Consider the following 56937-nt stretch of genomic DNA (forward strand, 5'->3'; position numbering starts at 1 on the left):
AATAAGAATATCGAAGCAATTAACTGGAATAGAACTCGCCAGGATTATTATCAGGAGTTGCTTCAAAAAGGAAGGGCCTATCTTGATGTCATTGAGTTGCAGGTCAGATTGCCCGATTTAAATGGTAATGTGACTAATAGAATAGAGGGGAAGTTATTGCCTGTGCGCTATGCACCAAAGTTAACGCATATGTCCAGATATCTTACTTTTAATTCTCCAATACCTGAATTAATTAGCATTTATCAAATGCAGGAGAGAAATGCTATTTTATTTAGTAAAATAATCGGGGGTATTATTAACGATATCCATATGCATATAAGTCTTTTGCCTAAGTATGCCAGGGTAAAAGTGGTGTGTGTTCTTAATGATAATTTAAAACCTCTCATAAAAAAGATTTGGCAGGAACGGCTTGATAGTATATATCTGGGGGCGAATATTGAGTTTAGTAAAAACTTATCAGAATCCATTGATAACTGGTTGGATAGATCTTCTGATGAATATATAGTTCTTATTGCTGCCAATTTTCATGGCGCAGAATTACTTGACGATGAAATCGACAATAAATCTGAATCTGTGGTTTTTTTGTTTGGAAGATTGAGAAATGATGGTGAGACTGGTGACCACTCATCTTTAGGGGCTTTTTTTCGTCCTGAATGTGATTGGGCAGGAATAGATAAATCCCTCCTCTGGGGAAGGGTTAATGAAGGGCGAGGGCTATCTGGTGTTATATATTCTGGGTTGAATGAAGAAGAGTTAAAAAAACTGGTGTTAAAAACAACAGATGTAATGTCGGAAAGTGCACTTTCGTCGTATATGTACGTTGATTCAGACAACTATTTATGTAAGTGCCCGCCTCTTACCGAGTTTTTGCAATTGAGTTATGTAAATGAGCATCTCCCCCCAGGGCAGTATTTATTGATAAGTAAAAATAATGATATTTTGAATTCCCATTTATTTAACTCGGCTGCCAGTGTTTAGAGGTTTATTATAATATGAAAAAAATCTTTATTAAATTTTCTGGCGTTTTTTTTGTTATAATCATTGCTGTTATTTTGCTTCTAATTTATTACCTGTGGGGATCATCCCTGGGATGGATGGAACCAGCAGAAAAATTTCGCGTACTCTGTACCATTCTCGCAGTTCCTGTTTTCCTCTCTTTGTTGCTAGTCAGTCGCTACTCACTTGTTGCGTTTGGGTCAAGATTGCGTTTTTTCCGTAAGTTAAATGATAAACAGAGTACCCAGTCAAACAATAATAGTGCTCATTTGAAACAAGTAGACATAAGTAAAAAAATAATAACCGAAGTACAACAAGCTCTGCGCCATACTTACGGTCATTTCTGGCATAGCAAAATTCGTATCTTGCTTGTAACTGGCAACGCTGCCGATGTCGAACATCTCACCCCCAAGCTCCCCCGTGAACTCTGGCAGGAAGATCGCGGCACGTTGCTGCTGTGGGGCGGTGACCTCAACACCCCAGCCGACAGCGTCTGGCTGACCGCACTGCGCAAACTGCGCCGCCGTCCGGTAGATGGTCTGGTGTGGGTCACCTCAGCCTTTGACCAGCTTTCAGCGCCAGGGCTGGAGCAGCCGCTGCCGGTACCGTCTGAAAGCACCATGGATTCTCTGTCTCATGCCATCTGCGCACGTATGGAAGCGCTTGGCTGGAAACTCCCCCTGTATGTCTGGTCCCTACACACGCGCGGCGGTAAACCAGAAGGTCGCATTACCCAGGCGACTGGTTGTTTGTTACCTGCAGGCTGTCGTGCCGAGGGGCTGGCTGAACAACTCTCCACCCTGACGGCAGATTTGACTTCACAGGGTCTGCAGCAGACCTGTAGTGAAGTGAAACATAACTTCCTACTGTCCCTTGCCGACCAACTCATTCGTGAGCCGGAAAGCATGACCGCACCGCTGTCGGTGATGCTCAATCCGTACCGCCCGCTGCCGCTGGCCGGTGTGGTGTTCAGTCAGCCTTCAGCCGGTGCAGAACGCGCCGTGCCGCACCACTGGGGCATGGATAAGCGCTGGGATGTTCTGCCTGAATCAGTCCGGACGCTTCCTGCCGGGCTGCGTCCTCGCAAGCCCGGTATTCCATGGCGCAAGGTAATGGCATCTGCAGCTGCGCTCACGATGGTGAGCTGGGCTATGTGGATGAGCATCGCGTATGTCACCAACCGCAGCCAGATTGACGGTGCGAATGCTCAGGCCGAACTTGCCGCTCGACAGAATCAGCCCCTGGAGCAGCGTCTGCAAGCGCTGTCTGAACTTCAGAAAACGCTGGCCCGTCTGCAGTACCGTTCTGAGCATGGTGTGCCGTGGTACGAAAAGGCCGGGCTGAGCCAGAACAATGCGCTGCTGGCGGCACTCTGGCCACACTATCAGGACAGCGCGTTGCCGCTGTTGCGCGATGCGGCTGCAGACCATCTGCAGAAGCAGGTCAGTGCCTTTAACGCGCTGCCTCCGGATAGCCCGCTGCGCGAGCAGAGGGCAAAAGCGACCTATGACCAGCTGAAACTTTACCTGATGCTGGCGCGTCCTGAGCATATGGATGGTGCCTGGTTTAGCACGGTGCTGCTTCAGGACTGGCCGAAGCGTGACGGCGTGAAAGACGGTATCTGGCTAGGCGTGGCTCCGTCGCTGCTGTCGTTTTATGGTGCACAACTGGTCACACATCCTGAGTGGAAACTGCGAGCTGATGAAAACATGGTCAGCCAGGCGCGTTCCCTGCTGGTTCGCCTGATGGGCGTGCGTAATAGCGAATCGACCCTGTACCAGAAAATGCTTTCACAGGTGGCACATCTGTATGTCGATATGCGTCTCGAGGACATGACCGGCGATACTGATGCTGCCCGCCTGTTCAGCACCACCGAGATCGTGCCAGGTATGTTTACCCGCCAGGCCTGGGAGCAGGCCGTCCAGCCTGCCATCGAAAAGGTGGTAAAGGCGCGCCGGGACGAGCTCGACTGGGTGTTGACGGACAGCAAACGTCCGGTCAGTAAGCAGGATGAAATCTCCCCGGAAGCACTTAAAAATCGCCTGACGGAGCGTTATTTTGCCGATTTTGGCGGCGCCTGGCTGGAATTCCTCAACAGCCTGCGCTGGAACCAGGCCACCACGCTGTCGGATTCCATTGACCAGCTGACTCTGATGGCCGACGTGCGCCAGTCACCTCTGGTGGCGCTGATGAATACCCTTAATGTGCAGGGGCGTACCGGACAGACCGGGGAGGCGATTTCGGATTCACTGGTGAAATCAGCGAAAAATCTGCTGGGCGGTGACAATACGGATGTCATTGACCAGAGTGCCGGCGTTCACGGCCCGCTGGATGCAACCTTTGGTCCGGTGCTGGCGCTGATGGATAAAAGCAACACCGTTGCGCAGTCGCTGAGCTTGCAGTCGTACCTGACCCGCGTGACGCAGGTTCGGCTGCGCTTGCAGCAGGTGACTAATGCTGCCGACCCTCAGGCCATGACCCAGACCCTTGCTCAGACCGTATTCCAGGGCAAGGCCGTGGATCTGACTGAAACCCGCGACTACGGCAGCCTGATTGCTGCCGGTCTGGGGCAGGAGTGGAGCGGTTTTGGTCGTTCGGTCTTTGTGATTCCGATGGAACAGGCCTGGCAGCAGGTGCTGGCTCCGGCGGCCGCTAGCCTCAATGCCCAGTGGCAACAGGCGGTAGTGGCTGAGTGGAACAGTGCCTTCGGTGGGCGCTATCCATTTAACAATTCCAGCAGTGATGTATCCCTGCCGCTGCTGGCTAAATACCTTAATGTCGATTCCGGGCGTATTGCGCAGTTCCTGCAAAACCGCCTCAAAGGCGTGTTGCACAAAGAAGGAAACCACTGGGTGCCGGACAGCATCAACTCGCAGGGGCTGGCCTTTAACCCAGAGTTTCTCAATGCCATCAACACCCTGAGTCATATCTCGGATGTCGCCTTCACCGAAGGCAATGCCGGGATGAACTTCGAACTGCGTCCGGGTACTGCCGATGGCGTGATGCAAACCACCATGATTATCGACAACCAGAAGCTGATATACGTTAACCAGATGCCAGTCTGGAAGCGCTTCGCCTGGCCTGCGGATACTGAGGCCCCTGGTGCGAACCTGAGCTGGATAAGCACCCAGGCAGGCACCCGTCAGTATGCGGATATTCCAGGCGCCTGGGGATGGATCCGACTGCTCGACAAAGCTGCCGTCAGTGCTTATCCGGGCGTGGGTAGCAGCTACAGCCTGAGCTGGCTGGCTCAGGACGGTCGTACACTCAATTACACCCTGCGTACCGAAGCGGGAGAGGGCCCGCTGGCGCTGCTGAAGCTGCGTAATTTCCGCCTGCCAGAGACCATCTTCAGCACGACAGGCCTGGAAGCATCAGACCAGGCCGAAAGCGCAAGCAATGATACAGAGGACGTATATTGATGAGCACGCTCAATGCTTTACTCAGCGCCTGCCAGACTGAGCAGGAGCCACTCCTTGCGGCCACCCGTGAGCGGGTTAGGCTCTGGGATAGCTGGCTGCAGCCGCTGTCCGGTCCATCACCTCAGGGTGACGACCCGGGTTATGACGATGACTTTCAGCAGATGCGCGAGGAGGTAAACAAACTCTCAGGTGCGGATACCGAACTTATTTGCCAGCTTGCAGAGAAGCTTCTGACCACGACCGCCAAAGATATCCGTGTGGCCACCTACTACTGCTGGGCAAAGCTGCACCGCGAAGGTGAGCAGGGGCTCGCTGAAGGACTTGAACTGCTGTGCGGCCTGCTGGAGCGCTTTGGTACACAACTGCATCCACAGCGTGATCGCAGCCGTAAGGCGGCACTGGAATGGCTGGCGGGATCGCGAATGACTGATTCTCTTTCCCTGTACCCCGAAGTGGTCAGGATCGATGCGATACGTACCACCGGGGCACTGCTGCTGATAGAGCAACTGACGGAAAATGAGCCGGATGAAATTCGACCGGAACTCAATACGCTGTATGGTGCTCTTGAAAGCCGCTTGCAGAAAGCGGGTGGTGTGGATGCGGTTGTGCCGCAGAACGCCAGTGCCTGCGAACCCCCTGCGAGTGCCAGCCACTACGATGCCCCGGTCATCGGACGTATCACCTCCGGTCAGGATTTGCTGGCGCAGGCCCGCGTGCTCGCTGAATATCTGCGTGAACAGCCGGACGGCTGGCTGTCAGCGCACCATCTGATGAAAAGCCTGCGTCATGACACACTGCGGGCCATCCCGGCCCCGGATGCGCAGGGCCGTACCCGCATTGAGCCGCCAAGGGCGGATCAGCGTGCGCTACTCAAACGCCTCTACCTACAGCAGAACTGGGCTGAAATGCTGGAAACGGCGGACAGCGCGTTTTCCCGTGGTGCCAATCACCTGTGGCTGGATTTGCAGTGGTATATCCATCAGGCGCTGACGAAATCCGGTCAGGACACGCTGGCCGGTATTATCGCGGCTGACCTGAAAGGGCTGCTCACCCGTCTGTCCGGGCTCGAAACACTGGCCTTCAGTGACGGCACGCCATTTGCGGATGACGTGACGCTGAACTGGATCCAGCAGAGCGTGCTGGATTCGACAGGCGGGTGGGGCAATGACACTCCTTCCGCACAGATTTCCCCAGGCAACGATGACATTCTGGCGCTGGAGCCGGAAGCGGTGGCACTGGCCGACAGTGAAGGCCCGGATGCGGCACTGGGCTGGTTGCAGGCCCGTCCCGGCATCACCACCGTACGCCAGCAGTGGCTGCTGCGCCTGCTGATGGGGCGTATCGCGGAGCAGTACGGCAAAAATGAGCTGGCGGTGCATCTGTTTGCGGAGCTGGGCGAGCGGGCCGGTGAAGTCACCCTTACGAACTGGGAGCCTGAGCTATTGTTTGAGGTACAGACCCGTCATCTGAAACTCCTGCGGCTGAAAGCCAGTCGCAGTGAGGCTGATAAGACTCGCCTTACACCGGTAATGGACCAGTTACTTGCCGGGCTGATCGCAGTTGATCCTGCCCGTGCCGCCGTGCTTTGCGGATGATGATTAGTCATACCTTCAGGAAAAAAATCAGAATAAAGGGAAATTAAAAAATGAAACGTCTTAGAGTATTTACTTGTTTAGGTGTGATGTTCTTGCTTTCAGGTTGTACAGCACTGCTGTGGGGAGGAAATAAGGTCGCCGAGCCAAAAACAGAGAGACATATTCAAATTCAGGACAGTGTAACCGGTGTATTTCAGTATAAAAACCTTGCTGTTTCTGTTGTTCAGGGAAGCAAAAAAACTACTGTTAACGTTCCCTCTGAAGGTGTTGCCTTTGTAGGTGAAAAATATATATACATTCTGACCCGGGGGGCTGATGAACTTCTGTCCCTTAATAAACTTGCAACTCAAATTCCCCTGATATCAGGTCGGGAAGAGAATACCCTTAAGTTTCGGATCAACAAACCATCAGGCAGCGACAGCGTGCTTCAGTTCAGCGATGCTCTTCCTGTCGAAGTCAATGAATCCTCCAGAATGCTTTCAACAGAAGAGTTAAAGACTATTCAGCATGCAGGCTTCCGGAGCAACGGTGTCCGGTATGTCAGGGACGTATATATCACGGGAGTGATTATTCCCAAAGTGAGCCTTAATTATACTTTTGATAAGACTGAATCTTTGGGGAGAACGTACAGCGTTCAGTTTTATTCGCTGGAGTCTGGAACCGATTTTCACCCCGTAAATCTGGCGACCAATATTGTCGTTACCCCGTTAGCACTCACTGCTGATATTGTTTTTTTCCCGATATCATTAAGTCTGCTTCAGCTCATTAATGGCCCTTCACCATTCGGACATTAATCAAACAGGTGTTTTATGGAAGATTTAACCCTGCGCTATTTTGATGCAGAAATGCGCTACCTGCGTGAAGCCGCAAAAGAGTTCGCGCAGACCCATCCCGATCGTGCAGCGATGCTCGACCTGGATAAAGCCGGGACTCCCGATCCGTATGTTGAACGCCTGTTCGAAGGATTTGCCTTCTCAATGGGGCGGCTTCGCGAAAAGATTGACGACGATCTGCCGGAGCTTACTGAAGGACTGGTCAGTATGCTCTGGCCACATTACCTTCGGACCATTCCGTCACTCTCGGTGGTCGCGTTCACGCCTGCGCTTCAGACCGTTAAGATGGCAGAAGTGATGCCCGCGGGGCTGGAAGTGTACTCCCGCCCGGTGGGGCCGAAAAACACGGTCTGCCGTTACCGCACAACCCGCGATGTGATGCTCAACCCGCTGAATATCTCTCGGGTGACCATGACCACTGAGCCGGACGGGCGCTCGTTACTGAGAATGCGCTTTGCCTGCAGCACACAGGCGGACTGGTCCCATGCGGACCTCAGTGACCTGAGCCTCTATCTCGGGGCGGATGCACCGGTCAGCAGCCAGCTGCACCTTATGCTGACCAAACGGCAGGCCGCACTCTATATGCGCCTGCCTGGTCAGACTGACCGTATCCGGCTTGACGGATATTTCTCACCGGGCGGCTTTCGTGACGAAGACTGCCTGTGGCCGAAAGGCGATACCGCGTTCAGCGGCTACCAGCTTCTGTTGGAGTATTTCACCTTCCGCGACAAGTTTATGTTTGTCCACCTTAACGGCCTTGAGGGCATCACGCCGCCAGCGGGGGCCGAGTATTTTGATATTGAAGTGGTGTTCACTACGCCATGGCCATCTGACCTGCCGGTCACTGATGATGCGGTTCGCCTTCACTGCGTGCCGGTGATTAACCTGTTTACGCTGGAGGCTGACCCGCTGACCATTACCGGGCTTGAAAGCGAATACCTGCTGCGTCCAAAACGTCTGCAGGACGGACATACCGAGATTTATTCGGTGGATTCAGTCACTGGCTCAAACCGCACCAATGACGCGGAGTATGTGCCGTTTAGCAGCTTCAGGCACAAGGGCGGGATGATGCGCCGTCATGCCCCCCCCCGTTACTACCATACCCGCGTGAAGCGCAGCGTGACCGGGCTGTATGACACCTGGCTTATCCTTGGGGGGCACCAGTGGGAAGATGACCGCCTGTTTGAACGTGAAGCCGTGTCGCTGCAAATCACCGGCACCAACGGCCAGCTGCCGCGCCGTGCGCTACAGAGCTCGCTGCTTGACCGCTGTGAGCAGGTGGTGAGTACGCAACTTTCAGTACGTAACCTCTGCAAACCAACGCTGCCAGTCTATCCACCTTCTGAAGACCGCTTCCACTGGCGGGTTCTGAGTCACCTGGGATCCGGTTTCCTGAACATGATGAGTACCGCCGAAGTGCTGCGCGGCACGCTTGCCCTGTATAACTGGCAGGAAGATGAAATGAACACCCGGCGTCTGGAGGCGATTCAGCATGTAAAACATCATCGTCTTCAACGTTTTGAACAGGGCTATCTGCTGCGGGGGCTGGATATCGAAGTCACCCTTGACAGCAACGGTTTTACCGGTGAGGGTGATATTCACCTGTTCGGTGAAATGCTCAACCGATTCTTTGCGTTGTATGCCGATATGAACCAGTTCAACCAGCTCACCCTCATTGTTCAGCCAGAAGGAAAATGTATCCGGTGGAAAGAGAATCACAGTCCGCGTCTGCCAGGCTGATAGCGCAACTGGGCGACCGGCTGCCGTACATGAACTTTTATCGTTTTTGCCAGCTGCTGGAGCAGAGCCAGCCGGATAAACCGGTCACCGGTAGCACCTGGCAGGTGCGACATGAGCCGGTACGCTTCCGTCCCCATTCGGGGATGGGGTTCCCGGCCTCTGAAATCAAAAGGGCAGAGCTACCGGAACATCCGCACCTTCCACCCACAATCCGTACCACCTTTATGGGGCTCTACGGCGTGGAGTCCCCGCTGCCAACGCACTATATCGATGACATCGCTCAGCGACGGGAAGGGTACGAAGCTAACGCGGACTTCCTCGATATCTTCAACCACCGGCTGATTGCTCAGTACTACCGTATCTGGCGTAAATATTCATACCCGGCGACTTTCGAAGAAGGCGGTAAGGACAAAACCTCGCGGTACCTGCTGGGACTGGCCGGGCTCGGGATTAACGGCTGCACGGACAGTATCGCGACCCCGGCTTCGCGCTTTCTGGCACTGCTGCCGGTCATGTTACTGCCCGGGCGTACCGCAGAAGGCATGGCCTCGCTGGTGCGCCTGCTGGCACCCAACACGCAGGCGAAAATCTGGCACCATGACAAACGCCGTGTGCCGCTGAAGAAGCCACTGACCATGAGCGTCAGCCAGCCCGTGACCCTGACAAATCGACCGGTGATGGGCAACTATGCCACCGACGTGAACAGCCAGGTGCTGATGCGTCTGACCACCACTGACCCGGCAGAAGTGCAGGGCTGGTTACCGGGCGGTGAGCTTCACGCGGACCTGATGGCGCTCCTGCACGTCTATCTTGGCTCTCGCCTGGAAGTCCGCCTGCAGCTGTGTGTCGATCGTAGCCTGCTGCCTGACGCGACAATGAGCACTCAACCCAAAGCGGGTGCAGTGCAACTGGGCCGCACCGCCGTGATGCGACCGCTGAATGCGGCTAAGACCGCATCACACCCAAAAACAATAACCATCAATCTTGGCCGCTACGAGCGCGTACAGGAAAATATTCACCACAGGGAGACTGATGAAGATGGCGATTACCGCTGGTAAATTTCCTCTGGTTACGCTGGCTACAGGCATTACGCTGATGCTGGCAGGCTGTGGACTTACTCAGAGTGTTACGGACGGCACTGTCGCCGTGACTAAATCGATTTTTTATAAGCAGGTGAAGATCCTGCATCTGGATATACGTGCCCGTGAAGCCGTGAACAGCAATGCTGGTGGTGTAGCTCTGTCGACGATTGTGCGTATTTATCAGCTTAAAGATCGCAAAACTTTTGACAGCACGGACTACCCGTCATTGTTTAAAGACGACAGCCAGGCTGTCAAGGCAGACCTGGTGGCGGAGAAAGATATACGGCTGCAACCGGGTGGTGCTGTCATGGTCGATATGCCAATGGAAAAGGATGCGCAGTATGTGGCAGTGGCCGGGATGTTTATGTCACCGGACCAGGAGAACAACACCTGGCGTGTGGTAATGAGCCGCGATGAGCTTGATCCTGAGAAGGCCCGGGTGATTGAAGCGGGCAACAATCGACTGACTCTGCAGGCGCTGAAAGATGAGTGAATCATCTCGTCCTTCTCTGTATGAAGTACTTTATGGCAATTTCACCGGCGGTCTCGACCTGCATCAGGTCAGCGAGCAGAACCAGGTCATTTTGTCCGTACTCGATAACATGCAGCGCGTTCTCAACTGTCGCGCCGGCACGCTGGCGCATCTGCCTGACTACGGCCTGCCGGATATGACCAAAATCCTGCAGGGCATGCCGGGAACGGCCCATGAGCTTATGGGCACATTATCTGCTGTCCTGCTCAAATACGAACCGCGCTTGAAAAAAATAACCGTTGTTCTGCTGGAACAAAATATCCCCGGCGAACTGCGCTATGCCATTGACGCTGAACTTAAAGGGATTGGTCTGGTGCGCTACGGGACTGAATTTATGCCCGAAGGGCGGGTCCTGTTAAGGCATCTCAGACAACAACAGTATCTCGACACAACTCTCCATTTGTAAGGTCCGATAACATCATGTCCGTAAAATTACAGTTCCTGAAGAAGTTGCAGGCGCGACAAGCTGCACCTGTTCCTGCAATCAGCAAGAGTCAGGCTGATATTGCAGAGTTTCGCCAGCGAATGGCTCAGTTGCAGGATGAAATGGACGCGTGGCTGACGGATACGGGACTGAATGTGGATCCACTAACGGTGTCCGTTCCGGATCTGCTGGTGGAGGGCGGAGCTTTTGAGATTTCCGGTATTGTTCTGCGTTATGACAGCCGGGCGGTAAAATTTATGCCGATCTTTCTGTATGGACAGGGCGTCGCCGGTTGTGTCGAGGTGACTTTCTGTTCCGGGGATAAGGTGATTTCTCAAGGACGCCTGTTCATGCGGGTGGGGAGCGCAAATGGCTGGATCTTTACTCCCCCAGATACCTCATCCCGATCCGGACAACTATTGGACGAAGGTGTGTTTTTCGGTCTGATTTTAGCGCTGCTGCCATAGCGATAACATTCATTCCTTTTATGCGTCATTGCATTTTTAATCGCCAAATAGCCTTACAGATCAATTGACAAAATTAACCACACGGATATGCAGGCCCATCCAGGATGACCACACACACCACGCTAAAAACCGGCGGCGACCCGCGCACGCTGCCAGATTACGCTAACCTCCGCGATGAACTCAGCAAGCTGACGCATCCTGCTCGCCCGGATGTGAACTGGCAGTATGTCGAAAGACGCTGTCTCTCTCTGTTTGAACAGAACGGCGTGGAGTTGCAGACCGCGGCCTGGTACACCCTTGCCCGGACTCACCTGTCGGGGTTAGCTGGCCTGAACGAAGGGCTGGCGATTCTGGAGGCCCTGATTAGCCATCAGTGGGACGTTTTCTGGCCGAAGACGCTACACGCTCGTATGGAAATTCTTAGCGGCCTGAGCCAGCGACTGCAGCAGCGTATGCGTATGCTTCCACTCAACAACAGCCATCTTAGTGAGCTTTATCGTGCTGAAGCGTTGCTTACCCGCCTGAGTGCGGTCCTTCAGCGCCTTGAGCTGAAACACCTAAGCCAGTTCGATACGTTACAAACGATGATACGTTCGAATGCTGAACGGCTGGAAAGCAGTAATGACGCATCAGATCTGAATGCACTCATGCTGCCCGATCGCGAATTACCTCAGGAGAGGGCAGACCCGATTGACGAAGTGAAATGGGTCTATGTTGTGCAACCGGAAAACCAGCCTAATGCAGAGGGGCTTACGACAGCGCATGGATCGGCCAGACCATGGAAGCCCTTTGTCGCCGGGATGTGTTCTATGCTGGTGGCCTGCGTCGCCATAGCGTGGGGTGGGGGCTTTCTGTCCAGACCCGATCCCTTAACGACTCAGGCCATTGCCTCGCTGGCGCCGTTACCTGAAGTGCTTACACCTGTTCAGCAAGACGCGTTAACGCAGCGAGGAACGTTACCGTCTACGTTTATCTCAGATACGCAGCAGCAGCTTGCACGGCTGGATAAACTTTCTCCTGACTGGAATATTTCCTACAGCCTACAGCTGTTAAAGCAGCTCCAGACATTACGGCCCGAAGAGGCTAAAGCGCTGATAATACAGTGGCAAAAAAAGTTTAACGCGACGGCGTTGCCTGTAGACGCAATGAACAGCTGGTATCAGGGGATGATGACGCTTCAGCAACTGAGTGATCGGCTGAGTAGTCTGGATGAGCAAAAAGGAAAATATATAACCGTGAGTGAGCTTAAATCCGTGGTTTTTTCGACTATGCAGTCATTTAACCATGCGATACCCGCTGAAGAGCAGCTCAGGCGCCTGTCGCAGTATCCTGCAGGAAGTGCGCTCCCTGAAGCAGAAAAGACCCAACTTGAGCTTCATCTAAAGCAACTGGCAACGCGTTATGCTCAAATAAAGCAGGATGCTTCTGCTCAATGAGTTTTTGCAGCGAACAGACTAATTTGGGTTAAAAACAGAGGAAGATAAAAGTGTCCCCTGCAGGAATCGAACCTGCAACTAGCCCTTAGGAGGGGCTCGTTATATCCATTTAACTAAGGGGACGAGGCGGCACGAGTATAGCGTTATTTACACTTTGCGTTAAGCGCGTTGCCGCCTGACTGCTCAAAGAGTCACCATTCAGGTTGATTTTTTTGCTGCTTTATCCTTTTCTGCCTGCGCCTTAAGCTCGGCTTTGCGTTTATTCGACATGTCGTTACGGATTTGGGCATGGCTTAACAGCGCGAAGATAAACGTTCCACCGCAGATATTCCCCGCCAGCGTCGGAATGGCGAACGGCCAGAAAAAATCGCTCCAGTGAAGCGTGCCATTAAAGACCAGGTAAAGTATCTCAACGGTACCGACCACGATATGCGTGGTATCCGCCAGCGCAATCAGCCAGGTCATGAGTATGATCACCACGATTTTAGCGCTACCGGCAGAAGGGAACATCCACACCATTGTGGCGATAATCCACCCAGAGATGATGGCATTAGAAAACATTTCGACCGGCGTGTTTTTCATCACATCCATGCCAATTTTCACAAACGCGTCCCGGGTGGGTTCATCAAATATCGGCATATATTCAAATGCCCAGGCCGCGATGCCCGTGCCGATGATATTTCCCAGCAGAACCACGCTCCAGAGCCTCATCAATAAACCAAAATTGCCGAGGGTGGGGTTTTGCATCACCGGCAGTACGGCGGTCACCGTGTTCTCCGTAAACAGCTGCTGGCGTGCCATGATGACGATAATAAAGCCGAAGGTGTAGCCGAGGTTCTCCAGTAAAAATCCGCCGGGCACGCCCTCCAGCTGCACATGAAATATCCCTTTAGCAAGCAGCGAGGCGCCCATTGACAGTCCAGCCGCGATAGCTGACCAGAAGAGGGCCATGGCATCGCGCTCCATCTCCTTTTCGCCGTCCTGGCGTATATGTTCGTGAATTGCCATCGCGCGGGAGGGGAGGCGATCCTCATCAATCTCTATCTCCTCCCCGCGCGCTTTCTCCTCGCTTTCAATTTCATGTTCCTCATTACTTTCGCCAATTTTGTCTTCACCCACTTCTTTCATATCTGCTCCCGGAGGTTGATCTTTCTTTTAAGCGTAGCGGCTTTTATCGGGATGCCTGTGGGGATGCTCTTAAATTGGCGGGAATGACAACAAAGGTGATACATCTTGTTCAAAGACATTATAAAATTGCCAGCGAAACGAATTCCAAAAGTCAGGCTATGCTGAGATCAGAGTCACGGTGATTACTGCCCGTAACTGTACTCATAGACATCGGTAAACGTGCTGTTACAATCACTTGCACGTTTTCAGACGGAGCGCCAGATGCTCCGTTACGGATGGCAATCAACGATAGCCATACTGAACAGGGAGATATTTATGAAACTTCGGCTGTCGGCGCTTGCGCTGGGCGCGACGATGCTTGTGGGCTGCGCCAGCTCCGGGGAGCAAACGGGACGCTCCGATCCTCTCGAAGGATTTAACCGCTCTATGTATAGCTTCAACTACAACGTGCTGGACCCGTATGTGGTTCGCCCGGTGGCAGTAGCATGGCGCGATTACGTTCCACAGCCCGCGCGTAACGGGTTAAGCAATTTTACCAGCAACCTCGAAGAGCCTGCGGTGATGGTCAACTATTTCCTGCAGGGCGATCCGTATCAGGGGATGGTGCACTTTACCCGCTTCTTCCTGAACTCCATTCTGGGGATGGGTGGTTTTATTGATGTTGCAGGTATGGCAAACCCGAAACTGCAGCGTGAACAGCCGCACCGTTTCGGCAGTACGCTGGGGCATTATGGTGTCGGTTACGGTCCTTACGTCCATCTGCCGTTCTATGGCAGCTTCACCGTGCGTGATGATGGCGGCGATATGGTCGATACGCTGTATCCGGTTCTGTCGTGGCTGACCTGGCCGCTGTCGGTGGGTAAATGGACGGTGGAAGGGATTGAAACCCGTGCGCAACTGCTCGATTCAGACGGCCTGCTGCGCCAGTCGTCCGATCCGTACATTATGGTGCGTGAAGCGTACTTCCAGAATCATGACTTTATCGCCAACGGTGGCAAGCTGAAGCCGGAAGATAATCCAAACGCGAAGGCAATTGAAAACGAACTCAAAGATATTGATTCGGAATAAATAAAAAAGGTGAGCAACGCTCACCTTTTTTTATCCCTGCGCGATTAGAACGCGTAGTTGAAGTTAGTACCGAACAGCCAGGCTTTACCTTCAGAGGTAAATTCGTACGGGCCTTCCTTGAAGGTCACTTTCTGGCCATGCATATAAGATACGCCCGCATCGACAGAAGCATTCTCGTTGAACGCGTAGGTTGCACCAGCACTCACCCAGAAGCGGTCCTGATCCGGAATGGAAATGGAGCGCTTATCAGCCGGTACCGGGCTGTCATCGAATGCGATACCGGTACGGAATGTCCAGTTATCATCCATATAATAGGTGGTACCCAACGCAATGCGATAGGCGTCGTGGAAGCTCTCGTCCTTATAGAACAGCGTTTGACCGTTGGTGCCGGTCGCTTTCAGCTCCTGGAACTGGCTCCAGCTGGTATAGGCCAGGCTATAGTGAATAGCCCACTGTGGCGCTACGCGGTTGTAACCTGAGACTTCCCACATTTCTGGCAGATGCAGTGACAGTGAGCCAGGGACAGTTTGACCGGAAGTCCCCCACGGGATAGTGGTACCCGCACCAGGGACCAGGCTGTTGACCGGCGTCAGGATGCCGCTCTTGTAATCGCCGTCGAAGTCAATTTTTACTTCGGAACGATAGGTCAGGCCCCAGCGGTTGTTTTTGTCCAGCTCGTACAGAATACCGGCGTTCCAGCCATAGCCCCACTCATCACCCTTCAGGCTGGCAATTTTGTTGCTGTTTTTCGGCAGGCGAGCCGTTTGTTCACCGGCGTAACGCTCAATTTTTGCATCGGCGTAGACGGCATCAAAGCCCAGACCGAAGCTCCAGCTGTCGTTCAGACGATAAGCACCGCTCAGGTTCAGGTTTAGCGTTGTCAGGTCTGTTTTACCGCCGTATTCGCCTGCCGGGTAGTTGTTATTGAACTCGGTAGCAAGGCCATAGTTAGACGTGACGGATGCGCCCCAGCCAAATTGTTCATTGATTGGTGCAACGAAGTGCAGGTTAGGTACCCACGCCGTTGGCGCAATGTTATCTGCTTTCAGGCTCGCACCAGATGGTGACGTGCCGGAAATGTTGACATCAGGATCGATATACACCGCACCAGCAGAGAAGGTCGGGCGATCGAACATCATGATTAATGCAGGGTTACGGCTTGCGTTACCCGCATCATCAGCGATTGCACCTTCCCCTGAATACGCGCGGCCAAGGCCAGAGGAAGAAAATTCGTTTAGCTGAAAGCCCGCTGACCAGGCGGAAGTAGAGACGATTGCCACTGCGACTGCCAGCGCAGTCTTGTTGAACAGGGTTTTCTGGCTCATGACCATAACCTCATTGAGTTATTTTTATTCAATAATTGTTACATACCGTAACAGGAGCGCGAAGTGTAGGGTCTGAGGTATGACAGACAAATCAGACCAGTGGCCAGAGTATAGGTCCGACCAGCCTGAATGTTGCAAGTTTGTTTATTAATATTTTCAAACATGTTTCTTGAAACGAGATCTGGTTGGCAAAATCGTGACCATCGCGGCTCACTCAAAAGAGTGATTTTTGTTTTAGATCATTTTTTAGTGTGATATCGGTCACTTATCCGATTTTGCGCCATTAACGGCTGGAGAGAGCCAGCGCTGGGGCGTAAAATATCAGCATCGTGTTTATCTCGCGCGCTGCGCGAATACAGAGGAAATTGAGCTATGAGTAAATGCAGTGCTGATGAAACCCCGGTTTGCTGCTGTATGGATGTTGGCACCATCATGGACAACACCGATTGCACCGCGTCTTACAGCCGTGTCTTCACCAACCGCGCCGAAGCCGAAGAAACGCTGGCCGCGCTGAGCAAGCGCGCGCGTGATGTGGAGTCCGATCCGTGTGAAATCAAATCTACCTTCACGGAAGTGGACGGCGGCGTGAAGCTGGATATCGACTTTGTGTTTGCCTGCGAAGCTGAAACGCTGATTTTCCAGCTAGGTCTGCGTTAATCCTTTTTGCCCGGCGGCGCTTCGCTTGCACGGGCCTGGGATCGTGTAGGCCGGGTAAGGCACCGTCGCCACCCGGCAACAAACCGCACAATTGCCTCTGCCATGCAGGGGCATTTTCTTTTTCTTCTCTGTGTTTTACCTCGCATTTTTAAGCTTCCCCGATTGGCTGAATGTAAAAAAATGGTTAAGACTGTTATCAGGTCAGACCACTTTATAGTCATGTAAATTTTTTCACAGGGGAAGGTTATGAGTCAGGCATTACCGCTAATCACCCGACAAGGTGACCGCATTGCCATTGTCAGCGGTCTGCGTACGCCGTTTGCACGTCAGGCGACGGCGTTTCACGGTATACCGGCTGTCGATCTGGGGAAAATGGTAGTGGGGGAGATGCTGGCTCGCAGCGAAATTCCGCCTGAGGTCATCGAACAGCTGGTCTTCGGCCAGGTGGTGCAGATGCCTGAAGCCCCTAACATTGCGCGGGAGATTGTTCTCGGTACCGGCATGAACGTTCATACCGATGCCTACAGCGTCAGCCGCGCGTGCGCGACCAGCTTCCAGGCGGTAGCAAACGTGGCGGAAAGTCTGATGGCGGGGACCATTCGCGCCGGGATCGCAGGTGGCGCCGATTCTTCCTCCGTACTGCCGATTGGCGTCAGTAAAAAGCTGGCCCGCATTCTGGTGGATGCCAATAAAGCCCGCACCACCGGTGCGAAGCTCAAACTCTTCTCACGTTTACGCCTGCGCGATCTCATGCCCGTGCCACCTGCCGTCGCGGAATACTCTACCGGCCTGCGAATGGGCGATACCGCCGAGCAGATGGCCAAAACCTACGGCATCACCCGCGAGCAGCAGGATGCGCTGGCGCATCGCTCGCATCAGCTGGCAGCGAAAGCCTGGTCGGAGGGCAAACTCACCGACGAGGTCATGACCGCCTACACGCCTCCCTATCGAGAGCCTCTTACTGAAGACAACAATATTCGTGGCACCTCGACGCTGGCGGATTACGCCAAACTGCGCCCGGCGTTTGACCGCAAGCACGGCACCGTGACGGCGGCCAACAGTACGCCGCTGACCGATGGTGCTGCTGCGGTGATCTTGATGACGGAGTCGCGTGCAAAAGAGCTGGGCATCACGCCGCTGGGCTATTTGCGCAGCTATGCCTTTACCGCCATTGATGTCTGGCAGGACATGCTGTTAGGTCCGGCGTGGTCCACGCCGCTGGCGCTGGATCGCGCGGGGCTAACCCTGGCGGATTTAACCCTGATTGATATGCACGAAGCCTTTGCCGCGCAAACCCTGGCAAACGTGCAGCTGCTGGCAAGCGAGCGTTTTGCACGCGACGTGCTGGGCCGCGCCCATGCCACCGGCGAAGTGGATCAGAGCAAATTCAACGTGCTGGGTGGGTCGATCGCCTACGGCCATCCGTTTGCGGCCACGGGTGCGCGAATGATCACCCAGACACTACACGAACTCCGTCGCCGCGGCGGTGGGTTTGGTCTCGTCACCGCCTGCGCGGCGGGCGGCCTTGGGGCAGCAATGGTTCTGGAGGCTGAATAATGGATATGCCATCTGCATTTAATCTGACGGTTCGCCTCGATAACGTCGCGGTTATCACTATTGATGTGCCTGATGAAAAGATGAATACCCTGAAGGCTGAATTCGGCACTCAGGTTCGCGCCATGCTCAAGCAGATCCGCGAAAATAAAGCGATTCGTGGTCTGGTCTTTATCTCGGCTAAGCCGGATAACTTTATTGCCGGGGCCGATATCAACATGATCGCCCGAGCGAAAAGCGCGCAGGAAGCTGAAGATCTGGCGCGTCAGGGACAGCAGGTGATGGCTGAAATCAACGCTCTGCCGATTCCGGTTATTGCCGCGATCCACGGTGTCTGCCTGGGCGGCGGGCTGGAGCTGGCGCTGGCCTGTCACAGCCGTATCTGCACTGACGATCCGAAAACCGTTTTAGGGTTGCCAGAAGTGCAGTTAGGCCTGCTGCCGGGATCGGGTGGAACACAGCGTCTGCCGCGTCTGGTTGGGGTTAGCACCGCCCTGGAGATGATTTTAACCGGTAAGCAGCTACGCCCCCGTCAGGCACTGAAAGTGGGGTTGGTTGACGACGTCGTTCCGCACACCATTCTACTGGACGCTGCCGTTGAGCTGGCGCTGAAGGGACGTCAGGCAAAACGTCCTCTCCCCGTACGCGAGCGCGTGCTGGCAGGGCCACTGGGGCGCGCGCTGCTGTTCAACATGGTAGGCAAAAAAACCGAGCAAAAAACCAAAGGCAACTACCCGGCGGCAAAGCGCATTCTGGAAGTGATGGAAACCGGGTTGTCGCAGGGCAGCAGCAGCGGCTATGCCGCTGAAGCCAAAGCCTTTGGCGAACTGGCGATGACGCCGCAGTCGCAGGCGCTGCGCAGCATCTTCTTCGCCAGTACTGAGGTGAAAAAAGCTCCGGGCTGCGAGGCAGAGCCTGCTCCGCTGCGCGCCGTTGGCGTGCTGGGCGGTGGGCTGATGGGCGGCGGAATCGCGTTTGTTACCGCCAGCAAAGGCAAATTGCCCGTGCGTATCAAAGACATCAGCGCAAAGGGCATCAACCACGCGCTGCAGTACAGCTGGCAGAACCTTGATCGGAAGGTCAAACGCCGCCATATCAAGGCAAGCGAACGTGATAAAACCCTGGCGACGATCTCCGGCACGACGGATTACAGCGGTTTTGCGCACCGGGACCTGGTGATTGAAGCCGTATTTGAAGACCTGGCGCTTAAGCAGCAGATGGTGGCTGACGTGGAGCAGCACTGCGCGCGGCACACTATTTTCGCCTCAAACACCTCGTCTTTACCGATTGGCGATATCGCGGCGAAAGCTGCTCGTCCGGAGCAGGTCATTGGTCTGCACTTTTTCAGTCCGGTCGAAAAAATGCCGCTGGTGGAGGTGATCCCGCACGCCACGACCAGCCCGCAGACCATCGCCACCGTGGTGAAGCTGGCGAAAAAACAGGGTAAAACCCCGATCGTGGTCGCGGACAAGGCTGGCTTCTACGTCAACCGTATTCTGGCTCCCTATATCAACGAAGCGATGCGGCTGCTGACGGAAGGGGAGAAAATCGAGCACGTTGACGAGGCGCTCGTAAAGTTTGGCTTCCCCGTCGGTCCAATCCAACTTTTGGATGAGGTGGGAATAGACACCGGCACTAAAATTATACCTGTGCTGGAAGCGGCTTATGGCGATCGTTTTACCCCGCCTGCAAACATTGTTTCTGCAATTTTGAAGGACGATCGCAAAGGCAGAAAAAATGAACGCGGTTTCTATCTTTACGGCGCGAAAGGGCGTAAAAGCAAGAAACAGGTCGACCCTTCGGTTTATGGGCTTATTTCGGCCACCGGTCAGGGAAAACTGTCTGCCGTTCAGTGCGCAGAACGTTGCGTCATGATGATGCTCAATGAAGCGGCGCGCTGCTTTGGTGAAGAGGTGATCAAGAGCGCACGCGATGGCGACATCGGCGCGGTATTTGGTATTGGTTTCCCGCCGTTCCTTGGCGGCCCGTTCCGTTACATGGATACGCTCGGTGCGGGTGAAGTGGTTGTCATTTTGCAACGTCTGGCCTCGCAATACGGTCCGCGGTTTACACCGTGTGACGAATTATTGCAGATGGCGGAGCGGGGCCAGACATTCTGGCCTGCAAGGGAAACTGATTTCGTAAACTGAAGTCAAAGAAGGGTAAATCCTGAGGTGAATGAACCTGTTCTGGCGATTTTGTAAACAGAGATTGACTATACTTACGCCATTGAGGTAAAAAACAGCGTTTCATTCACCGAATGGATCAGGCACAATGCCCGGCCATCGGGTTTTCTACCTCAGAGCATTAATCGCGGGTAGTTAACGCCGGTGATTCTGGTTAACAAAAGCGGTGCAATATGCAAGTTTTTATCATGCGTCACGGCGACGCGGCACTCGATGCCGCCAGTGACTCAGTACGTCCTTTAACCGTCTGTGGCTGTGACGAATCCCGTCAAATGGCGACGTGGCTTAAAGGTCAAAAAGTGGACATTGAACGCGTTCTGGTGAGTCCGTTCCTGCGTGCAGAACAGACGCTGGACGTGGTAGGGGAGTGTATGAACCTGCCATCCAGCGTGGACGTTCTCCCTGAGCTGACGCCATGCGGCGATGTCGGTCTTGTCAGCGCTTACCTTCAGGCGCTGTGCAATGAAGGTGTCGCTTCCGCACTGGTCATTTCCCACCTGCCGCTGGTCGGCTATCTGGTATCTGAGCTGTGCCCGGGCGAAACGCCGCCAATGTTCACCACTTCCGCCATTGCCAACGTCACTCTCGACGAAACCGGCAAAGGGGTCTTCAACTGGCAAATGAGCCCGTGCAACCTGAAGATGGCAAAAGCCATCTGACGTGACGTGTGACAGGGCGGGGTACTACGTGTTTCCCGCCCTTCTGTCAGGGCAACTCTGGCGGCTGCCACACCTCAACTTCAATTAACACCAGCAATGCGGCATCGCCGCCGTACTCTTTCGGTGCCTGATGAAACGCCATCACGTGCGGGTGCTGAGCCAGCCACAGCGGCGTCTGTTGCTTCAGAATGTGTTTACCGTGGCCGTGCATCACGCAGGCGCAAAAAACGTGTTCGCGGCGACAGGCGGCAATCAACGCCCCCAGCTCCTGTTTCGCCTGCATCTGCGTTAAGCCGTGCAGATCGAGAAACAGCTCCGGCGAATAATCTCCGCGTCGTAACTTTTTCAGCTCAAAATGGCTGACGTCTTCGCGCACGTACTTCACAGCCCCTTGCGTATTGAGCAGCGGCTGAAATTCATCTGAAAAATAGTGGCTGTTATCCGCCTGCTCCTGGAGCAGCCGTTTGACCGGAACTTCGCTGATTTTTTTACGCTGCGGACGGTGGACAATCGTGTCCTGCGCGATTTTACGCGTCCCGGTCATCAGCTGGCGGAAGAGAGCCTGATCCTCCTCGCTGAGCGATGTTTTCTTTTTCATTCGTCATTCTCATCTCGTATTTCCGATAGTGTACCCGACTAAACGCATTTTTTAACCTCAAGCGGTACGCGTCATTGCTGATTTATCGCCGTCTTCATGGCAAACTAGCCGCCGAAAATTATGCGAGCATGCCCTGGAGGAAAGAGTGGATAAAATATTTGTCGATGAAGCAGTAAACGAGCTGCATACCATACAGGACATGTTGCGCTGGTCGGTTAGCCGCTTCAGCGCCGCTAATATCTGGTACGGTCACGGTACCGATAACCCGTGGGACGAGGCCGTTCAGCTGGTGCTGCCGTCTCTTTACCTGCCGCTGGACATTCCGGAAGACATGCGCACCGCGCGCCTGACCTCCAGCGAAAAACATCGCATCGTTGAGCGCGTGATCCGTCGCGTAAACGAGCGCATTCCGGTGGCTTACCTGACCAACAAAGCCTGGTTCTGCGGCCACGAGTTTTACGTCGATGAACGCGTGCTGGTACCGCGCTCGCCGATTGGTGAGCTAATCAACAACCACTTTGAAGGCCTGATTAACCATCAGCCGCAGCACATTCTCGATATGTGCACCGGCAGCGGCTGCATCGCTATTGCCTGCGCCTACGCTTTCCCTGAAGCGGAAGTGGACGCCGTCGATATCTCCACCGACGCGCTGGCCGTGACCGAACACAACATTGAAGAGCACGGCCTGATCCATCACGTCACGCCAATCCGCTCTGACCTGTTCCGCGACCTGCCGACGCTGCAGTACGATCTGATCGTCACTAACCCGCCGTACGTCGATGCAGAAGACATGTCCGATCTGCCGAACGAATATCGTCACGAGCCGGAGCTGGGCCTGGCGTCAGGCTCGGACGGCCTGAAGCTGACCCGCCGCATTCTGGCCTGCGCGCCGGATTACCTGACCGATGACGGCGTTCTGATTTGTGAAGTGGGCAACAGCATGGTACATCTGATAGAGCAGTACCCGGATGTGCCGTTCACCTGGCTTGAGTTCGACAACGGCGGTGACGGCGTCTTTATGCTGACCAAAGCGCAGCTGCTCGACGCGCGCGAACATTTCAGCATCTATAAAGATTAATCCAGCGGGCTTCGGCCCGTTTCACAACGCTCAAATACAAACAACAACATCGGAGCCGTGATGGCAGGAAACAGTATTGGACAGTTATTCCGCGTGACCACCTTTGGCGAGTCGCACGGGCTGGCGCTGGGCTGTATCGTTGATGGCGTACCGCCAGGCATCGAACTGACCGAAGCAGATTTACAGCACGACCTTGACCGCCGTCGTCCGGGCACCTCTCGCTACACCACGCAGCGTCGCGAGCCGGACCAGGTCAAAATTCTCTCCGGCGTTTTTGAAGGCCGCACCACCGGCACCAGCATTGGTCTGCTGATTGAAAACACCGATCAGCGCTCTCAGGACTACGGTGCTATCAAGGACGTGTTCCGCCCGGGCCATGCCGACTACACCTACGAGCAAAAGTACGGCTTTCGCGACTATCGCGGCGGCGGACGCTCTTCCGCGCGTGAAACCGCGATGCGCGTGGCCGCTGGCGCGATTGCTAAAAAGTATTTGCAGCAGAAATTTGGCATCGTCATTCGCGGCTGTCTGACCCAGATGGGCGACATTCCGCTGGCGATCAAGGACTGGGATCAGGTCGAGCAAAACCCGTTCTTCTGCGCCGATGCGGATAAGCTTGACGCGCTGGACGAACTGATGCGCGGCCTGAAAAAAGAGGGCGACTCCATTGGCGCGAAAGTCACCGTGGTGGCAGATGGCGTCCCGGCTGGCTGGGGCGAGCCGGTATTTGACCGTCTCGACGCCGATATCGCCCACGCGCTGATGAGCATCAACGCGGTGAAGGGCGTCGAGATTGGCGACGGCTTCGACGTGGTGGCGCTTCGCGGCAGCCAGAACCGCGACGAAATCACGAAAGCGGGCTTCCAGAGCAACCATGCGGGCGGCATTCTCGGCGGTATCAGCAGTGGACAGCAGATTATTGCCAACATCGCGCTGAAGCCGACCTCAAGCATCACCGTGCCGGGCCACACGATTAACCGCTCAGGCGAAGAAGTTGAGATGATCACCAAAGGTCGTCACGATCCGTGCGTGGGGATCCGCGCGGTGCCGATCGCGGAAGCGATGCTGGCGATCGTGCTGATGGATCACTTCCTGCGCCAGCGCGCGCAGAACGCGGACGTGACGACCACCATTCCACGCTGGTAAACATGAAAAAAACCGCAATTGCTCTGCTGGCGCTGCTGGCCAGTGGAGCCAGTCTGGCCGCCACGCCGTGGCAAAAAATCACCCATCCGGTGGCGGGAAGCGCGCAGTCCATCGGCACCTTCTCTAACGGCTGTATCGTGGGCGCGCAGGAGCTGCCGCTGCAATCAGATACCTATCAGGTGATGCGTACCGACCAGCGTCGTTACTTCGGCCACCCTGATCTGGTGCTGTTCATTCAGCGACTGGGGAACCAGGTACATAACCTGGGGCTGGGGACGATGCTGATTGGCGATATGGGGATGCCTGCCGGTGGTCGCTTTAACGGCGGGCACGCCAGCCACCAGACCGGACTGGATGTCGACATCTTCCTGCAGCTGCCGAAAACGCGCTGGACGTCTGCGCAGCTGCTGAAGCCGCAGGCGCTGGATCTGGTGTCGCGCGACGGCAAAAGCGTAGTGCCATCACTGTGGTCACGGGATATTTCGAGCCTGATCAAGCTGGCGGCGAAAGATAACGACGTCACGCGGATTTTCGTCAACCCGGCGATCAAGCAGCAGCTTTGCCTGGATGCGGGGACGGATCGCGACTGGCTGCGCAAAGTGCGCCCGTGGTTCCAGCATCGTGCGCATATGCACGTTCGTCTGCGCTGCCCGGCGAACAGCCTGGAATGTGAAGATCAGCCGCTACCGCCGCCAGGCGATGGCTGTGGTTACGAACTGCAAAGCTGGTTTGAGCCGGCAAAACCTGGAACCTCTAAGCCTGAGAAGAAGACACCGCCTCCGTTGCCGCCTTCCTGCCAGGCGCTACTGGATGAGCATGTACTTTAATGGATAATTTCGTCGATCTGTTTATGGTGTCACCGCTGCTGCTGGTGGTGCTGTTCTTTGTGGCCATGCTGGCCGGTTTTATCGATGCGCTCGCGGGCGGCGGCGGGCTGTTAACCGTGCCCGCGCTGCTGGCGGCGGGCATGAGCCCGGCGCAGGCGCTTGCCACCAATAAGCTGCAGGCCTGCGGCGGCTCGCTCTCGGCATCGCTCTATTTTATCCGCCGCAAGGTGGTGAATCTCGCCGATCAAAAGCTCAATATCCTGATGACCTTTATCGGCTCAACGTCGGGCGCGCTGCTGGTGCAGCACGTGCAGTCGGATATTTTGCGCCAGATCCTGCCGATTCTGGTTATCTGCATCGGTCTCTATTTCCTGCTGATGCCTAAACTCGGTGAGGAAGACCGGGCGCGGCGGCTGCACGGCCTGCCGTTTGCGCTGATTGCCGGTGGCTGCGTCGGCTTTTACGACGGCTTCTTTGGCCCGGGGGCAGGCTCGTTTTACGCGCTGGCGTTCGTGACGCTGGCCGGCTTTAACCTCGCCAAATCCACCGCCCACGCTAAGGTGCTGAATGCGACCTCGAACGTCGGCGGCCTGCTGCTGTTTATCATTGGCGGCAAGGTTATCTGGGCAACCGGGTTTGTGATGATGGCAGGGCAGTTTTTGGGCGCGCGCGCAGGCTCGCGTCTGGTATTAAGCAAAGGGCAAAAGCTGATCCGCCCGATGATTGTTGTCGTCTCGGCGGTGATGAGCGCCAAACTTCTTTATGACAGCCATGGACAGGAGATCCTCACCTGGTTGGGGATGAACTAATGAACAGTACGCATAAATACGAACAGCTGATTGAGATCTTCGATAGCTGTTTTGCTGATGATTTTAATACCCGTCTGATTAAAGGCGACGACGAACCGATCTATCTTCCTGCTGATGCAGAGGTTCCGTACAACCGCATCGTCTTTGCCCACGGCTTTTACGCCAGCGGTTTGCACGAGATTTCGCACTGGTGCATCGCGGGGAAAGCGCGTCGCGAGCTGGTGGACTTCGGTTACTGGTACTGTCCGGACGGGCGCGACGCCGCCACCCAGGGCCAGTTTGAGGACGTGGAAGTGAAGCCGCAGGCGCTGGAATGGCTGTTCTGCGTGGCGGCGGGTTTCCCGTTCAACGTGAGCTGTGACAACCTTGAAGGTGACTTTGAGCCAGACCGTATCGTCTTCCAGCGCCGCGTTCATGCGCAGGTGATGGAGTATCTTGAGAAAGGCATCCCGGAACGTCCGGCGCGCCTGATCGAGGCTTTACAGAATTATTACCACACGCCGGAGATCACGGCGGAATGCTTCCCTTGGCCGGAAGATCTTTAACAGAGGAAAGAAGATGATCGCAGAATTTGAATCACGCATTCTGGCGTTAATTGATGACATGGTGGAACACGCCAGTGATGATGAGCTGTTCGCCAGCGGTTATCTGCGTGGTCACCTGACGCTGGCGGTAGCCGAGCTGGAAGCAGGTGACGATCACTCTGCCGACGCCGTTCACGCTGAAGTCACGCGCAGCCTGGAAAAAGCCATTCTGGCCGGGGAGCTCTCTCCGCGCGACCAGTCTCTGGTGCTGGGGATGTGGGACAATTTATTCCAGCAGGCTAAACGCTAAGCCGCTGCCCTCTCTTCCCTCTCCCCTTTGGGGAGAGGGGATTCGACCGCACCCTACTTAACCATTTTCCCCTTCAGCAGTTTCCGTACCCACAGTCGATTCGGGTTCAGCCCCGCAAGCGTGGTTCTGTCCAGCGGAACAGGTTCATTACTCATTTGCGCGGCTAACGTTTCAGCCAGCAGCGGCGCGGAGCACAATCCTCGCGATCCTAATCCGCCCAGCATGAACAGTTCCGGATAAACCGGGGCACTTACCGCCGTTTCCTTGTTTTCTGCCAGATCCTGATAGAGTTCAAGCGTGGCTTCATAGTCCGGCACGTTTCCCGCCATCGGCAGATGATCGCGGGTCGCGCAGCGCACGCCGCAGCGCGCTTCGCCCTCGCTCACGTCAACCTCTTTCGCCCACGCCGCGTCCGGGAAGCAGTCAATCAGGCGCTGGCGGTTTTGCTGCTGATCCGCTTCGCTGTAGCGCATATCCGCTTCGCCACGATGGTAGCTGGCGCCGATGCAGTGATGTCCGTTAGACGGATTTTGTGGCGTCAGATAGCCGTCATAGCACAGCACCTGGCGCAGCTTGCTCAGTTCGGGCGCGGTTGGGATATGGCTTACCTGGCCGCCGACCGGATAAACCGGCAACGTCTCGGTCTGGATAAACTGGCTGATGTTATGTCCGTTTGCCAGCACAACGCTGGCATGGTGTGCCGCTTTGCCATCAGCAAAATGCAGAGTCCACCGTTCTGACCGGCTAAGCGATTCAACCTTATGAGCATAATGCACCCTCAGCCCGCGTGACTGCGCCAGGCTAATCGCCGCCGCGGTCAGTTCAGCCGGGCACAGCCAGCCGCCGAGCGGATATTGAATGCCGCCACAGCCGGTTTCCACGCCCGCCATGTCTGCCACCTCTTGCGCACTGACCTCACGGGCAATTTCCTCCGGCAGACCCAGCGACAGCATCTGGGCGATTTTTTGCTGGCTCTTTTCATCCCAGCCGAGCTGCGTCACGCCGCACCAGTCATGGTCGAATGCCACTGGCAGCGCGTCGTACAGGCGACGGGCGAAGGTAAAGGCCGCGGGGAAAAACTGGAACAGGGCCGGGTCGTGCGCGCTTAAAAGCGGGTAAAGCGCGCCCTGGCGGTTGCCGGACGCGCCGCTGGCTGGTGCCTCGTCAGCGCAGTAGAGCGTCACCTGCCAGCCCCGGTGCAGCAGCGCGAGAGAGAGCAGGGCGCTGGCAATTCCTCCGCCAACGATCGCCACTTCGCGCGATGCGCTGGCGCTGCGCGCAAACCAGGGAGCCCGAGCGGGAATGTCCAGCGTCCGTTCCATCGTGCCGACCAGCATGTCGCGCTTGCGGCCAAAGCCTTTGGTCTTCTGCATGGTAAAGCCCGCGTCCTGCAGGCCGCGGCGAACAAAGCCGGCCGAGGTAAAGGTGGCGAGCGTTGCGCCGGGACGCGCCAGCCGGGCCATCGCGCTAAACAGATGCTGGCTCCACATGTCCGGGTTCTTGGCGGGCGCAAAGCCGTCAAGGAACCACGCGTCCACCGTCTGGTTCATCGCGTCGTCGAGCGTATCGGTCAGGTCGTTAATGTCGCCCAGCCATAAATCCAGCGTCACCCGTCCGCCGTCCAGAATCAGACGGTGGCAGCCGCCGATATGCGGCGGCCACTGCGCCTGAAGCTGCTCCGCCCAGGCTGCAAGCTCCGGCCAGCGCTGGTGGGCGAGCCGCAGATCGTGCGCGGTAAGCGGAAATTTTTCAAAACTGATGAAATGTAATCTTTGTAGCGTAGCCTCGGGGTGCGCAGCGTGAAACTGGTCAAACGCCTGCCAGAGGGTTAAAAAATTGAGCCCGGTGCCGAATCCGCTTTCCGCAACAACGAACAGGCTGCGCGGGTGCGCAGGGAAGCGGGCGCTGAGCTGGTTTCCCTCGAGGAAAACATAGCGGGTTTCTTCGAGTCCGTTATCATTAGAAAAGTAGACGTCATCAAAATCTCGGGAAACAGGTGTACCCTCAGCGTTGAATTCGAGGTTGGCGGGTTGTATAGCGTTTTGTTTCACGTAAGTTACTCGTCTGACAGGCAGTGGCACGATCTTAACGATGTGAGTCCATCGGTGCAAATTTCCGCAGAAAATGTCTGATCGGACTTGTTCGGCGTACAAGTGTACGCTATTGTGCGACTCGAAACTTTTTATAGTGCGACTTACAGAGGTATTGAATGAAACGTGCAGTGATTACTGGCCTGGGCATTGTTTCCAGCATCGGTAATAACCAGCAGGAAGTCCTGGCATCTCTGCGTGAAGGACGCTCCGGGATCACTTTCTCTGAAGAGTTTAAAGATTCAGGTATGCGTAGCCACGTATGGGGTAACGTCAAACTGGACACCACCGGTTTGATTGACCGCAAAGTGGTTCGTTTCATGAACGATGCCTCTATTTATGCTTATCTCTCCATGCAGGAAGCGATCAAAGATTCTGGCCTGAGCGAAGAGGTTTATCAGAACAACCCGCGCGTGGGCCTGATTGCCGGTTCCGGCGGTTCCTCTAAAGCGCAGGTATTCGGTGCTGACGCAATGCGTAGCCCGCGTGGTCTGAAAGCGGTAGGTCCGTACGTGGTCACGAAAGCTATGGGTTCTGCGGTTTCCGCGTGCCTGGCGACCCCGTTCAAAATCCACGGTGTGAACTACTCCATCAGCTCCGCGTGTGCGACTTCCGCACACTGTATCGGCAACGCGGTTGAGCAGATCCAGCTGGGCAAACAGGACATCGTATTTGCTGGCGGCGGCGAAGAGCTGGGCTGGGAAATGGCCTGTGAGTTCGACGCGATGGGCGCACTGTCCACCAAGTACAACGAAACCCCAGACAAAGCCTCCCGTACTTATGACGCGCACCGTGACGGTTTCGTCATCGCGGGCGGCGGCGGTATGGTTGTGGTTGAAGAGCTGGAGCACGCGCTGGCACGCGGCGCGCACATCTACGCTGAGATCGTGGGCTACGGCGCAACGTCCGACGGCGCCGACATGGTTGCTCCTTCCGGCGAAGGCGCGGTGCGCTGCATGAAGATGGCGATGCACGGTGTTGATACCCCAATCGACTACCTGAACTCCCACGGTACCTCTACTCCGGTAGGTGACGTGAAAGAGCTGGGTGCGATCCGTGAAGTGTTCGGCGACAACAGCCCGGCTATCTCTGCCACCAAAGCCATGACCGGTCACTCTCTGGGTGCGGCGGGCGTGCAGGAAGCGATCTACTCTCTGCTGATGCTGGAAAACGGCTTTATCGCCCCAAGCATCAACATCGACGAGATGGACGAGCAGGCGGCTGGCCTGAACATCGTGACCAAACCAACGGAAGCGACGCTGACCACCGTGATGTCCAACAGCTTCGGCTTCGGCGGCACCAACGCCACACTGGTTATGCGCAAGCTGAAAGCATAAGCGTTTGAATGTATAATAGAAGGGAGCCGGAAGGCTCCCTTTTTTTATGCCTGAACACGGAGTTATGCATGAAGGCTGTTACCCCCGAGAAGGGCACTCCTTCCGGGAACCTTTCTCTTTTCCGCATCGCCTTTGCGGTATTCCTGACCTACATGACCGTTGGCCTGCCGCTGCCGGTGATCCCACTGTTCGTTCATCAGGAACTCGGCTATGGCAACACCATGGTCGGCATTGCTGTGGGCATTCAGTTTTTAGCCACGGTATTAACCCGCGGCTACGCAGGACGGCTGGCCGATCAGCACGGTGCAAAACGCTCGGCGCTGCAGGGCATGTTTGCCTGCGGTCTGGCGGGGGGCGCGTGGCTGCTGGCCGCTCTCCTGCCGGTCGACGCCGCGTATAAATTTGCGCTGCTGGTGGTGGGCCGTTTAATCCTTGGCTTCGGTGAAAGCCAGCTGCTGACCGGCACCCTGACCTGGGGGATGGGGCTGGTGGGGCCTGCGCGCTCCGGCAAAGTGATGTCCTGGAACGGGATGGCGATTTATGGCGCACTGGCTGCAGGCGCGCCGCTGGGTTTGCTGATCCACAGCCAGTTTGGTTTTGCGGTACTGGCAGCAACCACCATGGTATTACCGCTGCTGGCGTGGGCTTTTAACGGTTCGGTACGCAAGGTACCCGCCCATAAAGGCGAACGTCCTTCGCTGTGGAGTGTGGTGGGGCAAATCTGGCAGCCAGGGCTGGGGCTGGCGCTTCAGGGAGTAGGCTTCGCGGTGATTGGCACCTTCGTCTCCCTCTATTTCATGAGCCGCGGCTGGGCAATGGCGGGCTTTACGCTGACGGCCTTTGGCGGCGCGTTTGTCCTGATGCGTGTCCTGTTCGGCTGGATGCCGGATCGCTTTGGCGGCGTGAAGGTGGCGGTGGCATCGCTGGTGATTGAAACCGTTGGGCTGGTGTTGCTCTGGCAGGCGCCGGTCGCCTCCGTTGCGCTGCTTGGTGCGGCGTTAACCGGCTGCGGCTGCTCGCTGATCTTCCCGGCGTTGGGCGTTGAGGTGGTGAAGCGCGTGGCGCCGCAGGTCCGCGGTACGGCGCTGGGCGGCTATGCGGCGTTTCAGGATATCTCATACGGCGTAACCGGGCCGCTGGCGGGTCTGTTAGCCACCTCGTTTGGCTACCCGTCCGTCTTCCTGGCCGGCGCGGTTTCTGCGGTGGTGGGGATCGTGGTGACGCTGGTGGCGTTTCGCAGAAATTAACTGTTGTCGCCGGGTGGCGGCTGCGCCTTACCCGGCCTACGGTTCGAGCCGTTGTAGGCCCGGTATGCGTAGCGCCACCGGGCAAATCCTCAGGCAACCAGCCAGAAAATCGCCAGCGCAATCAATAATGCAATCAACATTAATCCCGGGCGGGCAGAGAGCGTTCTGAACGTCTCCACAACGGGCGCAAACAGCGGGCTGTAGATCGGCTGAACGTTTCTTACCTCCGGCACGCCGCCTTCCCGCTCGGCGCGGCGAACAAAGATCTGATTCAGCACATCCTGCACCTGCGCGGTGGTCAGTACCGTTTGCGGCGTGGCCTGCCAGTTCTGCTGGGCGTAATCCCGAATCACCTCGAACTCGTGTGGTTCCAGCGGCTGTTTAAGCGCCGCCTGAACGGTATGCAGGGTAGGGGCGCTCTGGGTGCTGAGCGTCTGGCGCGCCTGGAGCCAGGTCACCAGATGGGTAAATTGTTTGGCCGGAATCAGCTCGCCCGCCTTCACGCCGGACAGTTCCAGCATGGATTGCCAGATAAGCTTCGTCGACTCACCGGTGGCGGCGGCCAGTTTGGTCACCATCTGGTTCAGCGTGTTGTGCTCGGCAGGTTGCAGCGGGCGCTCGGTTGAGGGGCGCACCTGAGGCTGCGGAATAGACAACTGATTGTTCTGCAACAGCGTCAGCACGGTTTTAAGCTGGTCTGGCGTCAGCTGGCTCAGGGCGGTCTGGCCATACTGCTGACGGATAAAGTCACTGACAGCCTGACGGTTATTTCCCTGGCCCAGCAGCTCGGTCAACTGCGTGACAATCTGACGCGTGGTGTGGTTCTGCTGCGCGGTCGTAATACGCTGGTTGAGATTTTGCTCGGCGGCAGGGAAATGGCGCGACTGCAGCGGTGCGTCGTTCCTCACGCCTAAATCATGCTTTACCCCGGCCCAGACTTCCGCGTTTTGCTGCGAAGTCAGCGCTATCAGGCGCGTGATCAGTCGCTCCAGCACGGTGCGCTGTTGCGTGGATAGTGGCTGTTCACCGGCAACGTTTGGCGTGACAGGGCCTTCACCCGGAGGGCGTGGCGGCGTACCTGAAATGGGCTGCATCGTCAAAAATCCTTAAAGTCAAAACTCAGCGTAAACCCGGCATACTTATATGCCTGGCGGCCAGATTATGGCACACTTGGCAGGTTTTCTTCCTCTCAAACAGGTACTCAGACGTGAAAATCCTCGTTGATGAAAATATGCCTTACGCCCGCGAGCTGTTTAGCCGCCTCGGCGACGTTAAGGCTGTCCCTGGTCGCCCGATCCCGGTTAACGAACTGGATGACGCAGACGCGCTGATGGTGCGCTCGGTGACCAAAGTAAATGAGGCGTTGCTTGCCGGTAAAGCGATTAAGTTTGTCGGAACCGCAACGGCAGGGACCGATCATGTGGATGATCAGTGGCTGAAGCAGGCCGGAATCGGTTTTTCCGCCGCGCCGGGCTGTAACGCCATTGCCGTCGTGGAATACGTTTTCTCCTCGCTGCTGATGCTGGCCGAGCGCGATGGTTTTGCGCTGAAAGACCGCACCGTGGGGATTGTCGGCGTGGGTAACGTCGGCGGGCGTCTGCAAAAGCGCCTTGAAGCGTTAGGTATCCGCACGCTGCTGTGCGATCCGCCGCGTAAAGACAACGGTGACGACGAGGATTTCCGCGCGCTGGATGAGCTGGTTGAACAGTGCGATGTGCTAACGTTCCACACGCCGCTGTTTAAAGAAGGGCCATATAAGTCCCTGCATCTGGCGGACGAGGCGCTGATTCGCCGTCTGAAGGCTGGCACTATTCTGATTAATGCCTGCCGTGGCCCGGTGGTGGATAATGCCGCGCTGCTGAAATGTCTGAATGAAGGACACGATCTCAGCGTGGTGCTGGACGTCTGGGAGCCGGAGCCGGATCTCAACGTTGAGCTGCTGAACAAGGTTGACGTTGCCACCGCGCATATTGCGGGCTATACGCTTGAAGGCAAAGCGCGCGGCACGACGCAGGTGTTTGAAGCCTACAGCGCCTTTATCGGCCATCCGCAGCAGGTGGCGCTTGATACTCTACTCCCCGCGCCTGAATTTGGCCGCATTACCCTGCATGGCCCGCTCGATCAGGCAACGCTGAAAAGGCTGGTGCATTTGGTGTATGATGTGCGCCGCGACGATGCGCTGCTGCGTAAGGTGGCGGGGATCCCGGGTGAATTTGATAAGCTGCGCAAGAACTACGTTGAGCGCCGCGAGTGGTCTTCCCTGTATGTGATGTGCGACGACGCAGCGGCTGCGACGTTGCTCAAGAAACTGGGTTTTAACGCCGTTCATCACCCGGCGCATTAATGTCTTCTTAATGCTCCCTGTCGGATACGCCGACAGGGACGCTTTTTTATTTCTGGAGTAAACCACCATGTCTGAAGGCTGGAACATTGCCATTTTAGGTGCCACGGGTGCCGTGGGCGAAGCCCTGCTCGAAACTCTTGCCGAGCGTCAGTTCCCGGTGGGAGATATCTATGCGCTGGCGCGCACCGACAGCGCGGGCGAACATCTGCGCTTTGGCGGTAAATCCGTGATGGTTCAGGATGCGGCCGCGTTTGACTGGACCCAGGCGCAGTTGGCGTTTTTTGCCGCAGGTGCTGAAGCCACGGCGTCTTATATTGAAGAGGCGACCAATTCGGGCTGTCTGGTGATCGACCTGAGCGGTCTGTTCTCCCTGGAGCCGGACGTGCCGCTGGTGGTCCCAGACGTCAATCCGTTTGTGCTGGCTGACTACCGCAACCGTAACGTTATCGCGGTACCGAACAGCCTGACCAGCCAGCTGCTGACTGCCCTGAAACCGCTGATTGACGACGGCGGCCTGTCGCGCATTACCGTCACCAGCCTGCTGTCCGCGTCGGCGAACGGTAAAAAGGCCGTTGACGCGCTGGCCGGGCAGAGTGCGAAGCTGCTGAATGGCATCCCGATCGACGAAGATGATTTCTTTGGCCGCCAGCTGGCGTTCAACATGCTGCCGCTGCTGCCGGATCGTGAAGGTTCCGTGCGCGAAGAGCGTCGTCTCGTCGACGAAGCGCGCAAGATTCTGCAGGACGAGGGGCTGATGATTTCCGCCAGCGTCGTACAGTCTCCGGTCTTCTACGGCCACGCGCAGATGGTCGGTTTTGAAGCCCTGCGCCCGCTGGCGGCAGAGGAAGCGCGCGACGCGTTTGGCCGCGGTGAAGATATCGTCCTTTCCGAAGAGAGCGAGTTCCCGACCCAGGTGGGCGACGCCACCGGCAGCGCGCATCTTTCCGTTGGCTGCGTGCGTAACGACTACGGTATGCCGGAGCAGGTTCAGTTCTGGTCCGTTGCCGATAACGTTCGCTTTGGCGGCGCGCTGATGGCGGTCAAGATCGCCGAGAAGCTGGTGCAGGAGTATCTGTACTGATGTCCGAAGTGGATCAAAAGCCGGTTCATAAAATTGCCCTCGGTATTGAGTACGATGGCAGTAAATATTATGGCTGGCAGCGTCAGAATGAGGTGCGCAGCGTTCAGGAAAAGCTGGAGAAAGCGCTCTCTCAGGTAGCAAACGAGCCGATTAACGTCCTGTGCGCGGGGCGTACGGACGCGGGTGTTCATGGCACGGGGCAGGTGGTTCACTTTGAAACCACCGCCGTGCGTAAGGATGCCGCCTGGACGCTGGGTGTAAATGCGAATTTACCTGGTGACATCGCGGTGCGTTGGGTGAAATCTGTGCCGGATGATTTTCACGCGCGCTTCAGCGCAACGGCGCGTCGCTATCGCTATGTCATCTACAACCAGCGTCTGCGTCCGGCTGTGTTAAGCCAGGGTGTGACGCATTTTTATGAACCGCTCGATGCAGAACGTATGCATCGCGCGGCGCAGTGTCTGATTGGTGAAAATGACTTTACGTCGTTTCGTGCGGTGCAGTGTCAGTCCCGTACGCCGTGGCGTAACGTCATGCACATTAACGTCAGTCGTTTTGGCGCGTATGTGGTGGTGGATATCAAAGCCAATGCCTTTGTACATCATATGGTGCGGAATATTGTGGGCAGCCTGATGGAAGTGGGCGCCGGACACCAGCCGGAGAGCTGGATTGCAGAACTGCTGGCAGCGAAGGACAGAACGCTTGCGGCAGCAACGGCGAAAGCGGAAGGGCTTTATCTGGTCTCGGTAGACTATCCGGATCGGTTTGACCTGCCAAAACCGCCAATGGGCCCGCTGTTTTTAGCGGACTAAACAAAGGTGCAATTAAGGCTTAGACAATATGGACGTAATACGTTTTCTGATTGATTTCATTCTGCATATTGATGTTCACCTGGCGGAGCTGGTCGCGCAGTACGGCGTCTGGGTTTACGCCATTCTGTTCCTGATTCTGTTCTGTGAAACCGGTCTGGTCGTTACCCCGTTCCTGCCGGGAGACTCGCTGCTGTTTGTGGCCGGCGCGTTGTCGGCGCTGCCCACCAATGATTTGAACGTGCATCTGATGGTGGTGTTGATGGTGATTGCCGCGATTGTCGGGGATGCGGTCAACTATACGATTGGCCGGGTATTCGGTGAGCGGTTGTTCAGTAATCCGGACTCGAAAATTTTCCGCCGCAGCTATTTAGACAAGACCCATGCCTTCTATGAACGTCATGGTGGAAAAACCATTATCCTTGCGCGTTTTGTGCCTATTGTGCGCACATTTGCACCGTTTGTGGCGGGAATGGGCCATATGTCCTATCGTCATTTTGCAATGTATAACGTGGTGGGCGCACTGCTTTGGGTGTTGCTCTTTACCTATGCAGGCTATCTGTTTGGCGACTTGCCGGTGGTTCAGGAAAACCTTAAGTTACTGATTGTAGCGATTATTGTGCTTTCCGTACTGCCTGGCGTGATTGAAATCATTCGTCACAAACGCGCGGCAGCAAAGCAAGCGAAGTAAATGCACGCTGGCGGTTCGACCACTTTTTTATCCAAAGTTTCGGGCTGTTATGTTTTAATGTGCAACATTCATGGTCTGTTGGAGGCAAAAATGGCATTATTCGCCTCTTATAGCAAAACTGGCATACGACCAGGTTCAGGCAGAAAGGTTATCAATGAGCTGGATTGAACGAATTAAAAGCAACATTACCCCGACGCGCAAAGCGAGCATTCCTGAAGGGGTATGGACGAAGTGTGATAGCTGCGGCCAGGTTCTGTATCGTGCAGAGCTGGAACGCAATCTTGAGGTGTGTCCGAAGTGTGACCACCACATGCGTATGTCGGCGCGCAACCGCCTGCATAGCCTGCTGGACGAAGGTTCTCTGGTAGAACTGGGCAGCGAGCTTGAGCCAAAAGACGTGCTGAAGTTCCGCGATTCCAAAAAATACAAAGATCGTCTGGCCTCTGCACAGAAAGAGACCGGCGAGAAAGACGCGCTGATCGTCATGAAGGGCACCCTGCACGAGATGCCGGTGGTTGCCGCTGCGTTTGAGTTCTCCTTTATGGGCGGCTCAATGGGCTCCGTGGTCGGCGCGCGTTTCGTGCGTGCCGTTGAGCAGGCGCTGGAAGACAACTGTCCGCTGATCTGCTTCTCCGCCTCCGGTGGTGCGCGTATGCAGGAAGCGCTGATGTCCCTGATGCAGATGGCGAAAACCTCTGCGGCGCTGGCGAAAATGCAGGAGCGCGGTCTGCCGTACATCTCGGTACTGACCGACCCAACCATGGGGGGCGTCTCCGCAAGCTTCGCGATGCTGGGTGACCTGAACATCGCTGAGCCAAAAGCGCTGATCGGCTTTGCCGGTCCTCGCGTCATCGAGCAGACCGTTCGTGAAAAACTGCCGCCGGGCTTCCAGCGCAGTGAGTTCCTCATTGAGAAAGGCGCTATCGATATGATCGTCCGCCGTCCGGAAATGCGCCTGAAACTGGCCAGCATTCTGGCGAAGCTGATGAATCTGCCAGCGCCTAACCCGGATGAGCCGCGCGAAGGCGTGGTGGTACCGGATCAGGAACCCGAGGCCTGATAACTGAAAAGGGCAGGGCCAGATGGCGCTGCCCTTTTGCTTTATAACCTGTTAATGACAACCGGGCATTATGGAAAATAAAAGCATTCCCCAAGCCACGTCGCCCCTGGCCGCGTGGCTTTCTTATCTGGAAAACCTGCACAGTAAAACCATCGATATGGGCCTTGAGCGCGTAAGCCAGGTTGCCGCGCGTCTCGACGTGCTGAAACCGGCTCCGTTCGTGTTCACCGTTGCAGGTACTAACGGTAAAGGGACGACCTGCCGCACGCTGGAGTCAGTCCTGATGGCGGCGGGGTACAAGGTTGGCGTTTACAGCTCACCGCATCTGGTGCGCTATACCGAGCGCGTGCGGGTGCAGAACACCGAGCTGGCGGAATCTGCCCATACGGCGTCGTTCGCGGCTATCGAAGCGGCGCGCGGGGAAACCTCATTAACCTATTTTGAATACGGCACCCTGTCGGCGCTGTGGCTGTTCAAACAGGCGCAGCTGGACGTGGTGATCCTGGAAGTGGGGCTGGGCGGGCGTCTGGATGCCACCAATATGGTGGATGCGGACGTGGCGGTGGTCACCAGCATCGCGCTGGATCATACCGACTGGCTGGGCCCGGACCGTGAAAGCATTGGCCGCGAAAAGGCCGGTATTTTCCGGGCGAATAAGCCCGCCGTGGTGGGCGAGCCGGACATGCCGCATACCATTGCCGACGTGGCGAAAGAGAAGGGCGCACATCTGTTGCGCCGAGGCGTTGACTGGCAGTATGAGGTGCAGGGCAACGGCTGGCGCTTTAGCGATGCGCAGGGCGTTCTGGAGAATCTGCCGCTGCCGCAGGTGCCACAGCCTAACGCGGCAACCGCGCTGGCGGCACTGCGCGCCAGCGGATTAGCTGTAAGTGAGCAGGCGATCCGTGACGGCATTCAGAATGCGCTGCTGCCCGGTCGTTTCCAGATAGTCAGCGAGTCACCGCGTCTGATTCTGGACGTGGCGCACAACCCGCATGCGGCGGCGTATCTCGCAGGACGTCTCAAATCGTTACCAAAAACCGGGCGCGTGCTGGCGGTTATCGGTATGCTTCATGATAAAGATATCGGCGGTACGCTGGCCTGCATGGAGAGTGTGGTCGATAGCTGGTATTGTGCTCCTCTGGAGGGGCCGCGCGGTGCGACTGCTGAGCAGTTGATGGAACATCTCGGTAAAGGTGCAATCTACAGTAGCGTGGCGCAGGCCTGGCATGCCGCGATGGCGGATGCTAAACCAGAAGATACCGTGCTGGTGTGTGGCTCTTTCCACACGGTGGCACATGTCATGGAAGTGATGGACGCGGGGAGAACCGGTGGCGAGTAAGTTTCAGAACCGTTTAACAGGAACCATTGTGCTGGTCGCGCTCGGGGTGATTATTCTTCCCGGGCTGCTCGACGGGCAGAAAAAACATTATCAGGACGAGTTTGCAGCCATTCCGCTGGTGCCGAAGCCGGGCGACCGCGATGAGCCGGATATGCTGCCTGCGGCGACCCAGGCGCTGCCTGCTCAGCCGCCTGAAGGGGCGGCGGAAGAAGTTCGCGCGGGCGATGCCGCTGCACCGTCACTCGACCCGTCGCGTCTGGCGGCGAATAACAACATCGAGATCGATCCGGTACCGGTAGAGAAGCCTAAGCCTGTTGAAAAACCGAAGCCGGTAGAAAAACCGCAGCCGAAGCCTCAGCAACAGCGAGATAAAGCAGCAGAGCAGCTGGCTGCAGCGTCTGAAACCCCACCACCTGCGAAGCAAGACGCAGCGCCGACCGGCAAAGCCTACGTTGTGCAACTGGGGGCGCTGAAAAACGCCGATAAAGTCAACGAGGTTGTGGGTAAACTGCGCAGCGCGGGCTATCGCGTTTACACTTCACCTTCCACGCCGGTACAGGGTAAAATTACCCGTATCCTCGTGGGGCCGGAGGCGTCGAAAGACAAGCTGAAAGGGTCGCTGGGCGAGCTGAAGCAGATCTCCGGGCTGAGTGGTGTGGTGATGAGCTACAGCGCGAACTAAGTACGACCTGCTCCTTTAGAGAGAGGCGATAAGCCACGGCGTTGAACATTTTTTCAGCGCCTTTTTTATTTACGCGCGGGAAGGAAATCCCTACGCAAACGTTTTCTTTTTCTGTTAGAATTCGCCCCGAACTGGATGACAGGGCGTTTAATCGTGGGACACATATGGTCTGGATTGATTACGCCATCATTGCGGTGATTGGTTTTTCCTGTCTGGTTAGCCTGATCCGTGGCTTTGTTCGTGAAGCGTTATCGCTGGTAACCTGGGGTTGTGCTTTCTTTGTTGCCAGTCATTACTACACTTACCTGTCTGTCTGGTTCACGGGCTTTGAAGATGAACTGGTCCGAAATGGAATCGCCATCGCGGTGCTGTTTATCGCGACGCTGATTGTCGGCGCTATCGTGAATTACGTGATAGGTCAGCTGGTCGAGAAAACCGGTCTGTCAGGAACGGACAGGGTACTCGGGATCTGTTTCGGGGCATTACGAGGCGTGCTGATTGTGGCCGCGATCCTGTTCTTCCTGGATACCTTCACCGGGTTCTCCAAAAGCGAAGACTGGCAAAAATCGCAGCTCATTCCAGAGTTCAGCTTCATCATCAGATGGTTCTTTGACTATCTGCAAAGCTCGTCGAGTTTTTTGCCCAGGGCATAAACCCTGAGATGTGGCTTAACGAGGAAAAGACGAATGTGCGGTATTGTCGGTATCGCCGGTTTCATGCCGGTCAACCAGTCGATTTATGACGCGTTAACGGTGCTTCAGCACCGTGGGCAGGATGCTGCGGGTATCATCACCATTGATGCAAACAACTGCTTCCGTTTACGTAAGGCCAATGGCCTGGTAAACGATGTGTTTGAAGCCCGCCATATGCAGCGTCTGCAAGGTAATATGGGGATCGGTCACGTTCGTTATCCTACTGCTGGCAGTTCCAGCGCCTCTGAGGCACAGCCTTTCTACGTCAACTCACCGTATGGCATCACGCTTGCCCATAACGGCAACCTGACCAACGCTCATGAGCTGCGTAAGAAGCTGTTCGAAGAGAAACGTCGCCACATTAACACCACCTCTGATTCAGAAATCCTGCTCAATGTGTTCGCCAGCGAGCTGGATAACTTCCGTCACTACCCGCTGGAAGCAGACAATATCTTCGCTGCCATTGCCGCGACCAACCGCCAGATCCGCGGTGCGTACGCCTGCGTGGCGATGATCATCGGTCACGGCATGGTCGCCTTCCGCGATCCAAACGGCATTCGTCCGCTGGTGCTGGGCAAGCGCGACCTCGGCGATGGCCGTACCGAATATATGGTTGCCTCTGAGAGCGTGGCGCTGGATACCCTGGGCTTCGAATTCCTGCGCGACGTTGCGCCGGGCGAAGCGGTGTATATCACCGAGAAGGGCCAGCTGTTCACCCGTCAGTGTGCCGACAACCCGGTCAGCAACCCGTGCCTGTTTGAATACGTCTATTTTGCCCGTCCGGATTCGTTCATCGACAAGATTTCCGTCTACAGCGCGCGCGTCAATATGGGCACGAAGCTCGGCGAGAAGATTGCCCGCGAGTGGGACGATCTCGACATTGACGTGGTGATTCCTATCCCGGAAACCTCCTGCGATATCGCCCTGGAGATCGCCCGCATTCTGGACAAGCCGTACCGTCAGGGCTTCGTGAAGAACCGCTACGTTGGCCGCACGTTTATCATGCCGGGCCAGCACCTGCGCCGTAAGTCGGTGCGCCGTAAGCTGAACGCCAACCGCGCAGAATTCCGCGACAAAAACGTTCTGCTGGTGGATGACTCCATCGTTCGCGGCACCACCTCTGAGCAGATTATCGAGATGGCGCGCGAAGCGGGTGCGAAAAAAGTCTACCTGGCGTCTGCCGCGCCGGAGATTCGCTTCCCGAACGTGTACGGCATTGATATGCCAACCGCCAACGAGCTGATTGCTCACGGCCGTGAAGTGGATGAGATTCGCCAGATCATCGGTGCCGACGGCCTTATTTTCCAGGATCTGAACGATCTCATCGACGCGGTGCGCGCCGAGAATCCGGAGATTCAGCAGTTCGAATGCTCCGTGTTCAATGGCGTCTACGTGACGAAAGACGTTGACCAGCAGTACCTCGACTACCTTGATTCGCTGCGCAACGACGATGCGAAAGCCGTTCAGCTGCAAAACGATCTCGAAAGCTTAGAGATGCACAACGAAGGTTAATCTCTCCGCAGGTGAGGGCGCTCGCCCTCACTTGCAACTCCCCGCAAAATCCTGCACAGTCAGCCCAGAATTCAGCAAGGGCGAAATCATGAAACGACTCATAATAGGCATCAGCGGTGCCAGCGGCGCGATTTACGGCGTACGCCTGCTACAGGTTTTGCGTAACGTGGCAGAAGTGGAAACGCATCTGGTGATGAGCCAGGCGGCGCGGCAAACCCTCTCCCTTGAAACGGATCTCTCCCTGCGCGATGTCCAGGCGATGGCGGACGTGGTTCACGATGCCCGCGATATCGCCGCCAGCATCTCCTCAGGCTCGTTTAAAACCGCCGGTATGGTGATCCTGCCCTGTTCAATCAAAACGCTCTCCGGGATTGTGAACAGCTATACCGACACGCTGGTAACGCGCGCGGCGGACGTGGTGCTGAAGGAGCGCCGCCCGCTGGTGCTCTGCGTGCGGGAAACGCCGCTGCACCTGGGCCATCTGCGCCTCATGACCCAGGCCGCCGAGCTGGGCGCAGTGATCATGCCGCCAGTGCCGGCGTTCTACCACAGACCGCAGTCGCTGGACGATGTGATCAATCAGACCGTCAATCGCGTGCTGGATCAGTTTGACATCGACCTGCCCGAAGACCTCTTCACCCGCTGGCAGGGAGCCTGATTCTGTGCACAAATGCTGTGCATGAAAAGAGACGTTGCCCTGTTTCAGGGCAATTATGCAACGGCGATCATATCCTCGACATTTAATTCGCTTTTTCCCTTTTTCTCTTTCCGGTTCGTTCGGCAGACCTGCTATCTTTCACCATTAAGGCAATATCGCAACGTTTTATTAATATATTTAACGTCGAACTTTTGACCAGACGGCAATGTGGCATAAGACCTGCAAGAGAAGCCTGCAACACAACACACAACACAATACATAATAAAATCACGGTACTTGAGGGTAAATGTATGAAGAAGACGGTTCTGGCTCTGTCTTTGCTGGTGGGGTTAAGTGCGGCGGCAGGTAGCTACGCAGCGCTTCCACAGACGGTTCGTATCGGTACAGACGCAACCTACGCGCCATTCTCTTCCAAGGATGCGAAAGGCGATTTCGTGGGGTTTGATATCGATCTGGGAAATGAAATGTGCAAACGTATGGAAGTGAAATGCACATGGGTGGGCAGCGACTTTGACGCGTTAATCCCGTCGCTGAAGGCAAAGAAAATCGACGCCATTATCTCTTCTCTCTCCATCACCGAAAAACGCCAGCAGGAGATTGCCTTCTCTGACAAGCTCTACGCTGCGGATTCGCGTCTGATTGCCGCGAAAGGTTCCCCGATCCAGCCGACCATCGACTCGCTGAAAGGCAAGCATGTGGGCGTGCTCCAGGGCTCGACCCAGGAAGGTTACGCGAATGCCAACTGGCGCGAGAAGGGCGTCGACGTGGTGGCTTACCAGAACCAGGATCTGATCTACTCTGACCTGGCGGCAGGCCGTCTGGATGCCGCATTCCAGGATGAAGTCGCGGCGAGCGAAGGCTTCCTGAAGCAGCCGGCCGGTAAAGATTACGCCTTTGCGGGCCCGTCCGTGAAAGACAAAAAATACTTTGGTGACGGCACCGGCATCGGCCTGCGTAAGGACGATAAAGAGCTGAAAGCCGCCTTTGACAAAGCATTCACGGAGCTGCGCAAAGACGGTACCTACGACAAACTGGCGAAGAAATACTTCGACTTCAACGTCTACGGTGACTAACGCACCAGCGTGGTGCGTCGCGGGTGTGGATGATTCAATATGGTGCAATTTGTGCACCATATTGGGTCACTACGTGCATGCTTAAGCATTTATAATGCAAAAATTCCCTTCTGAAAGGCATTATTCTTTGCCTGACAGCGTGAATTAATGGCACATTAACCCCACCCCGTCGTCGTAAAAAAACCGTATGAAGACAGTTTGTTGAGGACAAATATGAAAAAACTCGTGTTGTCATTATCTCTGGTACTGGCCTTTTCCAGCGCCACCGCGGCCTTTGCAGCCATTCCGCAGAAAATTCGTATTGGCACCGATCCAACCTACGCGCCGTTTGAATCGAAGAATTCAAAGGGTGAACTGGTGGGTTTTGACATCGATCTGGCCAATGAGCTGTGCAAACGCATCAAAGCACAGTGTACTTATGTAGAGAACCCGCTGGATGCGCTGATCCCTTCACTGAAAGCTAAAAAAATAGACGTGATTATGTCCTCGCTTTCCATCACCGAGAAACGTCAGCAAGAGATTGCCTTCACCGACAAGCTCTATGCGGCCGATTCACGTCTGGTAGTGGCTAAGTCTTCTGACATTCAACCGACCCTCGAGTCGCTGAAGGGGAAACGCGTAGGCGTGCTGCAGGGCACCACGCAGGAAACCTACGGTAACGAACACTGGGCGCCGAAGGGGATCGAAATCGTCTCCTATCAGGGCCAGGAAAATATTTATGCAGACCTGACGGCAGGCAGTATTGATGCGGCATTCCAGGATGAAGTCGCGGCAAGCGAAGGTTTCCTGAAGCAGCCGGTAGGCAAAGATTACAAGTTCGGCGGTCCGTCCATTAAGGATGAGAAGCTCTTTGGCGTGGGTACCGGTATGGGCCTGCGTAAGGAAGACAACGAACTGCGTGAGGCTCTGAACAAAGCGTTTGCTGAAATGCGCGCTGACGGCACCTACGACAAGCTGGCGAAAAAGTACTTCGATTTCAATGTGTACGGCGGCTAATCGCTCCGTCAAATAACGTGCGGCCCCTCCCGCTGGGGGAGGGGATAAGACACGGTTTACCACTCACGATACGACAGGGCTCGCGGTATGCTGTACGGATTTTCTGGCGTTATTTTACAGGGCGCGCTTGTCACCCTTGAGCTGGCTATCAGCTCCGTGGTGCTGGCGGTGCTGATAGGTCTGGCGGGCGCAGGGGCGAAGCTTTCGGCTAACAAACCGCTGGCGCTCATTTTCGAAGGCTATACCACGCTCATTCGCGGCGTACCCGATCTGGTGCTGATGCTGCTTATTTTTTACGGCCTGCAGATTGCCCTGAACAGCGTGACGGATGCGATGGGCATGGGACAAATTGATATCGACCCGATGGTGGCCGGTATTATCACCCTCGGTTTTATCTACGGTGCCTACTTCACGGAAACCTTCCGTGGCGCTTACATGGCGGTTCCCAGAGGACACATTGAAGCGGCAACCGCATTTGGTTTTACCTCTTCACAAACGTTTCGCCGGATTATGTTCCCGGCCATGATGCGCTATGCGCTGCCGGGCATCGGTAACAACTGGCAGGTTATCCTCAAAGCGACGGCGCTGGTCTCGCTGCTCGGTCTGGAAGACGTCGTGAAAGCGACTCAGCTGGCGGGCAAGAGCACCTGGGAGCCGTTCTACTTTGCGGTGGTCTGCGGCGCGATCTATCTGGTCTTTACGACCGTCTCCAATGGTGTGCTGCTTCTGCTCGAGCGTCGCTACTCCGTGGGTGTGAAGAGGGCTGACCTGTGATTGAGATTATTCAGGAATACTGGAAATCCCTGCTTTGGACGGATGGCTACCGCTTTACCGGCGTGGCGATCACACTCTGGCTGCTGATTTCTTCCGTGGTGATGGGCGGCATTCTGGCGGTGTTTCTCGCCATCGGTCGCGTGTCGAACAATAAATTTATTCAGTTCCCGATTTGGCTGTTTACCTATGTGTTTCGCGGCACGCCGCTGTATGTGCAGCTGCTGGTGTTCTATTCGGGGATGTATACGCTGGAGATCGTAAAAGGCACGGAAATGCTGAATGCGTTCTTCCGCAGCGGCCTGAACTGTACGGTGCTGGCGCTAACGCTCAACACCTGCGCCTATACCACCGAGATTTTCGCCGGGGCCATTCGTTCCGTGCCGCACGGTGAGATCGAGGCCGCGCGCGCGTACGGCTTCTCCTCGGTGAAGCTTTACCGCTGCATTATTCTGCCGTCGGCGCTACGCATTGCGCTACCGGCCTACAGCAACGAAGTGATTTTGATGCTGCACTCCACCGCGCTCGCCTTTACCGCCACGGTGCCAGACCTGCTCAAAATCGCGCGCGATATCAACTCCGCGACCTATCAGCCGTTTACCGCGTTTGGCATTGCGGCGGTGCTCTATTTAATTATCTCGTATGTTCTGATTAGCCTGTTCCGTAAGGCTGAAAAACGCTGGTTGCAGCATATAAAACCTTCTTCGACGCACTGAGAAAGATGATGGCTGAGAACAAATTAAACGTTATTGATTTGCACAAACGCTACGGCGAACATGAAGTGCTGAAAGGGGTGTCGCTGCAGGCTAACGCAGGCGACGTAATCAGTATCATCGGTTCATCCGGCTCGGGTAAAAGTACCTTCCTGCGCTGCATTAACTTCCTCGAAAAGCCGAGCGAAGGCTCGATTGTGGTGAGCGGGCAGAACATCAATCTGGTGCGTGACAAAGACGGCCAGCTGAAGGTGGCGGATAAGCATCAGCTGCGCCTGCTGCGTACGCGACTGACGATGGTGTTCCAGCATTTCAACCTCTGGAGCCACATGACGGTGCTGGAGAACGTGATGGAAGCGCCGGTTCAGGTGCTCGGCTTAAGCAAGCAGGAAGCCCGGGAACGCGCGGTGAAATACCTGGCGAAAGTGGGGATCGATGAGCGCCAGCAGATGAAGTATCCGGTACACCTCTCCGGTGGCCAGCAGCAGCGTGTCTCCATCGCCCGCGCGCTGGCGATGGAGCCGGAAGTGCTGCTGTTCGACGAACCGACCTCCGCGCTGGACCCGGAACTCGTCGGCGAAGTGCTGCGCATCATGCAGAAGCTGGCCGAAGAGGGCAAAACGATGGTGGTGGTGACGCACGAGATGGGCTTCGCCCGTAACGTCTCGAACCACGTGATTTTCCTGCATCAGGGGAAAATTGAAGAGCAGGGGCACCCTGACGAGGTGCTGGCAAACCCGCAGAGCCCGCGTTTGCAGCAGTTCCTTAAAGGATCTCTGAAATAAAGAGGGCATCAGCCCGCAGTGCAACCCAATCGCCCGGTGGCGCTTCGCTTAACGGGCCTACAAAACCCCAGGCCGGGCAAACGCAGTGCCGCCCGGCATTCAGGCCGCACCACACTCCAGGCGATACACCCAGTCGTCATACCGCACACCGTCAATCTCATACGCCTTTTCAAGCACCTGCGTGCGCACAAACCCGGCTTTCTCAAGCACCCGCACAGACCCGCCGTTGTCCGCCAGCACGTACGCGTTAATCGCCTTCACGCCGGTCTGGTTAAACGCGTAGTCACATACCGCGCGCAGCGCCTCGCTGGCGATGCCTTTTCCCTGCGCGGCAGGCACAACCGTGTAGCCGATGTCCGCCTCTTCACGATTCTCAGGGCTGATTTGCAGGCCGATATCGCCCAGCGGCGTATCTTCATTCAGAAAGCGGATCACGAAGACATGCTCCGCCATCAGGCGTGCGGCAAACACGCGTCGGGTCTCTTTCTCAGGCGCAATCGCGGCCATATAGCGCATGATGTCGCGGTTTTCGCGCAGCGAGCGGAAGAACGCCCAGTCAGAGGGTTCGAAAGGGGTGAGATGAAGCCGGGGAGTGGTGATGGTTGCCATTGTTACGCCATTTCATCGGAACATGGCGTATCACTGTAACATATTCAGCGTACCACATCCCCCAGCGCCTCTTCTAAGTCATACCAGCGAAACGCAAACCCCGCCGCTTCCAGCCGTTTTGGCAGCGCGCGCTGACCGCCCAGCACCAGCACGGACGCTTCGCCCATCAACAGGCGAATTGCCGTCGCAGGCACGCGTAAAATCGCCGGGCGATGCAGGGCATGCCCCAGCGCGTGGGCAAACTGTTCATTTCGCACCGGATACGGCGCAACCATGTTAAACGGCCCGCGCAGATCGTTATCCAGCAGCCAGATAATGCCGTTCACCATATCGTCGATATGGATCCAGGCCAGGTACTGTCGCCCGTTGCCGATCGGCCCGCCGAGCCCCAGCCTGAAGGGCGGAAGCATTTTACCCAGAATGCCGCCTTTCGGCGCAAGCACTACGCCGGTACGCAGCAGGCAGACGCGGGTATTGTCGCTTTGCGCCGCGCAGGCGATGCGCTCCCACTGGGCGCAGAGTTTATGGGTGAACTCGTTGTGGGGCGGCTCTTCCTCGGTCACCACCACTTCGCCGAGATCGCCGTAATAGCCCGTCGCAGAGCCTGAAATCAGCACCGACGGCGGGGTCTGGCTGTTGCGAATCAGCTCAACCAGCTTCTCGGTGATGTTCCAGCGGCTGCTGCACAACCGCTGTTTCTGCTCTTCGGTCCAGCGCTTATCGGCGATGGGTTCGCCCGCAAGGTTGATGACGGCGTCGAAGCCGTCCAGATTCTGCCGATCGGCCAGCCCTTTCCAGATATCGACCCCCGCGCCCAGCACCTGGCGCGCTTTCTCCGGGCTGCGGGTCACTACGGTAATGTCGTGATGCAGCGCCTGCAAACGCGCAATGAGATGGCGCCCAATCAGGCCTGTACCGCCGGTCAGCAGAATCTTCATACAACCTCCAGGTTTACGCCTGGCGTCGCCAGCTTAACGTCATGGAGACGGAGTCGGCGTAGCGCAGGGCGTGAAGTTTATCGATCTCTACTTCAGCATAAGTGACCCAGTGATGATCGCGTGCGATATCGAGCACATCCTGAGTTAATTTCTCCAGCAGAGAGAAGCGGTTGTTTTCCACGTACTGGATGATGTTTTTAGTGATCGTGCGATAGTTCAGTGCGTCATTGATGTCTTCACTGGCCCGCGCTTTGTCTGCCGGGTAGTGAATCACCACATTAATGACGATATCCTGACGGTTGGCAATCTCTTCCTCTTTGATACCAATGAACGTGCGCAAGCGTAAATTTTTTATACGAATAATAGCGTCTGGCTGTGACATTGCAGGTCTTCTCCGTGTCAGTATTTCCCGCCCATAATACATGAGAGCCTCTCAGCCACCCAGCCTCATAGGTGATTAAACCTGCTGGATTTTTTGCATTGCGCGTTCGGTGGCCGGGCGGGTCCGGATACGCTCAAACCAGTTGTTCACCGCCGGGTAAGACGCTAAGTCAATCCGGTGTTTATCATGCGTATTTACCCACGGCCAGCAGGCGATATCGGCAATGCTGTAATGGTCGCCCCCGAGCCACGGCGTTTTCTCCAGCCGCTGGTTCAGAACGCCGTAAAGACGCTGGGTTTCAACCTGATATCGCTCAATGGCGTAGGGAATGGTCTGAGGCGCGAAGGCGGTGAAGTGGTGGTTCTGCCCCAGCATCGGCCCAAAGCCGCTTGACTGCCAGAAAAGCCACTGCAGAGTGTGGTGACGCTCGCGCAGTTCACCGCTCAGCAGCTTGCCGGTTTTCTCTGCCAGATAAAGCAAAATTTCACCGGATTCAAACAGGCTTAACGGCCTGCCTCCGTCCGCTGGCTGACTATCGATAATGGCCGGAATTTTATTGTTGGGCGAGATAGCCAAAAACACAGGGTTGAACTGTTCGCCTTTGCTGATATCCACGCGGATGATTCTGTAATCCAGTTCGGCTTCTTCGAGAAAGAGGGTGATCTTGTGGCCGTTTGGGGTAGGGGCGTAATAAAGGTCAATCATTCTCAACTCCTGTCCATGCGAATAGTGGTGCCATGACAAATGAGTATAGGTGCTTGTTGTAAATCGTGAGTTTTCATCAAGTGACAGCGAAGCAAAGAGATTATATGTTGAGTAAAAACCGATCAGCCGATGAGGATGTTATGAACCAGCCCGTAATTACGTTGTGGTCCGATGCAAATTTCTTTTCTCCCTATGTTATGAGCGTTTACGTCGCGCTGGCCGAAAAGGGGCTCTCTTTTACGCTGAAGACCGTCGATCTCGACGGTGGTGAACACCTCAAACCCCAGTGGCAGGGTTACGACCTGACGCGACGCGTGCCGGTGCTGGAACTGGATGGTTTTGCACTGAGCGAATCTTCGGCGATCGATGAATATCTGGAAGATCGTTTTGCGCCGCCGGAGTGGGAGCGCATCTATCCTCACGATCTGCAAAAGCGCGCCCGCGCCCGGCAGATCCAGGCGTGGCTGCGTAGCGACCTGGTGCCGATTCGCGTCGAGCGCTCCACGGATGTCGTGTTTGCCGGTGTGAAAAAGCCAGCGCTCAGCGCAGAAGGCGTCGACAGCGCGCAAAAGCTGATTGAAACTGCAACCTCGCTGCTCGCTCACGGCAACCCGAACCTGTTCGGTGAATGGTGTATTGCCGATACCGATCTGGCGCTGATGCTGAACCGTTTGATCCTCAACGGCGATGAGGTCCCTCAACTGCTGGTGGACTATGCGGCGTTCCAGTGGCAGCGAGCCTCCGTACAGCGCTATGTGGCACTCTCCGCTAAGCGCGCGGGCTGATAAGCCCTGACGCTTCAGGTATGATAAGGGGAGTTTTTTTACCAGGGAGTGACGGATGAAACTGATGTTTGCGTCAGATATCCATGGATCGCTGCCCGCGACCGAGCGAGTGCTTTCTCTGTTTTCGCAAAGCGGGGCCCAATGGCTGGTGATTCTGGGGGATGTGTTAAATCATGGTCCGCGTAATGCGCTGCCGGAAGGCTATGCCCCGGCGCAGGTGGCGGAAAAGCTTAACCCGTTTGCCTCGCGCATTATCGCCGTTCGCGGTAATTGCGACAGCGAAGTCGACCAGATGCTGCTGCATTTTCCCCTTACCGCGCCATGGCAACAGGTTCTGCTGGAAAACAGCCGCCTGTTTCTTACCCACGGACACCTTTTCGGCCCGGATAATCTCCCGGCGCTCGCGGCTGGCGATGTCCTGGTTTACGGCCATACTCATATTCTGGTGGCTGAAAAACGCGGTGAGATTTATCACTTTAATCCGGGGTCGGTCAGCATCCCGAAAGGCGGATATCCTGCGAGCTATGGCCTGCTGGATGGAAATACCCTGAGCGTTATCGCACTTAATGATCAGCAAGTTATTGCGCAGGTAGCGATTAATCCGTAAGTTACACCACAACTGCAAACGCGCCGAAAGAGCGCTTAGACGAGAAGGTTTCCCGATGGTGGAGCAGAATCATTTGGCAAGTACTGAATGGGTTGACATTGTCAGCGAAGAAAATGAAGTGATCGCGCAGGCGAGCCGCGAACAAATGCGTGCAGAGCGCCTGCGTCACCGTGCAACGTACATCGTTGTGCATGACGGCATGGGCAAGATTCTGGTCCAGCGCCGCACGGACACCAAAGATTTTCTTCCGGGCATGCTTGATGCCACCGCAGGCGGCGTCGTGCAGGCCGATGAAGTGCTGCTGGATTCCGCACGTCGTGAAGCGGAAGAAGAGTTAGGTATCGCCGGGGTGCCGTTTGCCGAGCACGGGCAGTTCTATTTCGAAGACGAACATTGCCGCGTCTGGGGTGGACTGTTTAGCTGCGTTTCCCATGGGCCTTTCGCCCTGCAGGAAGAGGAAGTGAGCGAAGTCTGCTGGATGACGCCGGAAGAGATTACCGCCCGCTGCGACGAGTTCACGCCGGATTCGTTAAAAGCGCTGGCGCTGTGGATGACCCGCAACGCCAAAAACGAATCCGCTAAGCCGGAAAACAAAGCGGAAAAAGAGGAAGAGGCTGAGTAAGCCTTAACAGCTTTCCCGCAGGCACAGGCTGGACGCGATGGGTTTTTGGTCGCGCCAGTCTCCGTCATTCAGACGTTCCAGTAGCGCTTTACCTGCCTCAATCCCAATCTTTCGATGCGGTACCGCCATCGTCGTCAGCGGCGGCTGGCAGACGCGGCTCACATCGCTATCGCCAAAGCCCACGACAGCCAGATCGTCCGGCACTTTAATGCGTCGACGCTGACACTCATACAGCGCGCCGCAGGCCAGCTCGTCTGATACGCACACCAGCGCATCCAGCTCCGGCCACGCCAGCAAGAACTCTGGCAGTTGTGCCGCGCCGGTCGAGAAGCTCGGCGGCATCGCCGCGTTAATCACCCGGTTTGGCGACAGATGATGGCGCAGCATCGCCTTGTACCAGCCCTGCAAATGCTGCTGGAAAATCCACTGCTCCTGGTTGGCGCACAGCAGGCCGATATTCTGGTAGCCGCGCCTAATCACCATTTCTGTCAGCTCGTACATGGCCGCCACGTTATCGATCCCGATATTCATATCGATCGGATCGGCGCGCATCGCACCCATCTCCATTACCGGAATCGAGGCGTTTTTCAGCCAGTGGCGAACAGTGTCGGTGTGCTCGACGCTGAGCAAAATCGCGGCGGCGATATTTGACGCCAGCAGGGTCTCAAGCAGCTTCTCTTCCTGCTCAAGCCGATGCTGGGACTCTGCCAGCATGATCTGGTATCCGGCGGGCTGCAGCACCTGCTGTAGGCCCGCAAACATTTCAGAGCAACCGGCTTCGGAAAGGTTGGGAACAACCATCGCAATCGTCCATGAGGACGCGGATGCCAGTGCGCTGGCGGCGAGATTGGGCATATAACCCAGCTCCTGCACCGCAGCTTCAATTTTTTCACGCAGTTTATCGGAAACCTGTTCGGGCGTGCGGAGCGCACGGGAGACGGTCATCGTGCCGACTCCGGCAAGCTGCGCGACATCAGCGAGCGTGACTTTTCCGGTACTGCGCCGTTTTCGGGTTAAAGACATACACCTTCCTGCTGACCAGACGCGTTCTTTTTTCCTTCATTTCAGGTGACAGGCAGTATACGCCTTAAATCCCTTTTTTTGCTGTGATTTCACACCATGATTACATTTTGATAGCGCTATCACATTTCTGCATGTTGGTAATTGGTAGCGCTATCTTTGTGATCGCGATCGCAGTCAATGATTGATGGGTTGAATAAAGTTTGCCCATCTTTAGCGTTTGGCGGGAGGGAAAATGCTCAAAAAGTGGATATATGATACAACCATCACGCTGCAGGATAGCGTGGAAAGCTGGCCACAGGCGCTGGAGATATGCGCGAAACCGCTGCTGGATCTGCAGGTGATTGCACCGGAGTACGTGACGGCAATCATTCAGCAGCACCATACGTTAGGACCCTATTATGTGCTGGCACCAGGGCTAGCCATGCCGCATGCGCGGCCGGAGGAAGGCGCCAAAGGACTGGGCTTGTCATTACTAAAACTAAAACAGGGCGTCTCTTTTGGTGCCGGAGAGTTTGACCCTGTCGATCTGATTATTATGCTTGCGGCACCGGATAAACATAGCCATATCGAAATGATATCCGCGCTCGCTGAATTATTTTCCAGCGACGAAGATATGGAGAAATTACATCAGGCGAATACCCTGGAGGACATTAAAGCCATTATTGACCGCTTCTGATTTAATTTTTTAATCCGATTATTCACAACATTACGCGCCAGCGTGGTGGGGCGTGCTCTACTCAAAATAAGGGGACAACAATGAAAATCATGGCTATTTGCGGTTCTGGCCTGGGCAGCAGTTTTATGGTCGAAATGAACATTAAAAAGGTGCTTAAAAAGCTGGACATTGAGGCCGAGGTTGAACACTCCGATCTCTCCTCCGCCACGCCGGGCGCGGCGGACCTGTTCGTGATGGCGAAAGACATTGCGGCCAGCGCCAGCGTGCCGGAAAGCCAGCTGGTGGTGATCAACAACATCATTGATATCAACGAACTCGAAGCGCAGCTGCGCGCCTGGTTCGACAGACAATAACCCTGATAAGGCGAGGTGGATATGTTTATCCTTGAAACGCTGAATTTCGTTGTCGATATTTTAAAAGTCCCTTCGGTGCTGGTGGGTTTAATTGCGTTAATTGGTCTGGTCGCGCAGAAAAAAGCGTTTTCTGATGTCGTAAAAGGCACAATTAAAACGATTCTCGGTTTTATTGTACTGGGCGGTGGCGCCACGGTGCTGGTGGGGTCGTTAAACCCGTTAGGCGGCATGTTTGAGCACGCTTTTAATATCCAGGGCATTATTCCAAACAATGAAGCGATTGTGTCGATCGCGCTGGAAAAATACGGTGCCTCGACCGCGCTGATCATGGCCTTCGGCATGGTGGCGAACATTGTCGTCGCGCGCTTTACCCGCCTGAAGTACATCTTCCTGACCGGGCACCACACCTTCTACATGGCGTGCATGATCGGCGTGATCCTGACGGTCGCAGGCTTTGAAGGGGTGGGGCTGGTCTTTACCGGCTCGCTGATCCTCGGCCTGATTATGGCCTTTTTCCCGGCGATTGCGCAGCGCTATATGAAGCGTATTACCGGCAACGATGAGATCGCCTTCGGTCATTTCGGTACGCTGGGCTACGTGCTGTCCGGCTGGATTGGCAGCAGGGTCGGTAAAGGCTCGCGCTCCACCGAAGAGATGAACCTGCCGAAAAACCTCAGCTTCCTGCGCGACAGTTCGATCTCCATCTCCCTGACCATGATGATTATCTACCTGATCATGGCGGTAAGCGCCGGGCGTGAGTACGTGGAGTCCACCTTCAGCGGCGGGCAAAACTACCTGGTGTACGCCATCATCATGGCGATCACCTTCGCGGCGGGCGTGTTCATCATCCTGCAGGGCGTGCGCCTGATTCTGGCGGAAATCGTCCCGGCCTTTACCGGCTTCTCGGAAAAACTGGTGCCAAACGCGCGTCCGGCGCTGGACTGCCCGGTGGTCTACCCGTATGCGCCAAACGCGGTGCTGATTGGCTTCCTGTTCAGCTTCCTCGGGGGAATTGTGGGGTTGTTGATCTGCGGTCAGTTTAGCTGGGTGCTGATCCTGCCGGGCGTAGTGCCGCACTTCTTCACCGGCGCAACGGCAGGCGTGTTCGGTAACGCCACCGGTGGACGCCGCGGGGCAATGATAGGCGCCTTTGCTAACGGCCTGCTGATTACCTTCCTCCCGATCCTGCTGCTGCCGGTACTGGGTGCGATTGGCTTTGCTAACACCACCTTCTCGGACGCCGACTTCGGCGCGGTCGGGATTGTGCTGGGCAACCTGGCGCGCTTCATGTCACCGCTTGCCATCACCGGGCTGGTTGTGGCGCTGTTCGCGCTGCTGGTGGCCTACAACATCTTCGCGAAAAACAAACCTGCGGGTAGTAACGCGCAGGAAAATACCGGAGCCAAATCATGAATGAGAACGAGATAACCGAACTGGCGCGTCAGATCCGTCTTGAAACCCTCAAATCCTTGACGCAGCTGGGCTTTGGGCACTACGGCGGCAGCATGTCGGTGGTGGAAACCCTGGCGGTGCTGTACGGCGCCGTGATGAAGATCGACCCGGCGGATCCGGACTGGCCTGAGCGCGATTACTTTGTGCTGTCGAAAGGTCATGCAGGCCCGGCGCTCTACAGCACCCTGGCGATTAAGGGCTACTTCCCGGTTGAAGAGCTGAGCACGCTGAACCAGAACGGCACGCGTCTGCCCAGCCACCCGGACCGCCTGAAAACGCGCGGCGTGGATGCCACCACCGGCTCGCTGGGGCAGGGGATCTCCATTGCGGGCGGTATGGCACTCTCGCACAGGCTGGCCGGGCGACCGAATCGGGTCTTCTGCATCGTTGGCGACGGCGAGCTGAACGAAGGCCAGTGCTGGGAAGCGTTCCAGTTTATCGCTCACCATCGTCTGAACAACCTGACCGTGTTCGTGGACTGGAACAAACAGCAGCTCGACGGCGAACTGGACGAAATCATCTGTGCCTTCGACCTGGAGGGCAAATTCCGCGCCTTTGGCTTTGATGTGGTGACGGTCAAAGGGGATGACATTCCGGCACTGCTGAAGGTGACTTCAAGGGTACCGGAGGCCGATGCGCGTCCGCGGGTGGTGATCCTCGACAGCATCAAAGGGCAGGGGGCGCCGTACCTGGAACAGCTCAGCAACTCGCACCACCTGCGATTGACCGCGGAGAGCAAAGCGGCCCTCAATGAGACGATTCGCCAACTGGAGGCTTCACATGATTAAGGTTGCACCGGCAGGACAGAAAGACGCCGTTGAGATGCGCAAGGTCTACGCGGGCTTTGTGGCAAAGCAGATTGAGGCCGGCAGCGAGATTATCGCCCTGGAAGCGGACCTGATGAGCTCAATGGCAATGGACGGCGTAGCGCGCGATTATCCGCAGCACGTGATTAACTGCGGCATTATGGAGGCCAACGTCATCGGCACTGCGGCGGGGCTGTCGCTCACCGGCCGTAAGCCGTTCGTGCACACTTTCACCGCGTTTGCCAGCCGCCGCTGCTTCGACCAGCTGTTTATGTCCCTGGACTACCAGCGCAACAACGTGAAGGTGATTGCCTCGGATGCGGGCGTGACGGCCTGCCACAACGGTGGGACGCACATGTCCTTCGAGGATATGGGCATCGTGCGCGGTCTGGCGCATTCGGTGGTGCTGGAAGTTACCGATGCGGTGATGTTCGAGGATGTGCTGCGTCAGCTTATCGATCTCGAAGGCTTCTACTGGGTGCGCACCATCCGCAAGCAGGCGCCGAGCGTCTATGCGCCGGGCTCAACCTTCACCATTGGCAAAGGCAACGTGTTGCGCGAGGGAAGCGATATCACGCTGATTGCCAACGGCATCATGGTGGCGGAAGCGCTGGAGGCGGCGCGCCAGCTGGAACAGGAGGGGGTAAGCGCAGCGGTCATCGACATGTTTACCCTGAAGCCCATCGATCGGATGCTGGTGAAAAACTATGCCGAGAAAACCGGGCGTATTGTGACCTGCGAAAACCACAGTATTCACAACGGTCTCGGGTCAGCGGTGGCGGAAGTGCTGGTGGAGACCTGCCCGGTGCCGATGCGTCGCGTGGGCGTGAAGGAGCGTTACGGCCAGGTGGGCACACAGGACTTCCTGCAAAAAGAGTATGGCCTGACGGCGCATGACATTGTGTCGGCGGCGCGGGAGCTGCTGTAATAAAAAAAGGCGACCGTGTGGTCGCCTTTTTGTTGCCCGGTGGCGCTGGCGCTTACCGGAACTACGGTTCTGTAGGCCGGATAAGCGAAGCGCCATCCGGCAAAACATTACTGCTGCTGCGAAGACTGGATCGCCGTCAGCGCGATGGTATAGACGATATCGTCAACCAGCGCACCGCGGGACAGGTCGTTAACAGGCTTGCGCATGCCCTGGAGCATTGGCCCGATGGAGATCAGGTCGGCAGAACGCTGTACCGCTTTGTAGGTGGTGTTACCGGTGTTCAGATCCGGGAAGATGAACACGGTAGCGCGACCTGCAACCGGCGAGTTCGGCGCTTTGGATTTCGCCACGTCAGCCATGACCGCGGCGTCGTACTGCAGCGGGCCGTCGATCATCAGGTCTGGACGTTTTTCCTGCGCAATACGGGTCGCTTCACGGACTTTCTCTACGTCGCTACCTGCACCAGAGGTGCCGGTGGAGTAGGAGAGCATTGCTACGCGCGGCTCGATACCGAAAGCGGTCGCGGAGTCCGCAGACTGGATAGCGATTTCTGCCAGCTGTTCTGCGGTAGGATCCGGGTTGATCGCGCAGTCGCCGTAAACGTAAACCTGTTCAGGCAGCAGCATGAAGAACACGGAGGAGACCAGAGAGCTGCCTGGCGCAGTTTTGATCAGCTGCAACGGTGGACGGATGGTGTTCGCGGTGGTGTGAACCGCACCGGAAACCAGACCGTCAACTTCGTCCTGCTCCAGCATCAGCGTGCCCAGCACGACGT

At 56.0% G+C, this 56937-nt stretch carries 57 protein-coding genes and 1 tRNA gene (1 of these 58 only partly in view); 46 read left to right on the forward strand and 12 right to left on the reverse strand.

The features are described from left to right. From IM271_RS17965 to IM271_RS18010, 10 genes are all read left to right on the forward strand, one after another. Nucleotides 1-978 (forward strand): hypothetical protein (locus tag IM271_RS17965; RefSeq protein ID WP_193052963.1); only part of this gene is annotated, 978 nt, incomplete at its 5' end. Nucleotides 979-992: 14 nt separating this feature from the next. Further along, nucleotides 993-4418 carry an ImcF-related family protein gene (locus tag IM271_RS17970; protein ID WP_193052964.1) on the forward strand — a complete coding sequence of 1142 codons (3426 nt, stop codon included), beginning with the start codon at nt 993-995 and terminating at the stop codon, nt 4416-4418. Then, nucleotides 4418-6013: a type VI secretion system protein TssA gene (gene tssA, locus IM271_RS17975; RefSeq protein WP_193052965.1), complete on the forward strand. Its 1596-nt coding sequence runs from the start codon at nt 4418-4420 to the stop codon at nt 6011-6013. The genes IM271_RS17970 and tssA overlap by 1 nt, the downstream gene beginning before the upstream one ends. Before the next feature lie 50 nt (nt 6014-6063). Continuing rightward, nucleotides 6064-6807, forward strand: coding sequence for a hypothetical protein (locus IM271_RS17980; protein ID WP_193052966.1), 744 nt, complete (start codon nt 6064-6066; stop codon nt 6805-6807). Between the two features lie 15 nt (nt 6808-6822). Then, a complete protein-coding gene (tssF, locus tag IM271_RS17985) occupies nt 6823-8586 on the forward strand; it encodes a type VI secretion system baseplate subunit TssF (protein ID WP_193052967.1) in 1764 nt (587 codons plus the stop codon). Continuing rightward, the gene (gene tssG / locus IM271_RS17990) at nt 8541-9644 is read left to right on the forward strand and encodes a type VI secretion system baseplate subunit TssG (RefSeq protein ID WP_193052968.1); all 1104 of its coding nucleotides are present in this window, start codon (nt 8541-8543) and stop codon (nt 9642-9644) included. Before tssF ends, tssG begins: the two co-directional genes overlap by 46 nt. Continuing rightward, entirely contained in the window at nt 9625-10161 is a 537-nt protein-coding gene (gene tssJ / locus IM271_RS17995) for a type VI secretion system lipoprotein TssJ (protein ID WP_193051000.1), read from the forward strand. Before tssG ends, tssJ begins: the two co-directional genes overlap by 20 nt. Then, nucleotides 10154-10606, forward strand: a complete 453-nt coding sequence (gene tssE / locus IM271_RS18000) for a type VI secretion system baseplate subunit TssE (RefSeq protein WP_045259669.1) — start codon at nt 10154-10156, stop codon at nt 10604-10606. The genes tssJ and tssE overlap by 8 nt, the downstream gene beginning before the upstream one ends. 14 nt (nt 10607-10620) lie before the next feature. After that, a complete protein-coding gene (locus tag IM271_RS18005) occupies nt 10621-11091 on the forward strand; it encodes a hypothetical protein (protein WP_193052969.1) in 471 nt (156 codons plus the stop codon). A gap of 104 nt (nt 11092-11195) precedes the next feature. Further along, a complete protein-coding gene (locus tag IM271_RS18010) occupies nt 11196-12527 on the forward strand; it encodes a VasL domain-containing protein (protein ID WP_193052970.1) in 1332 nt (443 codons plus the stop codon). 51 nt (nt 12528-12578) lie between these two features. Here IM271_RS18010 and IM271_RS18015 read toward each other — a convergent pair. Both IM271_RS18015 and IM271_RS18020 read right to left on the reverse strand, forming a co-directional pair. Further along, nucleotides 12579-12650: transfer RNA gene (locus IM271_RS18015), tRNA-Arg, on the reverse strand. 75 nt (nt 12651-12725) lie between these two features. Continuing rightward, nucleotides 12726-13655 carry a formate/nitrite transporter family protein gene (locus IM271_RS18020; RefSeq protein WP_041908869.1) on the reverse strand — a complete coding sequence of 310 codons (930 nt, stop codon included), beginning with the start codon at nt 13653-13655 and terminating at the stop codon, nt 12726-12728. 315 nt (nt 13656-13970) lie between these two features. On the opposite strand from IM271_RS18020, the gene mlaA reads away from it, so the two are divergent. Further along, complete coding sequence (gene mlaA / locus IM271_RS18025) at nt 13971-14723, forward strand: phospholipid-binding lipoprotein MlaA (protein WP_028013975.1); 753 nt, start codon at nt 13971-13973, stop codon at nt 14721-14723. Nucleotides 14724-14767: 44 nt separating this feature from the next. On the opposite strand, the gene fadL is transcribed toward mlaA, so the two are convergent. Further along, nucleotides 14768-16048 carry a long-chain fatty acid transporter FadL gene (fadL, locus tag IM271_RS18030; RefSeq protein ID WP_041908871.1) on the reverse strand — a complete coding sequence of 427 codons (1281 nt, stop codon included), beginning with the start codon at nt 16046-16048 and terminating at the stop codon, nt 14768-14770. Nucleotides 16049-16420: 372 nt separating this feature from the next. On the opposite strand from fadL, the gene IM271_RS18035 reads away from it, so the two are divergent. The 4 genes from IM271_RS18035 to sixA all read left to right on the forward strand — a co-directional run bounded on the left by IM271_RS18035 (nt 16421) and on the right by sixA (nt 21104). After that, the gene (locus IM271_RS18035; protein WP_028013973.1) at nt 16421-16705 is read left to right on the forward strand and encodes a YfcZ/YiiS family protein; all 285 of its coding nucleotides are present in this window, start codon (nt 16421-16423) and stop codon (nt 16703-16705) included. A gap of 246 nt (nt 16706-16951) precedes the next feature. Further along, complete coding sequence (gene fadI, locus IM271_RS18040; protein ID WP_041908875.1) at nt 16952-18262, forward strand: acetyl-CoA C-acyltransferase FadI; 1311 nt, start codon at nt 16952-16954, stop codon at nt 18260-18262. Continuing rightward, complete coding sequence (fadJ, locus tag IM271_RS18045; RefSeq protein ID WP_193052971.1) at nt 18262-20409, forward strand: fatty acid oxidation complex subunit alpha FadJ; 2148 nt, start codon at nt 18262-18264, stop codon at nt 20407-20409. The genes fadI and fadJ overlap by 1 nt, the downstream gene beginning before the upstream one ends. A 209-nt stretch (nt 20410-20618) precedes the next feature. After that, nucleotides 20619-21104: a phosphohistidine phosphatase SixA gene (gene sixA / locus IM271_RS18050; RefSeq protein WP_003861375.1), complete on the forward strand. Its 486-nt coding sequence runs from the start codon at nt 20619-20621 to the stop codon at nt 21102-21104. A 46-nt stretch (nt 21105-21150) separates the two neighbouring features. Here the strand turns inward: sixA and smrB are convergent, their stop codons facing one another. Next, nucleotides 21151-21702, reverse strand: coding sequence for an endonuclease SmrB (smrB, locus tag IM271_RS18055; RefSeq protein WP_193052972.1), 552 nt, complete (start codon nt 21700-21702; stop codon nt 21151-21153). Nucleotides 21703-21847: 145 nt separating this feature from the next. Between smrB and prmB the strand changes: the two genes are divergently transcribed. From prmB to IM271_RS18085, 6 genes are read left to right on the forward strand one after another with little or no spacing between them, the layout of a single operon-like run. After that, on the forward strand, nt 21848-22780 hold the full coding sequence (gene prmB, locus IM271_RS18060; protein ID WP_023312578.1) for a 50S ribosomal protein L3 N(5)-glutamine methyltransferase: 933 nt from the start codon (nt 21848-21850) through the stop codon (nt 22778-22780). A gap of 60 nt (nt 22781-22840) precedes the next feature. Next, the gene (gene aroC / locus IM271_RS18065) at nt 22841-23926 is read left to right on the forward strand and encodes a chorismate synthase (RefSeq protein WP_028013970.1); all 1086 of its coding nucleotides are present in this window, start codon (nt 22841-22843) and stop codon (nt 23924-23926) included. Between the two features lie 2 nt (nt 23927-23928). Further along, the gene (gene mepA, locus IM271_RS18070; RefSeq protein WP_193052973.1) at nt 23929-24753 is read left to right on the forward strand and encodes a penicillin-insensitive murein endopeptidase; all 825 of its coding nucleotides are present in this window, start codon (nt 23929-23931) and stop codon (nt 24751-24753) included. Then, nucleotides 24753-25562 carry a sulfite exporter TauE/SafE family protein gene (locus tag IM271_RS18075; protein ID WP_041908882.1) on the forward strand — a complete coding sequence of 270 codons (810 nt, stop codon included), beginning with the start codon at nt 24753-24755 and terminating at the stop codon, nt 25560-25562. The genes mepA and IM271_RS18075 overlap by 1 nt, the downstream gene beginning before the upstream one ends. Then, nucleotides 25562-26107: an elongation factor P hydroxylase gene (locus IM271_RS18080; protein ID WP_045259677.1), complete on the forward strand. Its 546-nt coding sequence runs from the start codon at nt 25562-25564 to the stop codon at nt 26105-26107. The genes IM271_RS18075 and IM271_RS18080 overlap by 1 nt, the downstream gene beginning before the upstream one ends. Nucleotides 26108-26120: 13 nt before the next feature. After that, nucleotides 26121-26396, forward strand: a complete 276-nt coding sequence (locus IM271_RS18085; protein ID WP_028013966.1) for a YfcL family protein — start codon at nt 26121-26123, stop codon at nt 26394-26396. A 53-nt stretch (nt 26397-26449) separates the two neighbouring features. Here IM271_RS18085 and mnmC read toward each other — a convergent pair whose 3' ends face one another. Further along, nucleotides 26450-28447 (reverse strand): bifunctional tRNA (5-methylaminomethyl-2-thiouridine)(34)-methyltransferase MnmD/FAD-dependent 5-carboxymethylaminomethyl-2-thiouridine(34) oxidoreductase MnmC, encoded by a 1998-nt coding sequence (gene mnmC / locus IM271_RS18090; protein ID WP_193052974.1) that lies wholly within the window; start codon nt 28445-28447, stop codon nt 26450-26452. A 158-nt stretch (nt 28448-28605) separates the two neighbouring features. On the opposite strand from mnmC, the gene fabB reads away from it, so the two are divergent. Together fabB and IM271_RS18100 are read left to right on the forward strand one after the other, a co-directional pair. After that, complete coding sequence (fabB, locus tag IM271_RS18095; RefSeq protein ID WP_023336433.1) at nt 28606-29823, forward strand: beta-ketoacyl-ACP synthase I; 1218 nt, start codon at nt 28606-28608, stop codon at nt 29821-29823. A 68-nt stretch (nt 29824-29891) separates the two neighbouring features. Then, entirely contained in the window at nt 29892-31070 is a 1179-nt protein-coding gene (locus tag IM271_RS18100; protein WP_045259679.1) for an MFS transporter, read from the forward strand. Between the two features lie 89 nt (nt 31071-31159). Here the strand turns inward: IM271_RS18100 and flk are convergent, their stop codons facing one another. Then, entirely contained in the window at nt 31160-32164 is a 1005-nt protein-coding gene (gene flk, locus IM271_RS18105; protein ID WP_028013964.1) for a flagella biosynthesis regulator Flk, read from the reverse strand. 113 nt (nt 32165-32277) lie between these two features. On the opposite strand from flk, the gene pdxB reads away from it, so the two are divergent. The 15 genes from pdxB to hisP all read left to right on the forward strand — a co-directional run bounded on the left by pdxB (nt 32278) and on the right by hisP (nt 46276). Continuing rightward, nucleotides 32278-33414: a 4-phosphoerythronate dehydrogenase PdxB gene (gene pdxB / locus IM271_RS18110; protein WP_045631484.1), complete on the forward strand. Its 1137-nt coding sequence runs from the start codon at nt 32278-32280 to the stop codon at nt 33412-33414. A gap of 67 nt (nt 33415-33481) precedes the next feature. After that, on the forward strand, nt 33482-34495 hold the full coding sequence (locus IM271_RS18115) for an aspartate-semialdehyde dehydrogenase (RefSeq protein ID WP_028013962.1): 1014 nt from the start codon (nt 33482-33484) through the stop codon (nt 34493-34495). Then, nucleotides 34495-35307, forward strand: coding sequence for a tRNA pseudouridine(38-40) synthase TruA (gene truA / locus IM271_RS18120; RefSeq protein WP_041908896.1), 813 nt, complete (start codon nt 34495-34497; stop codon nt 35305-35307). The genes IM271_RS18115 and truA overlap by 1 nt, the downstream gene beginning before the upstream one ends. Nucleotides 35308-35335: 28 nt before the next feature. Next, complete coding sequence (locus tag IM271_RS18125) at nt 35336-35995, forward strand: DedA family protein (protein WP_008502599.1); 660 nt, start codon at nt 35336-35338, stop codon at nt 35993-35995. Nucleotides 35996-36149: 154 nt separating this feature from the next. Beyond that, nucleotides 36150-37055 (forward strand): acetyl-CoA carboxylase, carboxyltransferase subunit beta, encoded by a 906-nt coding sequence (accD, locus tag IM271_RS18130; protein ID WP_003861408.1) that lies wholly within the window; start codon nt 36150-36152, stop codon nt 37053-37055. Between the two features lie 70 nt (nt 37056-37125). Then, nucleotides 37126-38394 (forward strand): bifunctional tetrahydrofolate synthase/dihydrofolate synthase, encoded by a 1269-nt coding sequence (gene folC, locus IM271_RS18135; protein WP_028013959.1) that lies wholly within the window; start codon nt 37126-37128, stop codon nt 38392-38394. Continuing rightward, nucleotides 38384-39076 carry a cell division protein DedD gene (gene dedD / locus IM271_RS18140; RefSeq protein WP_045259684.1) on the forward strand — a complete coding sequence of 231 codons (693 nt, stop codon included), beginning with the start codon at nt 38384-38386 and terminating at the stop codon, nt 39074-39076. The genes folC and dedD overlap by 11 nt, the downstream gene beginning before the upstream one ends. 164 nt (nt 39077-39240) lie before the next feature. Beyond that, complete coding sequence (gene cvpA, locus IM271_RS18145) at nt 39241-39729, forward strand: colicin V production protein (protein ID WP_000262116.1); 489 nt, start codon at nt 39241-39243, stop codon at nt 39727-39729. Between the two features lie 33 nt (nt 39730-39762). Continuing rightward, the gene (gene purF / locus IM271_RS18150; RefSeq protein WP_014884664.1) at nt 39763-41280 is read left to right on the forward strand and encodes an amidophosphoribosyltransferase; all 1518 of its coding nucleotides are present in this window, start codon (nt 39763-39765) and stop codon (nt 41278-41280) included. A gap of 88 nt (nt 41281-41368) precedes the next feature. Further along, on the forward strand, nt 41369-41938 hold the full coding sequence (locus IM271_RS18155; RefSeq protein WP_028013957.1) for a UbiX family flavin prenyltransferase: 570 nt from the start codon (nt 41369-41371) through the stop codon (nt 41936-41938). A gap of 290 nt (nt 41939-42228) precedes the next feature. Then, a complete protein-coding gene (argT, locus tag IM271_RS18160) occupies nt 42229-43011 on the forward strand; it encodes a lysine/arginine/ornithine ABC transporter substrate-binding protein ArgT (protein WP_028013956.1) in 783 nt (260 codons plus the stop codon). A gap of 213 nt (nt 43012-43224) precedes the next feature. Then, the gene (gene hisJ, locus IM271_RS18165; protein WP_193052975.1) at nt 43225-44007 is read left to right on the forward strand and encodes a histidine ABC transporter substrate-binding protein HisJ; all 783 of its coding nucleotides are present in this window, start codon (nt 43225-43227) and stop codon (nt 44005-44007) included. Between the two features lie 87 nt (nt 44008-44094). Then, nucleotides 44095-44781, forward strand: a complete 687-nt coding sequence (locus IM271_RS18170) for a histidine ABC transporter permease HisQ (protein WP_028013954.1) — start codon at nt 44095-44097, stop codon at nt 44779-44781. Next, nucleotides 44778-45494, forward strand: a complete 717-nt coding sequence (locus IM271_RS18175) for an ABC transporter permease (protein WP_028013953.1) — start codon at nt 44778-44780, stop codon at nt 45492-45494. The genes IM271_RS18170 and IM271_RS18175 overlap by 4 nt, the downstream gene beginning before the upstream one ends. 8 nt (nt 45495-45502) lie before the next feature. Next, nucleotides 45503-46276 carry a histidine ABC transporter ATP-binding protein HisP gene (gene hisP, locus IM271_RS18180; RefSeq protein WP_010433274.1) on the forward strand — a complete coding sequence of 258 codons (774 nt, stop codon included), beginning with the start codon at nt 45503-45505 and terminating at the stop codon, nt 46274-46276. Nucleotides 46277-46375: 99 nt separating this feature from the next. Here the strand turns inward: hisP and IM271_RS18185 are convergent, their stop codons facing one another. The 4 genes from IM271_RS18185 to yfcG form a co-directional block, all read right to left on the reverse strand. Beyond that, complete coding sequence (locus IM271_RS18185; protein ID WP_047367996.1) at nt 46376-46885, reverse strand: GNAT family N-acetyltransferase; 510 nt, start codon at nt 46883-46885, stop codon at nt 46376-46378. A gap of 44 nt (nt 46886-46929) precedes the next feature. Further along, nucleotides 46930-47823 carry a TIGR01777 family oxidoreductase gene (locus IM271_RS18190; RefSeq protein WP_047367995.1) on the reverse strand — a complete coding sequence of 298 codons (894 nt, stop codon included), beginning with the start codon at nt 47821-47823 and terminating at the stop codon, nt 46930-46932. A gap of 13 nt (nt 47824-47836) precedes the next feature. After that, nucleotides 47837-48205: a dihydroneopterin triphosphate 2'-epimerase gene (gene folX, locus IM271_RS18195; RefSeq protein ID WP_028013950.1), complete on the reverse strand. Its 369-nt coding sequence runs from the start codon at nt 48203-48205 to the stop codon at nt 47837-47839. 75 nt (nt 48206-48280) lie between these two features. Then, nucleotides 48281-48910, reverse strand: coding sequence for a GSH-dependent disulfide bond oxidoreductase (gene yfcG, locus IM271_RS18200; protein WP_028013949.1), 630 nt, complete (start codon nt 48908-48910; stop codon nt 48281-48283). Nucleotides 48911-49050: 140 nt separating this feature from the next. On the opposite strand from yfcG, the gene yfcF reads away from it, so the two are divergent. From yfcF to yfcD, 3 genes are read left to right on the forward strand one after another with little or no spacing between them, the layout of a single operon-like run. Beyond that, nucleotides 49051-49695 (forward strand): glutathione transferase, encoded by a 645-nt coding sequence (gene yfcF / locus IM271_RS18205; RefSeq protein ID WP_049000425.1) that lies wholly within the window; start codon nt 49051-49053, stop codon nt 49693-49695. Nucleotides 49696-49750: 55 nt separating this feature from the next. Continuing rightward, nucleotides 49751-50302, forward strand: coding sequence for a phosphodiesterase (gene yfcE / locus IM271_RS18210; RefSeq protein WP_193052976.1), 552 nt, complete (start codon nt 49751-49753; stop codon nt 50300-50302). 55 nt (nt 50303-50357) lie between these two features. Further along, nucleotides 50358-50924 (forward strand): NUDIX hydrolase YfcD, encoded by a 567-nt coding sequence (gene yfcD / locus IM271_RS18215; RefSeq protein WP_006811396.1) that lies wholly within the window; start codon nt 50358-50360, stop codon nt 50922-50924. Nucleotides 50925-50927: 3 nt separating this feature from the next. On the opposite strand, the gene IM271_RS18220 is transcribed toward yfcD, so the two are convergent. Next, entirely contained in the window at nt 50928-51947 is a 1020-nt protein-coding gene (locus IM271_RS18220) for a LacI family DNA-binding transcriptional regulator (protein ID WP_041908911.1), read from the reverse strand. Between the two features lie 232 nt (nt 51948-52179). Here IM271_RS18220 and IM271_RS18225 point away from each other — a divergent pair, with 232 nt between their 5' ends. From IM271_RS18225 to IM271_RS18245, 5 genes are all read left to right on the forward strand, one after another. Beyond that, a complete protein-coding gene (locus IM271_RS18225) occupies nt 52180-52623 on the forward strand; it encodes a PTS sugar transporter subunit IIA (protein WP_028013945.1) in 444 nt (147 codons plus the stop codon). A gap of 80 nt (nt 52624-52703) precedes the next feature. Then, entirely contained in the window at nt 52704-52976 is a 273-nt protein-coding gene (locus IM271_RS18230) for a PTS sugar transporter subunit IIB (RefSeq protein ID WP_041908914.1), read from the forward strand. Between the two features lie 21 nt (nt 52977-52997). Continuing rightward, on the forward strand, nt 52998-54389 hold the full coding sequence (locus IM271_RS18235; RefSeq protein WP_193052977.1) for a PTS ascorbate transporter subunit IIC: 1392 nt from the start codon (nt 52998-53000) through the stop codon (nt 54387-54389). Next, nucleotides 54386-55216 carry a transketolase gene (locus tag IM271_RS18240; protein ID WP_193052978.1) on the forward strand — a complete coding sequence of 277 codons (831 nt, stop codon included), beginning with the start codon at nt 54386-54388 and terminating at the stop codon, nt 55214-55216. Before IM271_RS18235 ends, IM271_RS18240 begins: the two co-directional genes overlap by 4 nt. Further along, nucleotides 55209-56162: a transketolase family protein gene (locus IM271_RS18245; protein ID WP_045259691.1), complete on the forward strand. Its 954-nt coding sequence runs from the start codon at nt 55209-55211 to the stop codon at nt 56160-56162. Before IM271_RS18240 ends, IM271_RS18245 begins: the two co-directional genes overlap by 8 nt. A gap of 107 nt (nt 56163-56269) precedes the next feature. On the opposite strand, the gene pta is transcribed toward IM271_RS18245, so the two are convergent. Beyond that, a protein-coding gene (gene pta, locus IM271_RS18250) for a phosphate acetyltransferase (RefSeq protein WP_047363549.1) crosses the window boundary here: on the reverse strand, nt 56270-56937 show its final stretch. It continues 1474 nt past the right edge of the window; only the last 668 of its 2142 coding nucleotides appear in the window; its start codon lies beyond the right edge, outside the window — the gene reads right to left on this strand; it ends in the stop codon at nt 56270-56272.

The sequence above is a fragment of the Enterobacter cloacae complex sp. I3 genome (genome assembly GCF_014896175.1).
Classification (GTDB): domain Bacteria; phylum Pseudomonadota; class Gammaproteobacteria; order Enterobacterales; family Enterobacteriaceae; genus Enterobacter; species Enterobacter bugandensis.

Excerpts from the sequence above, each read along its gene's own strand:
- IM271_RS18235 (WP_193052977.1), top strand. The coding sequence starts at position 52,998 with ATGTTTATCCTTGAAACGCTGAATTTCGTTGTCGATATTTTAAAAGTC.
- mlaA (WP_028013975.1), top strand. The coding sequence starts at position 13,971 with ATGAAACTTCGGCTGTCGGCGCTTGCGCTGGGCGCGACGATGCTTGTG.
- IM271_RS18155 (WP_028013957.1), top strand. The coding sequence starts at position 41,369 with ATGAAACGACTCATAATAGGCATCAGCGGTGCCAGCGGCGCGATTTAC.
- folC (WP_028013959.1), top strand. The coding sequence starts at position 37,126 with ATGGAAAATAAAAGCATTCCCCAAGCCACGTCGCCCCTGGCCGCGTGG.
- IM271_RS18170 (WP_028013954.1), top strand. The coding sequence starts at position 44,095 with ATGCTGTACGGATTTTCTGGCGTTATTTTACAGGGCGCGCTTGTCACC.
- IM271_RS18240 (WP_193052978.1), top strand. The coding sequence starts at position 54,386 with ATGAATGAGAACGAGATAACCGAACTGGCGCGTCAGATCCGTCTTGAA.
- tssE (WP_045259669.1), top strand. The coding sequence starts at position 10,154 with ATGAGTGAATCATCTCGTCCTTCTCTGTATGAAGTACTTTATGGCAAT.
- argT (WP_028013956.1), top strand. The coding sequence starts at position 42,229 with ATGAAGAAGACGGTTCTGGCTCTGTCTTTGCTGGTGGGGTTAAGTGCG.
- hisP (WP_010433274.1), top strand. The coding sequence starts at position 45,503 with ATGGCTGAGAACAAATTAAACGTTATTGATTTGCACAAACGCTACGGC.
- IM271_RS18190 (WP_047367995.1), bottom strand. The coding sequence starts at position 47,823 with ATGAAGATTCTGCTGACCGGCGGTACAGGCCTGATTGGGCGCCATCTC.
- IM271_RS18245 (WP_045259691.1), top strand. The coding sequence starts at position 55,209 with ATGATTAAGGTTGCACCGGCAGGACAGAAAGACGCCGTTGAGATGCGC.
- flk (WP_028013964.1), bottom strand. The coding sequence starts at position 32,164 with ATGCAGCCCATTTCAGGTACGCCGCCACGCCCTCCGGGTGAAGGCCCT.
- truA (WP_041908896.1), top strand. The coding sequence starts at position 34,495 with ATGTCCGAAGTGGATCAAAAGCCGGTTCATAAAATTGCCCTCGGTATT.
- sixA (WP_003861375.1), top strand. The coding sequence starts at position 20,619 with ATGCAAGTTTTTATCATGCGTCACGGCGACGCGGCACTCGATGCCGCC.
- tssJ (WP_193051000.1), top strand. The coding sequence starts at position 9,625 with ATGGCGATTACCGCTGGTAAATTTCCTCTGGTTACGCTGGCTACAGGC.
- IM271_RS17970 (WP_193052964.1), top strand. The coding sequence starts at position 993 with ATGAAAAAAATCTTTATTAAATTTTCTGGCGTTTTTTTTGTTATAATC.
- yfcF (WP_049000425.1), top strand. The coding sequence starts at position 49,051 with ATGAACCAGCCCGTAATTACGTTGTGGTCCGATGCAAATTTCTTTTCT.
- IM271_RS18185 (WP_047367996.1), bottom strand. The coding sequence starts at position 46,885 with ATGGCAACCATCACCACTCCCCGGCTTCATCTCACCCCTTTCGAACCC.
- IM271_RS18035 (WP_028013973.1), top strand. The coding sequence starts at position 16,421 with ATGAGTAAATGCAGTGCTGATGAAACCCCGGTTTGCTGCTGTATGGAT.
- folX (WP_028013950.1), bottom strand. The coding sequence starts at position 48,205 with ATGTCACAGCCAGACGCTATTATTCGTATAAAAAATTTACGCTTGCGC.
- IM271_RS18115 (WP_028013962.1), top strand. The coding sequence starts at position 33,482 with ATGTCTGAAGGCTGGAACATTGCCATTTTAGGTGCCACGGGTGCCGTG.
- mepA (WP_193052973.1), top strand. The coding sequence starts at position 23,929 with ATGAAAAAAACCGCAATTGCTCTGCTGGCGCTGCTGGCCAGTGGAGCC.
- IM271_RS18085 (WP_028013966.1), top strand. The coding sequence starts at position 26,121 with ATGATCGCAGAATTTGAATCACGCATTCTGGCGTTAATTGATGACATG.
- IM271_RS18220 (WP_041908911.1), bottom strand. The coding sequence starts at position 51,947 with ATGTCTTTAACCCGAAAACGGCGCAGTACCGGAAAAGTCACGCTCGCT.
- IM271_RS18075 (WP_041908882.1), top strand. The coding sequence starts at position 24,753 with ATGGATAATTTCGTCGATCTGTTTATGGTGTCACCGCTGCTGCTGGTG.
- aroC (WP_028013970.1), top strand. The coding sequence starts at position 22,841 with ATGGCAGGAAACAGTATTGGACAGTTATTCCGCGTGACCACCTTTGGC.
- IM271_RS18005 (WP_193052969.1), top strand. The coding sequence starts at position 10,621 with ATGTCCGTAAAATTACAGTTCCTGAAGAAGTTGCAGGCGCGACAAGCT.
- smrB (WP_193052972.1), bottom strand. The coding sequence starts at position 21,702 with ATGAAAAAGAAAACATCGCTCAGCGAGGAGGATCAGGCTCTCTTCCGC.
- IM271_RS18100 (WP_045259679.1), top strand. The coding sequence starts at position 29,892 with ATGAAGGCTGTTACCCCCGAGAAGGGCACTCCTTCCGGGAACCTTTCT.
- fadI (WP_041908875.1), top strand. The coding sequence starts at position 16,952 with ATGAGTCAGGCATTACCGCTAATCACCCGACAAGGTGACCGCATTGCC.
- tssF (WP_193052967.1), top strand. The coding sequence starts at position 6,823 with ATGGAAGATTTAACCCTGCGCTATTTTGATGCAGAAATGCGCTACCTG.
- IM271_RS17980 (WP_193052966.1), top strand. The coding sequence starts at position 6,064 with ATGAAACGTCTTAGAGTATTTACTTGTTTAGGTGTGATGTTCTTGCTT.
- IM271_RS18225 (WP_028013945.1), top strand. The coding sequence starts at position 52,180 with ATGCTCAAAAAGTGGATATATGATACAACCATCACGCTGCAGGATAGC.
- accD (WP_003861408.1), top strand. The coding sequence starts at position 36,150 with ATGAGCTGGATTGAACGAATTAAAAGCAACATTACCCCGACGCGCAAA.
- fadJ (WP_193052971.1), top strand. The coding sequence starts at position 18,262 with ATGGATATGCCATCTGCATTTAATCTGACGGTTCGCCTCGATAACGTC.
- purF (WP_014884664.1), top strand. The coding sequence starts at position 39,763 with ATGTGCGGTATTGTCGGTATCGCCGGTTTCATGCCGGTCAACCAGTCG.
- IM271_RS18080 (WP_045259677.1), top strand. The coding sequence starts at position 25,562 with ATGAACAGTACGCATAAATACGAACAGCTGATTGAGATCTTCGATAGC.
- tssG (WP_193052968.1), top strand. The coding sequence starts at position 8,541 with ATGTATCCGGTGGAAAGAGAATCACAGTCCGCGTCTGCCAGGCTGATA.
- IM271_RS18230 (WP_041908914.1), top strand. The coding sequence starts at position 52,704 with ATGAAAATCATGGCTATTTGCGGTTCTGGCCTGGGCAGCAGTTTTATG.
- fabB (WP_023336433.1), top strand. The coding sequence starts at position 28,606 with ATGAAACGTGCAGTGATTACTGGCCTGGGCATTGTTTCCAGCATCGGT.
- IM271_RS18125 (WP_008502599.1), top strand. The coding sequence starts at position 35,336 with ATGGACGTAATACGTTTTCTGATTGATTTCATTCTGCATATTGATGTT.
- yfcE (WP_193052976.1), top strand. The coding sequence starts at position 49,751 with ATGAAACTGATGTTTGCGTCAGATATCCATGGATCGCTGCCCGCGACC.
- fadL (WP_041908871.1), bottom strand. The coding sequence starts at position 16,048 with ATGAGCCAGAAAACCCTGTTCAACAAGACTGCGCTGGCAGTCGCAGTG.
- yfcD (WP_006811396.1), top strand. The coding sequence starts at position 50,358 with ATGGTGGAGCAGAATCATTTGGCAAGTACTGAATGGGTTGACATTGTC.
- cvpA (WP_000262116.1), top strand. The coding sequence starts at position 39,241 with ATGGTCTGGATTGATTACGCCATCATTGCGGTGATTGGTTTTTCCTGT.
- tssA (WP_193052965.1), top strand. The coding sequence starts at position 4,418 with ATGAGCACGCTCAATGCTTTACTCAGCGCCTGCCAGACTGAGCAGGAG.
- yfcG (WP_028013949.1), bottom strand. The coding sequence starts at position 48,910 with ATGATTGACCTTTATTACGCCCCTACCCCAAACGGCCACAAGATCACC.
- IM271_RS18020 (WP_041908869.1), bottom strand. The coding sequence starts at position 13,655 with ATGAAAGAAGTGGGTGAAGACAAAATTGGCGAAAGTAATGAGGAACAT.
- hisJ (WP_193052975.1), top strand. The coding sequence starts at position 43,225 with ATGAAAAAACTCGTGTTGTCATTATCTCTGGTACTGGCCTTTTCCAGC.
- IM271_RS18010 (WP_193052970.1), top strand. The coding sequence starts at position 11,196 with ATGACCACACACACCACGCTAAAAACCGGCGGCGACCCGCGCACGCTG.